Source organism: Streptomyces sp. NPDC057694 (assembly GCF_042799415.1).
GTDB lineage: Bacteria > Actinomycetota > Actinomycetes > Streptomycetales > Streptomycetaceae > Streptomyces.
In genome coordinates, this window is the sequence record NZ_JBHVIX010000002.1 from 270,998 (window position 1) to 327,700 (window position 56,703).

General features: G+C 68.4%; 52 protein-coding genes, 1 tRNA gene and 2 pseudogenes (1 of these 55 running past the window's edge). 27 read left to right on the top strand and 28 right to left on the bottom strand.

What is annotated here, in order from left to right:
* Positions 1-133: 133 nt before the first annotated feature.
* On the bottom strand, positions 134-1,675 hold the full coding sequence (locus ACFVDP_RS08155; protein ID WP_383485165.1) for an MFS transporter: 1,542 nt from the start codon (positions 1,673-1,675) through the stop codon (positions 134-136).
* 80 nt (positions 1,676-1,755) lie between these two features.
* Here ACFVDP_RS08155 and ACFVDP_RS08160 point away from each other — a divergent pair, with 80 nt between their 5' ends.
* The 4 genes and pseudogenes from ACFVDP_RS08160 (at position 1,756) to ACFVDP_RS08175 (ending at position 6,415) form a co-directional block, all read left to right on the top strand.
* A complete protein-coding gene (locus tag ACFVDP_RS08160; RefSeq protein ID WP_383485168.1) occupies positions 1,756-2,376 on the top strand; it encodes a TetR/AcrR family transcriptional regulator in 621 nt (206 codons plus the stop codon).
* Positions 2,377-2,413: 37 nt separating this feature from the next.
* Positions 2,414-2,629 (top strand): annotated as a pseudogene (locus ACFVDP_RS08165) (IS110 family transposase); the annotation flags it as partial.
* A gap of 822 nt (positions 2,630-3,451) precedes the next feature.
* Positions 3,452-5,314, top strand: coding sequence for an ABC transporter ATP-binding protein (locus tag ACFVDP_RS08170; RefSeq protein ID WP_383486043.1), 1,863 nt, complete (start codon positions 3,452-3,454; stop codon positions 5,312-5,314).
* 225 nt (positions 5,315-5,539) lie between these two features.
* Positions 5,540-6,415 carry an aminoglycoside phosphotransferase family protein gene (locus ACFVDP_RS08175; protein ID WP_383486045.1) on the top strand — a complete coding sequence of 292 codons (876 nt, stop codon included), beginning with the start codon at positions 5,540-5,542 and terminating at the stop codon, positions 6,413-6,415.
* 124 nt (positions 6,416-6,539) lie between these two features.
* Here the strand turns inward: ACFVDP_RS08175 and murJ are convergent, their stop codons facing one another.
* The 3 genes from murJ to ACFVDP_RS08190 form a co-directional block, all read right to left on the bottom strand.
* The gene (murJ, locus tag ACFVDP_RS08180; protein WP_383485171.1) at positions 6,540-8,222 is read right to left on the bottom strand and encodes a murein biosynthesis integral membrane protein MurJ; all 1,683 of its coding nucleotides are present in this window, start codon (positions 8,220-8,222) and stop codon (positions 6,540-6,542) included.
* Between the two features lie 478 nt (positions 8,223-8,700).
* Positions 8,701-8,898, bottom strand: coding sequence for a YrhB domain-containing protein (locus tag ACFVDP_RS08185; protein WP_383486047.1), 198 nt, complete (start codon positions 8,896-8,898; stop codon positions 8,701-8,703).
* Between the two features lie 36 nt (positions 8,899-8,934).
* The gene (locus ACFVDP_RS08190) at positions 8,935-9,693 is read right to left on the bottom strand and encodes an IclR family transcriptional regulator (protein ID WP_383485174.1); all 759 of its coding nucleotides are present in this window, start codon (positions 9,691-9,693) and stop codon (positions 8,935-8,937) included.
* 77 nt (positions 9,694-9,770) lie between these two features.
* Between ACFVDP_RS08190 and asnB the strand changes: the two genes are divergently transcribed.
* Positions 9,771-11,306, top strand: coding sequence for an asparagine synthase (glutamine-hydrolyzing) (gene asnB, locus ACFVDP_RS08195; protein WP_383485176.1), 1,536 nt, complete (start codon positions 9,771-9,773; stop codon positions 11,304-11,306).
* A gap of 403 nt (positions 11,307-11,709) precedes the next feature.
* Positions 11,710-11,786, top strand: a tRNA-Met gene (locus ACFVDP_RS08200).
* A gap of 293 nt (positions 11,787-12,079) precedes the next feature.
* On the opposite strand, the gene ACFVDP_RS08205 is transcribed toward ACFVDP_RS08200, so the two are convergent.
* Positions 12,080-12,685, bottom strand: coding sequence for a TetR family transcriptional regulator (locus ACFVDP_RS08205; protein WP_383485179.1), 606 nt, complete (start codon positions 12,683-12,685; stop codon positions 12,080-12,082).
* A gap of 93 nt (positions 12,686-12,778) precedes the next feature.
* Between ACFVDP_RS08205 and ACFVDP_RS08210 the strand changes: the two genes are divergently transcribed.
* A complete protein-coding gene (locus ACFVDP_RS08210; protein ID WP_383485182.1) occupies positions 12,779-13,819 on the top strand; it encodes an NAD(P)-dependent alcohol dehydrogenase in 1,041 nt (346 codons plus the stop codon).
* 66 nt (positions 13,820-13,885) lie between these two features.
* On the opposite strand, the gene ACFVDP_RS08215 is transcribed toward ACFVDP_RS08210, so the two are convergent.
* Positions 13,886-14,242, bottom strand: coding sequence for a VOC family protein (locus ACFVDP_RS08215; RefSeq protein WP_383485184.1), 357 nt, complete (start codon positions 14,240-14,242; stop codon positions 13,886-13,888).
* 315 nt (positions 14,243-14,557) lie between these two features.
* Positions 14,558-14,968, bottom strand: coding sequence for a hypothetical protein (locus tag ACFVDP_RS08220; protein WP_383485186.1), 411 nt, complete (start codon positions 14,966-14,968; stop codon positions 14,558-14,560).
* A 1,166-nt stretch (positions 14,969-16,134) separates the two neighbouring features.
* On the opposite strand from ACFVDP_RS08220, the gene ACFVDP_RS08225 reads away from it, so the two are divergent.
* Positions 16,135-16,800 carry an HAD-IA family hydrolase gene (locus tag ACFVDP_RS08225; RefSeq protein ID WP_383485189.1) on the top strand — a complete coding sequence of 222 codons (666 nt, stop codon included), beginning with the start codon at positions 16,135-16,137 and terminating at the stop codon, positions 16,798-16,800.
* Between the two features lie 274 nt (positions 16,801-17,074).
* Here the strand turns inward: ACFVDP_RS08225 and ACFVDP_RS08230 are convergent, their stop codons facing one another.
* The 3 genes from ACFVDP_RS08230 to ACFVDP_RS08240 all read right to left on the bottom strand — a co-directional run bounded on the left by ACFVDP_RS08230 (position 17,075) and on the right by ACFVDP_RS08240 (position 19,485).
* On the bottom strand, positions 17,075-17,998 hold the full coding sequence (locus ACFVDP_RS08230; protein WP_383485192.1) for an SDR family NAD(P)-dependent oxidoreductase: 924 nt from the start codon (positions 17,996-17,998) through the stop codon (positions 17,075-17,077).
* 55 nt (positions 17,999-18,053) lie between these two features.
* Entirely contained in the window at positions 18,054-18,647 is a 594-nt protein-coding gene (locus ACFVDP_RS08235; protein ID WP_383485195.1) for a TetR/AcrR family transcriptional regulator, read from the bottom strand.
* Between the two features lie 202 nt (positions 18,648-18,849).
* Positions 18,850-19,485: a TetR/AcrR family transcriptional regulator gene (locus ACFVDP_RS08240; RefSeq protein ID WP_383485198.1), complete on the bottom strand. Its 636-nt coding sequence runs from the start codon at positions 19,483-19,485 to the stop codon at positions 18,850-18,852.
* 103 nt (positions 19,486-19,588) lie between these two features.
* Between ACFVDP_RS08240 and ACFVDP_RS08245 the strand changes: the two are divergent.
* Positions 19,589-20,456 (top strand): annotated as a pseudogene (locus tag ACFVDP_RS08245) (alpha/beta hydrolase fold domain-containing protein).
* Entirely contained in the window at positions 20,453-21,391 is a 939-nt protein-coding gene (gene mca / locus ACFVDP_RS08250) for a mycothiol conjugate amidase Mca (RefSeq protein WP_383485201.1), read from the top strand. The pseudogene ACFVDP_RS08245 and the gene mca overlap by 4 nt, the downstream one beginning before the upstream one ends.
* A 591-nt stretch (positions 21,392-21,982) precedes the next feature.
* On the opposite strand, the gene ACFVDP_RS08255 is transcribed toward mca, so the two are convergent.
* Positions 21,983-23,356 carry an FAD-binding oxidoreductase gene (locus ACFVDP_RS08255; RefSeq protein ID WP_383485204.1) on the bottom strand — a complete coding sequence of 458 codons (1,374 nt, stop codon included), beginning with the start codon at positions 23,354-23,356 and terminating at the stop codon, positions 21,983-21,985.
* Positions 23,357-23,637: 281 nt separating this feature from the next.
* Between ACFVDP_RS08255 and ACFVDP_RS08260 the strand changes: the two genes are divergently transcribed.
* Entirely contained in the window at positions 23,638-23,979 is a 342-nt protein-coding gene (locus ACFVDP_RS08260; RefSeq protein WP_383485206.1) for a DUF5713 family protein, read from the top strand.
* Positions 23,980-24,259: 280 nt separating this feature from the next.
* On the top strand, positions 24,260-24,661 hold the full coding sequence (locus ACFVDP_RS08265; protein ID WP_383485209.1) for a VOC family protein: 402 nt from the start codon (positions 24,260-24,262) through the stop codon (positions 24,659-24,661).
* Positions 24,662-24,758: 97 nt separating this feature from the next.
* On the opposite strand, the gene ACFVDP_RS08270 is transcribed toward ACFVDP_RS08265, so the two are convergent.
* The 3 genes from ACFVDP_RS08270 to ACFVDP_RS08280 form a co-directional block, all read right to left on the bottom strand.
* On the bottom strand, positions 24,759-25,184 hold the full coding sequence (locus ACFVDP_RS08270) for a VOC family protein (protein ID WP_383485211.1): 426 nt from the start codon (positions 25,182-25,184) through the stop codon (positions 24,759-24,761).
* A gap of 435 nt (positions 25,185-25,619) precedes the next feature.
* The gene (locus tag ACFVDP_RS08275; protein WP_383485214.1) at positions 25,620-25,790 is read right to left on the bottom strand and encodes a hypothetical protein; all 171 of its coding nucleotides are present in this window, start codon (positions 25,788-25,790) and stop codon (positions 25,620-25,622) included.
* Positions 25,791-26,167: 377 nt separating this feature from the next.
* Positions 26,168-26,503: a hypothetical protein gene (locus tag ACFVDP_RS08280; protein WP_383485216.1), complete on the bottom strand. Its 336-nt coding sequence runs from the start codon at positions 26,501-26,503 to the stop codon at positions 26,168-26,170.
* A 237-nt stretch (positions 26,504-26,740) separates the two neighbouring features.
* Here ACFVDP_RS08280 and ACFVDP_RS08285 point away from each other — a divergent pair, with 237 nt between their 5' ends.
* Positions 26,741-27,838 (top strand): SMI1/KNR4 family protein, encoded by a 1,098-nt coding sequence (locus ACFVDP_RS08285; RefSeq protein ID WP_383485219.1) that lies wholly within the window; start codon positions 26,741-26,743, stop codon positions 27,836-27,838.
* Between the two features lie 103 nt (positions 27,839-27,941).
* Here ACFVDP_RS08285 and ACFVDP_RS08290 read toward each other — a convergent pair whose 3' ends face one another.
* Positions 27,942-28,481: a hypothetical protein gene (locus ACFVDP_RS08290; protein WP_383485222.1), complete on the bottom strand. Its 540-nt coding sequence runs from the start codon at positions 28,479-28,481 to the stop codon at positions 27,942-27,944.
* Between the two features lie 418 nt (positions 28,482-28,899).
* Between ACFVDP_RS08290 and ACFVDP_RS08295 the strand changes: the two genes are divergently transcribed.
* The gene (locus tag ACFVDP_RS08295; RefSeq protein ID WP_383485225.1) at positions 28,900-30,084 is read left to right on the top strand and encodes an alpha/beta hydrolase family protein; all 1,185 of its coding nucleotides are present in this window, start codon (positions 28,900-28,902) and stop codon (positions 30,082-30,084) included.
* 209 nt (positions 30,085-30,293) lie between these two features.
* Positions 30,294-31,052, top strand: a complete 759-nt coding sequence (locus ACFVDP_RS08300) for a DUF4253 domain-containing protein (RefSeq protein WP_383485228.1) — start codon at positions 30,294-30,296, stop codon at positions 31,050-31,052.
* Between the two features lie 103 nt (positions 31,053-31,155).
* Here ACFVDP_RS08300 and ACFVDP_RS08305 read toward each other — a convergent pair whose 3' ends face one another.
* Positions 31,156-31,293 (bottom strand): hypothetical protein, encoded by a 138-nt coding sequence (locus tag ACFVDP_RS08305; RefSeq protein ID WP_383485231.1) that lies wholly within the window; start codon positions 31,291-31,293, stop codon positions 31,156-31,158.
* Positions 31,294-32,006: 713 nt separating this feature from the next.
* Positions 32,007-32,672 (bottom strand): deoxynucleoside kinase, encoded by a 666-nt coding sequence (locus tag ACFVDP_RS08310; protein ID WP_383485234.1) that lies wholly within the window; start codon positions 32,670-32,672, stop codon positions 32,007-32,009.
* Positions 32,673-33,395: 723 nt separating this feature from the next.
* On the opposite strand from ACFVDP_RS08310, the gene ACFVDP_RS08315 reads away from it, so the two are divergent.
* Positions 33,396-34,670, top strand: coding sequence for an MFS transporter (locus tag ACFVDP_RS08315; RefSeq protein ID WP_383485236.1), 1,275 nt, complete (start codon positions 33,396-33,398; stop codon positions 34,668-34,670).
* A 4-nt stretch (positions 34,671-34,674) separates the two neighbouring features.
* Here the strand turns inward: ACFVDP_RS08315 and ACFVDP_RS08320 are convergent, their stop codons facing one another.
* Both ACFVDP_RS08320 and ACFVDP_RS08325 read right to left on the bottom strand, forming a co-directional pair.
* Entirely contained in the window at positions 34,675-34,977 is a 303-nt protein-coding gene (locus tag ACFVDP_RS08320) for an SIP domain-containing protein (RefSeq protein ID WP_383485239.1), read from the bottom strand.
* A gap of 154 nt (positions 34,978-35,131) precedes the next feature.
* Positions 35,132-36,190 (bottom strand): NAD(P)-dependent oxidoreductase, encoded by a 1,059-nt coding sequence (locus ACFVDP_RS08325; RefSeq protein WP_383485242.1) that lies wholly within the window; start codon positions 36,188-36,190, stop codon positions 35,132-35,134.
* 245 nt (positions 36,191-36,435) lie between these two features.
* Here ACFVDP_RS08325 and ACFVDP_RS08330 point away from each other — a divergent pair, with 245 nt between their 5' ends.
* Both ACFVDP_RS08330 and ACFVDP_RS08335 read left to right on the top strand, forming a co-directional pair.
* Positions 36,436-36,951 (top strand): hypothetical protein, encoded by a 516-nt coding sequence (locus ACFVDP_RS08330; RefSeq protein ID WP_383485245.1) that lies wholly within the window; start codon positions 36,436-36,438, stop codon positions 36,949-36,951.
* 193 nt (positions 36,952-37,144) lie between these two features.
* Positions 37,145-37,909, top strand: a complete 765-nt coding sequence (locus tag ACFVDP_RS08335; RefSeq protein WP_383485247.1) for a hypothetical protein — start codon at positions 37,145-37,147, stop codon at positions 37,907-37,909.
* Between the two features lie 504 nt (positions 37,910-38,413).
* Here the strand turns inward: ACFVDP_RS08335 and ACFVDP_RS08340 are convergent.
* Positions 38,414-39,364, bottom strand: a complete 951-nt coding sequence (locus ACFVDP_RS08340) for a LysR family transcriptional regulator (RefSeq protein WP_383485250.1) — start codon at positions 39,362-39,364, stop codon at positions 38,414-38,416.
* A gap of 113 nt (positions 39,365-39,477) precedes the next feature.
* On the opposite strand from ACFVDP_RS08340, the gene ACFVDP_RS08345 reads away from it, so the two are divergent.
* From ACFVDP_RS08345 to ACFVDP_RS08355, 3 genes are all read left to right on the top strand, one after another.
* Positions 39,478-40,293 (top strand): hypothetical protein, encoded by an 816-nt coding sequence (locus ACFVDP_RS08345; protein ID WP_383485253.1) that lies wholly within the window; start codon positions 39,478-39,480, stop codon positions 40,291-40,293.
* Between the two features lie 209 nt (positions 40,294-40,502).
* Positions 40,503-41,861, top strand: a complete 1,359-nt coding sequence (locus ACFVDP_RS08350; protein ID WP_383485256.1) for an MFS transporter — start codon at positions 40,503-40,505, stop codon at positions 41,859-41,861.
* 157 nt (positions 41,862-42,018) lie between these two features.
* The gene (locus tag ACFVDP_RS08355) at positions 42,019-42,246 is read left to right on the top strand and encodes a GNAT family N-acetyltransferase (RefSeq protein ID WP_383485259.1); all 228 of its coding nucleotides are present in this window, start codon (positions 42,019-42,021) and stop codon (positions 42,244-42,246) included.
* Positions 42,247-42,375: 129 nt separating this feature from the next.
* Here ACFVDP_RS08355 and ACFVDP_RS08360 read toward each other — a convergent pair whose 3' ends face one another.
* Positions 42,376-43,296, bottom strand: coding sequence for a LysR family transcriptional regulator (locus tag ACFVDP_RS08360; protein ID WP_383485261.1), 921 nt, complete (start codon positions 43,294-43,296; stop codon positions 42,376-42,378).
* A 232-nt stretch (positions 43,297-43,528) separates the two neighbouring features.
* On the opposite strand from ACFVDP_RS08360, the gene ACFVDP_RS08365 reads away from it, so the two are divergent.
* Complete coding sequence (locus ACFVDP_RS08365; RefSeq protein WP_383485263.1) at positions 43,529-44,878, top strand: MFS transporter; 1,350 nt, start codon at positions 43,529-43,531, stop codon at positions 44,876-44,878.
* 41 nt (positions 44,879-44,919) lie between these two features.
* Positions 44,920-46,566: an amidohydrolase gene (locus tag ACFVDP_RS08370; protein ID WP_383485265.1), complete on the top strand. Its 1,647-nt coding sequence runs from the start codon at positions 44,920-44,922 to the stop codon at positions 46,564-46,566.
* 148 nt (positions 46,567-46,714) lie between these two features.
* On the opposite strand, the gene ACFVDP_RS08375 is transcribed toward ACFVDP_RS08370, so the two are convergent.
* Positions 46,715-46,933, bottom strand: a complete 219-nt coding sequence (locus ACFVDP_RS08375; RefSeq protein ID WP_383485267.1) for a DUF6243 family protein — start codon at positions 46,931-46,933, stop codon at positions 46,715-46,717.
* Positions 46,934-47,264: 331 nt separating this feature from the next.
* Between ACFVDP_RS08375 and ACFVDP_RS08380 the strand changes: the two genes are divergently transcribed.
* Positions 47,265-48,875, top strand: a complete 1,611-nt coding sequence (locus ACFVDP_RS08380; protein WP_383485270.1) for an aspartate:alanine exchanger family transporter — start codon at positions 47,265-47,267, stop codon at positions 48,873-48,875.
* A gap of 214 nt (positions 48,876-49,089) precedes the next feature.
* A complete protein-coding gene (locus tag ACFVDP_RS08385) occupies positions 49,090-49,623 on the top strand; it encodes a DUF4232 domain-containing protein (RefSeq protein ID WP_383485272.1) in 534 nt (177 codons plus the stop codon).
* A gap of 97 nt (positions 49,624-49,720) precedes the next feature.
* Here ACFVDP_RS08385 and ACFVDP_RS08390 read toward each other — a convergent pair whose 3' ends face one another.
* Positions 49,721-50,035: a DUF2316 family protein gene (locus ACFVDP_RS08390; protein WP_383485275.1), complete on the bottom strand. Its 315-nt coding sequence runs from the start codon at positions 50,033-50,035 to the stop codon at positions 49,721-49,723.
* A gap of 50 nt (positions 50,036-50,085) precedes the next feature.
* Positions 50,086-51,045, bottom strand: coding sequence for an aldo/keto reductase (locus ACFVDP_RS08395; RefSeq protein WP_383485278.1), 960 nt, complete (start codon positions 51,043-51,045; stop codon positions 50,086-50,088).
* 88 nt (positions 51,046-51,133) lie between these two features.
* Between ACFVDP_RS08395 and ACFVDP_RS08400 the strand changes: the two genes are divergently transcribed.
* Positions 51,134-51,778, top strand: coding sequence for a TetR/AcrR family transcriptional regulator (locus ACFVDP_RS08400; RefSeq protein WP_383485281.1), 645 nt, complete (start codon positions 51,134-51,136; stop codon positions 51,776-51,778).
* 81 nt (positions 51,779-51,859) lie between these two features.
* Here the strand turns inward: ACFVDP_RS08400 and ACFVDP_RS08405 are convergent, their stop codons facing one another.
* From ACFVDP_RS08405 to ACFVDP_RS08420, 4 genes are all read right to left on the bottom strand, one after another.
* Entirely contained in the window at positions 51,860-53,155 is a 1,296-nt protein-coding gene (locus ACFVDP_RS08405; RefSeq protein ID WP_383485284.1) for an MFS transporter, read from the bottom strand.
* Between the two features lie 179 nt (positions 53,156-53,334).
* Positions 53,335-54,345, bottom strand: coding sequence for an N-acetylglucosamine kinase (locus ACFVDP_RS08410; protein ID WP_383485287.1), 1,011 nt, complete (start codon positions 54,343-54,345; stop codon positions 53,335-53,337).
* A gap of 1 nt (position 54,346) precedes the next feature.
* On the bottom strand, positions 54,347-55,627 hold the full coding sequence (locus ACFVDP_RS08415; protein ID WP_383485290.1) for a 6-phospho-beta-glucosidase: 1,281 nt from the start codon (positions 55,625-55,627) through the stop codon (positions 54,347-54,349).
* Between the two features lie 41 nt (positions 55,628-55,668).
* Positions 55,669-56,496, bottom strand: coding sequence for a 6-phosphogluconolactonase (locus tag ACFVDP_RS08420; RefSeq protein ID WP_383485292.1), 828 nt, complete (start codon positions 56,494-56,496; stop codon positions 55,669-55,671).
* A gap of 182 nt (positions 56,497-56,678) precedes the next feature.
* On the opposite strand from ACFVDP_RS08420, the gene ACFVDP_RS08425 reads away from it, so the two are divergent.
* On the top strand, positions 56,679-56,703 hold the 5' end (the start) of the coding sequence (locus tag ACFVDP_RS08425; RefSeq protein WP_383485294.1) for a GntR family transcriptional regulator. Its footprint extends 713 nt past the window's final position; 25 of the gene's 738 nt are visible here — the first part of the coding sequence; its start codon is at positions 56,679-56,681; its stop codon lies beyond the right edge, outside the window.

Here is a 56,703-nt window from a genome sequence, read left to right on the forward strand (position 1 = left end):
CATCGGAACAAAACCCTCCCTGGACAGACACGAGCCGACTTTGGCCACCCCCTGGAGGAGGATTTCGCCCCTGTTTGGGTAGGTTTTTTTCCCCCCCCCGCGGTGGCATCCCCAAGGGCTTTGATGTGCCTGGTCAGGCAACCGTGGTGGGCAGCTGGGGGTCCTTGGGAGGGGAGCTCGTCGCTGAGACACGGCGGCGTGGCGGGGCCAGTGCGGCAGCGATGACTACCGCTCCAAGGGTGCACACGGCAGCCGTTGCGCCCAGGGCAACATGCAGGGCATGGGTGAACCCGTCGGCCAGCGTTCCGGAGTCACCGCCGGTCAGGTCTCCCGCGGCAACCCTCGCGGCAAGGCCCTGGGAGCCGACGCGAGTGCTGATCAAGCTGACCAGCACCGCGCCGTACACGGCGATCACGATGGCCTCGCTGCCGATGCGCATGGTGTTGAGGAATCCGGTGGCCATCCCGGCCTGATGGGAGTCGACGAGGCTCATCGCCGCGCCGTCGCCCACGCCGAAGGACAGTCCGGCGCCCAGCCCGGTCAGCAGCAGCGGCCCGGCGATCACGGCGACGGAGGAGGAAGAGGCGATCACCGTGAGCCATGCGTTCCCGCCGGCGAACATCACCAATGAAATCGTGATCACCACGCGGGCCGAAACACCCCGGTTGACCAGTCCTCCAGCCAGCGGCGGCGCCAGGAGCACCGGTGCGGTCATCAGCAGCAGCACCGTTCCGGCGCGCTGCGGGGAGAAGCCGCTCGCACCCACGAAGTACGTGGGCAGGTAGGTCAGCAGTGTCACGAAACCGAAGGTCGATACGACGGGCACCATGCACAGGGCCAGGAAGCGGCGGTTCTTCACCAGCGTCAGGTCGAGCAGCGGGGTGGCGGAGCGGGCCTGGAGGACGACGAAGACCACAAGGAGCCCCACGCCGGCGACGAGCAGCGCCAGTGCACCTGGGCTCCCCCAGCCCCACTCCGGCCCCTGGACTGAGCCCAGGACCAGCGTGCCGAGGCCGGCGACGAAGATGACAGCACCGGACACGTCCAGGCGGGGCCTGTGCTCGGCTCGGGATTCGGCGACGTAGCCGGCACCGGCCAGGGCGACAGCCAATATGGCGGCGTGCAGGCCGAAGGTGGCACGCCATCCCACCCCGCCGACCAGCCAGCCCGACAGGGTGGGTCCGACGGCGAGGCCGAGGCCGGCGGCGCTGCCGAGCGCCGCGAATGCGCGGGTGCGCGCGGCGCCGTCGAAGGTGGTGGCCAAAATCGCGCCGCCGCTGGCGAAGACGCCGGCCGCACCGATACCCGACAGAGCGCGGGCGATGTCCAGCAGGACGATGTTGGGTGCGGCCGAGGCGGCGAGTGAGCCGACGGCGAACACTCCGCCGCCGACCACGAAGGCCCGTCGGCGCCCCACCAGGTCGGCTGCGGAGCCGGAGACCAGCGTGAACGAGGCGAACGTCAAGTTGTAGGCGTTCATGACCCATTGCAGCGGTGCGCCTGCGGTGTGCAGGTCCTCACTGATGCCGGGTAGCGCGACGGCTGCTCCGGAGATGGACATCGGCACGGTGAGGAAGGCCAGTAGCACCACCACGAGCGTGATCGCCGGACGGGGGCGACCCGGAGGCACGGTAGTCACGAATTCAGGCTCCTTCACGGGGAGTTCAGCAGCCATGATTGGCCACTGAGGCGACAGTGCCACTCAGTGGCATTAGCTGTCAAAGGGCAACAGCCTCCGAGTGATATCCTGAGGACGTGAGTGATGACCTGCGCGACCTGCCACTGCGCGAACGCAAGAAGCTGCGCACTCACAGGGCCCTGGCCGAGACCGCGCTCCTCCTGTTCACCGAACACGGATACGACGCCACCACGCTGGATGACCTGTGTGATGCCGTAGAGGTGTCCAAGCGGACCTTCTTCCGCAACTACCGCTCCAAGGAAGACGTCGCCCTGGCCGCCGACAGCGACTTGTGGTCGGCCTATCTCGACTACGTGGCCACCCTGAAGATGGACGGCCCGCTCCTTGAGGCTCTCCGCCTCGCCCTGGAAACCACCTTGACCGCCATGGACCCGGACTGGGACCGCCGCTTCCTGGCCACCCGCGAACTGTCGGAGACCGTCCCCGCGCTGCAGGCGCACAGCCTGGGCTACTGCCAGGACACGACGCGAGCCCTGGTCAAGACAGTGAACGGTTCCGCCGGCGCCGACACCGACGAGTTGCGTCTCCCACTGACCGTGGAGATCTTCGTGGCCGCCTGGCGCACAGCTTCCCTTCACTGGACGGCGCAGGGCGGCCGCGGAGGCCGCGACGGCTTGATGAAACTGGTCGAGGAGACCTTCGCCAAGATCCCCGCCGCGCTGACTTCTTCGGCCTGACACTCTGCCGGCGTTCACGAAGTTTTGCCGCGCCGGGCCGAAGGCACCATGCATGGCCGAGCGCTTGGTCGAGGACTTCTTTACCGCGCTGGACGAACAGACTGTGGTGGGCCCCGACACCGAGGCGGCCGCGCTCCAGGGCGTGCTCGACGAGCGCAAACTCCTGGCCGGGCGGATCGAGGAACTGCTGGAGGCCCACCCTCTTTCCCGGGTCCTGATCTCGATGCCGGGTGTCGGCATCAGGACCGGAGCATCCCCCCAACCGACACGACCAGCAAGCTAACCCGTCACCTTGACTAACTGCATAGGGGCACCCCCGGCTGTAGGTCTGGATCCACCGGAGGCATCCCAGCAGCCGTTCCCGTGGCGTGCTCGACATCTCCTCACCAGCGGATGGGGACCGCACGGTCCGCAGGGACATCCACCAGCCCGTGCCCCACCAGCCCCCCCCCCAGAAGTCAACCAAACCGACATGGTCGGCCCGCGGTTCGCGTCCGTCGACGGCATCACCGACCTGATCAGTCAACACGACCAGCACCGCGAGCGAACACAATCCGTCAGCTAACCCCATGCGTCACACGCGTATCAGCTGCGGCGTTTCGGCCATCCCTCGTCAAGGCGAGACCCGCCCAACGCAAGGGCACCTGCACTCGGCACGCGAGCATCCCGCAAGCTGCCGGGGACGCGGCTTCGTCCTAAACACGCGTGTTCGATCCTGCCTGCCCGGTCGTTGACCCAGGCACCATCACAGAGCCGCAACCCACCCCCATGCACGCCGAGTTGGCGCACTGCGCTCCGCTGCCGTGCCACGTCTTCAAAGCAGAAAGAACACCATGAACCCCACCACCGCCCCCTTGCACCAGCCCGTCGAGAACGGACATCAGCCTCTCGCCCAAGTGAGCCCCACCGGCCAGCTGCTCACCTCATCACACCCGGACACGGGGTGGGCAGCATGAGCGAATCCACCGATGCGTCAGCCGACGACATTCCGGGGCCACGCTCCACCGCAGCGACCTCCGCCGCGCCGTCCGCCTCCTCTCCGGCAGGCGTCATTTCGTCCACGCCTGAGCCGCAGATGCGGTTCGTCGACCTGACGGGCAGCCGGGAGGCAGCCGGCCGCTCGATCCGGACGCGCGACATGGCCCGCCGCCTGCCACAACTGGTGCGCCGCTCGCTGGCCCTGGCCTGGCAGGTCGACCGGCGGGCAACCCTCGGCCTCCTGCTGTGCCAAGCCATCAGCGGGGTGATGCAGGCCTTGGGCCTGGTCGCCATCGCCGGCACCCTGACCGCCCTGCTACGCGACGGAGACGTCTACCACCGGCTCCTCCAGGCATGGCCCTCCGTCGCCATGCTGGCCGCAGCCGCCGGCGTACGCGCACTCCTCGGCATCACCGTCAACTGGCTCTCTTCCCGGCTGGGTCCGCTGATGTCCCGCGAAGCCGAGCAGATGCTCCTCACCGGCTGCGCCGAGGTCGAGCTCTGCGCCTACGACGACCCAGACTTCAACCGCGACCGAGAAGCCGCCGACCGCGGCGCCCAGGTCACCGGCGACCTGATCAATGAGGGCCAGGACCTCATCGCCTCAAGCGCCGCTTTCCTCGCCGGTGCGATCGTCTTGGCCGGCGTGCACTGGGTCCTCCTCCCCCTCCTCATCGCCGCCAGCCTCCCGCAGGCCCTCGCCCAGGTCAGCGCCGCGCGCGTCCGCTACCTCGCCAACCTCCGCAGCAACGGCGACAACCGCATGCTGTCCGTGCTGCGCTGGCACATCTACACCAAGGACGCCGCCGACCAGATCCGCGCCGGCACCATGGCCGACTTCCTCTCCGGCCGATACCGCAGCACGGTCGCCCGGATCAACCGCGAGGACCGGGCCGCAGCCGACCAGGGCGCCCGGATGTCCCTGGTCGGTGCGGTCTGCGGAGGGCTGGGCTCAGCGCTGGTGTGGGCGGCGGTCGTGTGGCTGCTCGCCACCGGGCGGATCACCGTCGGACATGCCGGCACGGCCGTCTTCGCCCTGCAGACCGTCGGCGTGTCCGTCCGCGGCCTGGTGGCCGTCGGCGCACGAGCGGTCCGGACCGGGCTCTACATGGACGACTGGACCGGCTTCCTCGACAAGGCCGGGGGCTTCCGCATGCGTCGGGGCCAGCACCTCCCCGAGCCGCCGGAGACGATCGAAGTCAAGTCGGTCACTCACCGGTATGGGGGGAAAGATCGCGACGCGCTGTCCGATGTGTCCCTCACCTTGCGCCGGGGCGAGGTGACCGCTCTGGTGGGCTTCAACGGCTCGGGCAAGTCGACACTGTCGAAGCTGGTCAGCGGCCTCTACCTGCCCTCGGGCGGACACGTTCTCTGGGACGGCGTTTCCACCAACGACACCGACCCACAGGCTCTGTGGCAGCAGGTTGCCCTCGTGCCGCAGGACTACGCGCACTGGCCGCTGACCGTGCGCGAGAACGTGACCCAGGGACAGCCCACCGCGCGCGGCGACGCGGCGGTCCGTGAAGCGTGCGAGGCGGCCGACGCCGACGAGGTCGTCGACAAGCTCGGCGCCGGCCTGGACACCCTCCTGGCTCGCGAGTGGCTCAACGGAGAGGAACTCAGCGGCGGTCAGTGGCAGCGCATCGCCCTGGCCAGGGCCTTCTTCCGCCAGGCAGGCCTGCTGGTTCTTGACGAGCCGACGGCCAATCTCGATCCCCGCGCCGAGTACCGCATCTTTCAGCGGCTGCGGGCCCTCGCCCGGGACCGGGCGGTGCTGCTGGTGACCCACCGCATCACCAACGTCGCCATCGCCGACCGCATCGTGGTTCTCGACGAAGGCCGCATCGTTCAGGAGGGCACCTACGCCCAACTCTCCCAACAGCCCGGGCTTTTTCGGCAGTTGTTGTCCTACCAGGTCACCTCCGCATCGAATGGTGACAAGCATGAGTCCCCCGCATGAGCACCCCGACGCCGCTTCAACGCCCCCGCCGTACGGGCCACCCCACCCCACCTGACGCGACGCAACCCGCCCCTCTTCCGCTGTCCCGAGGTGATGACGTGCCGCTCAGCCGTACCCACATCCGCACAACCGTCGGACGGTCCGGCCGACCAGGTCACGCACCCTGGCTTCAGTCGATATCCGCGTGCATAGCGGCAGTTCGGGGTGCAAGCTGCCGTGATGAATATGGAAATGGTCCGCGCTCAGTTGGTAGGTCGGTTCGGCCCCGAGGCAGAAGCTTGGCTCGCTGAGGTTCCGAACGTCGCTGCGCGGCTGGCCTCGCGGTGGGGTTTTGTACTCGGTGAGCTGTTCGAGAGTGGAGCCTCCTCTGTCGTCATGCGCTGTCAATGGCGTGACGGAACGCCCGCGGTTCTCAAACTCAGCCCCGATCGCGCCCTGTTGACCAAGCAGGTGGAGATGCTGCGCGTGTTCGCGCCGTCGGGTCGGGTGCCGACCGTATTGGCTGCCGACGCGGAGGCCGGGGCGATGGTGCTGGAGGAGGTCCTGCCCGGCACCGAGGCCGAGGACATGCCGCAGACGTCATTGCCTCAGCAGTGGGGAGAACTGCTCGCCGCACTGCACTCCGTGGCCCCACCCGCGCACTGGCCACTGGATCTGCGTGGCCGGTTCGACGAGAGCTTCGCCCGGATCGGCCGACGGCTGTCCGAGCCGGCCATCGCCGCACGGATCGGCCAGGCCACGTGGCAGCGGGCGATACAGCGCTGTGAGACGTTGCTGGACAGTCAGACCGGGCTCGTGTTGCTGCACGGCGATCTGCACCTCGGCAACGTCCTGGACGGCGGCCCGTCGCGCGGACTGATCGCGATCGACCCCAAGGCATGTGTGGGCGACCCGTGCTTCGACGCCGTCGACTACGTGGTCGCCGGCGCCGGACAAGAGGGCGTCGAGGCTCGTTGCCAGCGGGTGGCGACCGCGTGCGGGCTCGACGGGGACCGGTTGTATGCCTGGAGCCGAGTGACCGCGCCGATGGCGGCCATCGCGCACCTCACCAATGACGGCCCAGGGCCCGTGATCGACGAACTGCTCTCCCTGTCCAGCTGATCCCACACGAGTATCGGTTCCTGCTGGTCGGTGTGACCCCGGCTCTCATCAGCCACGTGGCGTGCGCCCAGCCGAGTCGCTCCCGGAAACCTGCTTTCGACGTACTCGCGTCGTCTGCCTTGACTCAGCGCATCCCGGGCAGGCGACGCAACTCATCGACCTTCAGCAGCCGGGCGAGAAGGAGGTATCCCACGGCTGTCGTCAGCGCCCCGATAGCCAGTGCGACAGCCGTAGGCCACGTTCCACTTCCCAGGCCCGTACACGCACGGGCAGTAGCCCAACCCAGCCCAGCAGCAGGGCCCGCAGCGCAGAACAGTTTCACGTAGGTGCGGCGCAGGCCGCCGTCGTCGATGCGACTCCCAAGCCTCCTGCGCAGCACGTGCGCGGTGAGTGCGAGACCGGCCGCGTAGGAGAGCGTGTAGGCCCCTGCCATGCCGACGACCGCCCACCGGGCGGGCAGCATCACATGGCAGGCGGTGGCCAGGGCGATGTTCACGCCCGCGATCCAGACCGCCATGAAGAACGGAGTGCGGGTGTCCTCGAACGCGTAGAAGCCGCGCAGCAGCAGGTACTGAGCGGAGAACGGAATGAGCCCGAGCCCGAACGCCTGCAGCATGTACCCCAGCGGTCGGACCGAGTCGGCGTCCGCCGCCCCATGGGCGAACAACAGCGAGGAGATCTGCGGCCCCAGAGCGAGGAAGAAGAACGCGGCGGGCACGATGACGACGCCACTGATCCGCAGCACCCGGGACAGATCCGCGCGCAGATCCGGGATGCGCCCCTCAGCGACGGCCCGACTCATCCGTGGCAGCAAGGCCGTCACCAGGGACACCGTCACGATCGACTGCGGCAGCATCCAGATGGTCTGCGCGTAGGTGTAGGCCGAGTATCCCGCGCCGGCCTTCGGCAGTTCCTGGTCGGCGGCGTTGGCGTAGTTCGTGACCACTGTCAGGGCGACCTGGTTGGCCAGGACGAACAGCAGCGTCCACTTCGCCGCGTGGACGCTCTTGCCCAGGCCGGTGCCCCGCCAGTCGAACCGTGGGCGGAAACGGAACCCGGCTGCCCGCGCGAACGGGATCAGCGCCAGGGCCTGCACGGCGATGCCCGCCGTCGTCCCGATCCCCAGCAACTGCACCTGGCCGGTTGTGATGTCCTCAACTCGGTCGGGAACCGTCATCAGCCCCAGATAGGCGGCGAACATGCCGACCAGCACCACGTTGTTCAGCACTGGGGTCCACATCATCGCCCCGAACTTCTCGCGAGCGTTCAGCACCTGCCCGTAGATGCTGAAGAGCCCGTAGAAGAAGATCTGCGGCAACAGGAACCGCGCGAACGTCACCGTCAGTTCGAACGACTCGTGGCTGTCCGGGGTGTCCCGCATGTACAGGCCTACGATCTGGGGCGCCGCCCACACCGCCAGCGCCGTCCCCACACCCAGCACACAGACGACGAGCGTGACGAGACGCTGCTCGTAAGCACGTCCACCATCAGGCTGCGTGGCCCTGGCGCGGACCAGCTGCGGCACCAGCACGGCGTTGAGCGCGCCACCGATCAGCAGCGTGTACAGGCTCGTCGGCACGGTGTTCGCCGTGTTGTAGGTACTGGCCAGCAAGCCCGTTCCGAGCGCAGCGGCCTGCAGCACTTGGCGGATCAGTCCCGTTGCCCGTGACACCACCGTGCCAACAGCCATCACCAAGGACGAACGAGCCAGCCCACCCTTGTCCTTCTTCCTCCGGACGGCATGCCGCCCCTGACTCGTCTGCTCCTGCGGCATGGTCTGCGCCGCGGAGTCCGCCCCCTCCACCATTCCGTCAACCTATGCCCCAAGCTCTGAGGACCCCAATTCCCCCCAGCACATACAGCAGTTCAGCGAACCACCGCCGGGCCCGCAGCCACAGGAACACGACAGCAACGAAACAAGTGCTCTGCGCCAGTACTACGACGGTGGCGCCGACGTTTTCCTCGCCACGTCCGACGAATGGGACCAGGTGCGCGATCGCCATGCCGACCGGCCTTCCCGTCACGCCTCGGGTCTCTGCCCGGCTCGGATCTCCGCTCCCCTCCGCTCAGAATCGTCTCCACTGGGAGTACCGGCTTGAGAGGCTCCACGAGCTCCTTGGTGGCGACGGGCACAAGGCGCGCGGGCGCATCACCGTCCAGCATTGCGCTCACAAATTCAAAGGCCTCCGTAGGAGAGAACCTCGGCAGCCTCTGGCACAGTGCTCGTACAGCGTGCACACGTCCGCGCACAGCGGCGACTTCGCACAGCGCATCGTGTGGATGGTCTACTGCGGTGCGCACTGGCAGCCCACGTATCTGGGCTCGATAGTCGGCCTCCCACGCCCCGGTTGCCGCTGAGACGACGCCGACCCGGTGCAGTCCACCGTCGCACGGTCGACCAAGTAAGGCCCGTTACCGGCCAGCATGAGCTCCGGGTTCCGGGTGCGCACGAACTCCTCGGAGGTCCAGGAGACGATCCACACCAACTCGTGCTCCTCGACATCGCCGGCGGGCTCGCGTCACCCGGATCCCAGAACCTTGGACAGACAGGCCGCCGCCTCCGTCACTGCCTCGGTGACGGAGGCAATGGCCTCAGGAGGCAGACGGAAGAGGGGGCCGGAGACATTGATCGCGGCCACCGTCGCTCCTCGGAAATCCAGGACCGGTGCGGCAACCGCAGCAAGGCCCGGTTCGTACTCCTCCACGGCCACCACATGCCCGGTGACGCGTTCCTTCTTGAGCCGATCGAGCACCTCCTGAACGCTGTGTGGGGCGTGCCCGGCTCCCGGCAGCGGGTCCGGGTGCACGGCGAGGAGGGACACAACCTCTTCGTCCGGCAGACCGAGCAGCAGCGCACGCCCGCTGGACGTGCAATTGAGCGGAGCCGCCCGCCCGATCCACTCCTGTGCCTGCAGTGCACGGCCCGGCCGCTCGGTCAGGACGGTCACCGCGGCGCTGCCTGCGAGCATGGTGAGGTAGGCGGCTTCCCCCGTCTCCCGCACCAGAGAACGCAGGACCGACGGTGCTTCCCGATTCAGTGCGTGATCGCCCGCCGCCTGAGCGAGCGCGAAGATCTCCCAGCCGAGCCGGTACTCCATCGATTCCGCGTCACGCTCGACAAAGCCTTCCTCGGCCAGCACCTTCAGAGTGCGCGAGACCTGGCTCTTCTCCTTGTCGACTATTTCGGCCACGTCCTGCACACGCAGCGGGTGCCCCTCACCCAGTGCGCGCAGCACCTCCAGAGCCCTGCGGACACTGCTCAGACTGTCATTGCTCATGCCCGCATACTGAGGACCTCGTGCGCATAGCGCAACTCCAGTTGTTGCATAGGCTCCGCCTCTCTAGCCTCGAAGTCATGTGCGGAATAGCAAGCCTCTACAGCGACCCGACACGCCCCGAGCCCCTCGATACCGTCGCCGAGGGTGTGCCGATGCTCTCGCGCATCGCGCACCGAGGCCCCGACGATCGCGACCACCGGACCATCGGACACCACGCCTGGCTCGGACACACGCGGCTGTCCATCGTCGACCTCGACGGAGGTCGACAGCCCCTGAGCTCTCCCGACGACGGCTGGTCCCTGGTCTGCAACGGTGAGATCTACAACCACACCCACCTACGCCATCACCTTGGCGAGGGTCACTTCTCCACCGACTCCGACAGCGAGGCGGCGCTGGTGCTTCTGCGCAAGCACGGGCCGCAGGCCCTCAAGGAGCTGCAGGGCATGTGGGCGCTGTGCGCCGCCGCGCCCGACGGGCGGTTCGTCGCCGCCCGTGACCGGCTGGGTATCAAGCCGCTGTACTGGGCCCGCGATGACACCCTCGTGTACTTCGCCTCCGAGCTGCGTGCCTTCCCCGAGGCAATGCAGCCCGCAGCCGAGATCTTCCCGCCCGGCTGCTATTGGACGCCACAGGACGGCCTGGTGCGCTTCGCCGACACCGTCCCCGGGCACAACGAGCGCCCCTGGGGCACCGCAGCAGGCGAGGACGCGCAGAAGACGACCCGCGAAGTGCTGGTCAGTTCGGTCCACCGCCATCTGATGGCCGACGTGGATGTCGGCGTCTTCCTCTCTGGCGGCCTCGACTCCAGCATTGTCGCCGCGGTCGCCGCCGCCGAGTACGCCAAGGCCGGCAAGCGCCTCAAAACCTTCGCGGTGGGCACCGCCGGCTCCCCCGATCTCCTGGCGGCCCGCGACGCGGCAGCCTTTCTCGGCACCGAGCATCACGAGACCGTCTTCGACGCGGACCAAGCCATCGCGGTCCTGGAGGAAGTGGTGGCCTCCGTGGAATCCTTCGACGCCAGCCTGATCCGCAGCGCGGTGCCGAACTGGTTCCTCGCGGAACTGGCCTCCCAGCATGTCAAGGCGGTACTCACCGGCGAGGGCGCCGACGAATTGTTCGCGGGCTACGGCTACTACCACCGCGACCACACCGACCCTGACGACCTCAACCGCGAACTGCAGCGCACTCTGGAGCAGTTGCACGGTCTGAACCTTCAGCGGTGCGACCGTGTCACGATGGCGCACGGCCTGGAGGCCCGCGTGCCGTTCCTCGACGCGGAGGTCATCGCCCACGCGATGACACTGCCTCCACAGGTCAAGGCACTGGAGCCGGACGGCATGGAGAAGGGCCACCTGCGACGCGCCTTCACCGGCTGGCTGCCCGAACGGCTGCTGTGGCGGCGTAAGGTGCAGTTCGGCACCGGCAGCGGAGCGCAGGATCTGCTCACCCCTCACTTCGAAACGCGCATCAGCGACACCGAACTCGCTGCCGCACAAAAGGCCTCCCGCGAAGACCTGCGCAGCAAGGAAGAACTGGCTTACTACCGGGCGTTCCGGCAGGCCCTGCCAGCGGTGCGGACCGAAGCAGTGCTCACCCGCTTCGCCACGGCCTGACTACCTGAGCCGCCATCCGGCTCCATCTCCAACTCGGGCAGGACGCTGACTCCTCAGCCGTCGCCGGCCTGTGCGCCGAGCGCGCCCCGAAGGCGAGACCTGGGCACTCGCCTGAAACGAGTACCTACCGATACTCGACCGATCACCAGGTCGTCGTCTGCGGCAACGCTCTCTCCCGCTGACGACACTGTGGCGGTGGCAACCGCACGGCGGAGCCGACGGACGCAGACACAGCTGACGCCGGGCCTCAAACCCCTGCGAGCCGGGTCCCTCAGGGCCGACCGACCCGCGCCAGGCTGCCGCCAGGCCATCGCACAGAACGGCTCGGCTCCGGCGGCTGCCGCCGAACGGCACTGGCGTGCGCAACGGGCGTTGCGGAGTGCGGTAAAGTAAGGATTACCGACGCGGGGTGGAGCAGCTCGGTAGCTCGCTGGGCTCATAACCCAGAGGTCGCAGGTTCAAATCCTGTCCCCGCTACCAACCCGGCCCCCTCAACGCACCATGTTGAGGGGGCCGGAATCATGTCCGACCCGAGGCCGGGCTCGAGCCAGGGATTGTCTCCCGCTCTGCTGCCGCGTCTGTGGGTTCGGCCCTTTGCGGCCGATTTTTGGTGGCGCGTGGCAGCGTCGGCAACGTCTATCTGGGCGCCGGTACCGCCCCTGCGCGCCCCGCAGGGGCAGGCAGCCGCAGTTCCAGCGTGAGACCTGGGCTCCGGTCCTGGCCGGAGCCCAGGCGACGCGCCTGATCGTCACCAGGGATGCTGGTGGCAGTCATTAGGGAGATACGTCGCCTGCGCCGCCCGCGATGGCGCTTCGTACGCAGTCGCGCAGCAAAGCCCGGCGCTGGTCATGTACGCCATCAGGTTCTTGGCTGCTGGCCGCATATACGTTGCTGACCGGTGACCAGGCCATGGACATCGCGATGACCATGGCCATGATGTCGAACGGGTCACCTGCGCGGACCCGCCCGGCGGCCTGAGCCTCGGCGATGGCCGTGAGCTTGCGGTCGTCGTAGTGCTGGTGGGTCTCGACGAGGTGCCCGGCAGGCCGGCGCTCCAGTCGCGTCCACGTCGCCAGCCGGATCAGGTCGGGGCGGCGCAGATATTCGTCGTAGAGACGAACGGCCCACTCCGCGAGATCGTCGGCGTCGATGGGCACAACGTTGGTGATGCGCTCCAGCGAGCCGAGGAAGATCGCGTCGAAGAGTCGTTCCTTGTCGCCGAAGTAGGCGTAGAGCTGTGCCTTGTTGGTGCGTGCCGCCTTAACGATGCGTTCGATACGCGCCCCGGCGATGCCGTGCTGGGCGAACTCTTCGGTGGCGGCGTCCAGGATGCGCTGGTAGGTCGCGGCGCCTCGCGAGGTCTGGGGCTGTTCCGGCATGCCCGCAGTCTACCAAACAGAACAGTTGGTTTGCCTTGACGCGCGACCGCGTCTACGCTTCGGCAGACCGAACAGTCTGTTTAAGGAGTAAGCATGCGAACGACCACCGGATGGCAGGTAGCCGGCCCGACGTCGCTGCGGCGCACGCCGCTGGAGCGCCGCGACCTTCGCCCGGACGACATCGCGGTGCAGGTCGACTACTGCGGCGTGTGCCACACCGACCTGCACGCCCTGCACGCGTACGACCAGGACACGAAAGCGCTCCTGGTGCCCGGGCACGAATTCACCGGCGTGGTGACCGCGATCGGACGGGAGGTAACCACCTTCTCGGTCGGCGACCGCGTCGCGGTGGGCAACATCGTCGACTCCTGCGGCGTGTGCGCCATGTGCGAAGCCGGACAGGAGAATTTCTGCCACTCCTTCCCGACTCTGACCTACGGCGGCACCGACCGGCAGGACGGATCGACCACCCTGGGCGGCTACTCCCGCGAGTACGTCGTGCGCGACGCCTTCGCCTACCCGCTCCCCTCCGGCCTCGACCCGGCCGCGGCCGCCCCCCTGATGTGTGCCGGCGTCACCGTCTGGGAACCCCTGCGCTCCCTCGGTGTGGGCCCCGGCAGCCGCGTAGCCGTGGCCGGCCTCGGCGGCCTGGGCCACCTCGCGGTCAAGATGGCCGTGGCACTCGGCGCCACCACGACGGTCATCAGCCGCACCCAGGACAAGCGCGAGGACGCCCGTAAGCTCGGCGCACACGACCTCATCGCCTCCACCGACACCCAGCAGATGGCCACGGCACGCGACACCTTCGACGTCGTCATCGACACCATCTCCAGCCCTCACGATCTCGCCCCGTATCTGAAACTGGTGGCGATGGACGGGGCCCTCAGCCTCCTCGGTTACCTGGGCCCCATCACCGTCGAGGCCATGGACCTGCTCCCCGGCCGCAAGAAGCTCAGTTCCGCGGGCAGCGGGGGCCGACCGGCGACAGCCGAGATGCTCCAGTTCTGCGCTGACAACAGCATCGCCGCCGACATCGAAGTACTCCCGTCGTCACAGGTGGACACAGCACTGGACCGCCTCCGGCGAAACGACGTCCGCTACCGCTTCGTACTCGACATGTCCGACCTGGACTGAGGAGACAGTTTTCCACCCTCAGTTTGAGCAGATCGGATGCAGTGGAGGCCCGTGCGCAGCGCAGGTTCAAGGAGGCTCACTGGGTGGGTGCCTCGGCGAGCGAGAGGCTGTTCCCGTCGGGGGGTCCAGCACGACGACGTGGCGTACACCGTTGCTGTAGGTCTCGACCGCTTCGTGGTCGATCCCATGTACGGCGAGTCGGGCCAGGATCTCGTCGAGGTCGTTCACGCCGAGCGTGATCATGGCTCCGCCTACTCGCTCAGCGCGCACGTCCCGATCGTCGACGACGACCCACGCGTTCTCACCGACCCGCCACAGGAACTCCTTGCCGATGATGTCGTCCGCTGGGCGCCCGAAAAATACCTCAAACCACTCCACTGCCTTGCCGCGGTCACTCACGCACATGACGCTGTACAGGTCCACTCGGATCTCTCCTTGTAGTCGTTTCTGAAGGTGGACCACCACCGTGACCGGAACTCATCGGAGAAGGTGCCCAGGCTGCCCACAAGGAAGCGGAGCTGGACAGGTTCAGCGGGGCGGACGGGCGAGCACACCAAGCCTCTGATGGAGACGGATGCCTTGGTCGAGAACCCATCTACCAGGTACTTCACGTCGCTGGAGGCCCAACTTCCCCGCTGCCGCGACGGGTTGGAAGAAGTTCACTGTCACGACTCGTCCTCACTCAAAAAGCGGATCCGAGCTTGGCCCGCTGCGTTCCTCACACCGATTGCGGCCAACTTACGTCCCGGCACTGGGCGGTGCCGGGGGCTGCACCGCGCCCGGCGCGTCGTCAGGGTGCTGCGACGGATGGAAGCGCCCACTGGGCGAGGAAGGCGTGACGTGCTGCTCTTCCACCGTGCCCTGGGTTCCCCGCCAGAGCACGGCCAGGAGGCCGACGGCACACACAACGCCGATGACCAGCACGACCGGCGGGCGTTGCCGCGAACTGATCAAGCGCAGGCAGAGCCAGCAGGCGCAGACCCCCGCGAAGAAGATGATCAACGGGGATAGTCCGCCACGCTTGTATGTGACCAACAGCGCGTCGGGATCGGCGACCAGTAACAGGAGTGCCGCGTAGACCATGCCCAGTGCCACAAGGGCCGCGCACGCCCATTCCGACAGACGTAGCGCGAGGCGACCGCTGCGCATGTCGTCCCTTCCCGCCGCAGCCGACCGCCCGGGGCTGTCAGCCGACTCCAATGCGTGCCTGCCCGTGCAGGCTACGGCGTCTGCAATACAGGTGGGGCCAGATCAACTTGGTGGTCGACGGAGCCATCACTCGTTGGTGCAGTGAGGCCCAAAGAGGTGCTGCCAGCGAGGCGTACTCAAAAGCTCCCCGTATGCGGTCTCAGCGCGTGCGTTGCGACTGGCATGCGTTCGACCGGCTCGCCGAAATCGGCCTGTGCCGGGGCAAAAACGGACTGCACTGCCTCGAGGGCGCCCCGCCTTGGTCAACGGTGTCCCGCTGGGCGAGCACCCAGCCTTCTGGATGGTGCCACTGCGCACCTTCTACAGAACCGAATCACGGACGTCGCGCACACCGTGGCCACCTACAGCATTAAAGACGGCCCCATCAGGACTCCCCCCCCCCGCTGCTCATGCTCGTACGACTGGCATGCATCACGGCAACTCGAGCCATCGTGGAGGTCGGGGCGTTTTCATGCGTCTACTTGCCGTTCTTGCCTTCCAGTCACTCCGTGTAGTTTTGCGCGGCACTGCTCCCCTGCTTACGGGCGAGATCTTCAAGATCGCCTTGTCGCTCTCGGGGTTACCACTGAGATACGCCTCGGTCAGGACGTACGGCAGTCCGTCGACCCGGAACCGAATGCTGCCGTCGGGGTAGGCGCTGACGCGGATCTTCCGGCCGTCAGGAAGCTCGATCGGGTCGGCTACGAAATGCGCCTTGAGAGGCTCAGCCATACAGACCTCCAGGTCCTACAGCCTCAGTTCGGAGTGCCAAGAGTAGACGGGAACGCGACCACCTCAGGCGCAGTTCGGCAATAGTCCCGGCATACACCAGGGAGTCCGGGAAGGGCTGCCGCTCCCCGATACTCCGGAAGCAACCCGTAACCTAAGCAAGACGGCGCTGGCCACCTGGCACCTGGAAGAGCTGACGGACACGCTTCGTCCGGATCGCCGTGGCCGACAAGACCTGGGACATACCGGAGATGACCAACACGACAGGGTTGTCACAAGCTTCGGAGATCACTTGACCTCGCCACAGAGGGAGAGACGACAGTGTCTCTGCCGATCGCACCAGCGGGCGATCTGAGCTCGCTGGTCAGGCCAGGCCAGGCCGAAGAGGGGGAGTTCGTGTGACCGCGACCTGCGTCATTCTCGACATCGGCGGCGTGCTGGAGTTCACGCCGGAAACAGGATGGGTGCCGCGGTGGGAGGAGCGGTTGGAGCTGCCACTGGGCACTGTCCATGAGCGGATGCGTGACGTGTGGCGAGCCGGGAGTGTCGGGCGTATCAGCGAACGCGAGGTACACGAGCAGGTGGCGGCCCGTTTGGGTCTTGGTACAGCCCAGGTTGAAGCCTTCATGGCTGACCTCTGGGCGGAATACCTGGGCACGCCCAACGTAGAGTTGATCGACTATGTGCGAGGACTGCGCGGAAGCTGCAGGCTGGGCATCCTGAGCAACAGCTTCGTCGGCGCCCGGGAGCGAGAGACGTCGCTGTATCAATTCGACGAGCTGGTGGAGCAGATCGTCTACTCGCACGAGATCGGCATCGAGAAGCCCGACCTGCGTGCCTTCGAGGCAGCATTCGCCAGCTTGGACGTGCGGCCGGAGAACTGCCTGTTCATCGACGACGTCGCAGTCAACGTCCAAGCAGCCCAGGCGGCAGGCATGCAGGCGCATCTGTTTGAGGACAACGCCCGGACCGTCGAACGCATCGCAGCTCATCTGGATGCCGGTCCCTTGGCCACAAGGCGGGTCCCACACTTGCAAGAACCGCAGCGCAGTCAAGACTCATGAACATCACCCGCCCGTGGATCGGTGCGCCTCCCAAACCCGTGAACAACCGCTGACGCTACCCGTGAACAAAGCCGCACACCTCTGCCACGGCAGGATCGTCTATGGCGGGCACCGGGCACGTCCTGGATCGGAGGCGGGACGTCGGCAAGTACGTCGAGCAGCGCGGGGCGGCGATCCAGGTACGGGCGGCCGCACAGATCCTGCACGTCGGGGGCGAGGCAGTCCCAGACGGAAGCCTGCGGGTTCACGAAATCCTGGGGCTTGAACGAACTGTCTAGCCGGCGAAGGGGTCTACGTCGGTCAGGGTGGACGTCGCTGTCCAGAGCGCGGCGCCGGTGGTTCGGTCGGTCATGTGGTCGTGCGGCTTCTCGAGGTGGGGCTTGCCGCGCAGGCCGAAAGTCCTGGGTCCCCAGAGCTGGCCGCCTTGGACGTCCGGGTCGAGAACGGCCCGGACGGCGGGCCATGCACCTGCGTCCTTTCCCTGCACGAGCGCTTTGGCGGGCAGCGTGAGCAAGTGCTGCCCACTGGAGCGCTGGTGAATTCCGGCACGGGGTGGGGTGAGGGCGTCGAGGGCGCCACCGGGGTGGGCGATCACGCTCATGGACGTGCTGCCCGAGGCGCGTAGCCGACGGTCGAGTTCGAAGGCGAAGGTCATCTGGGCGAGTTTGGAGCGTCCGTAGGTGCGCTTGGGGTCGTAGTCGCGTACGGATTGCAGGTCGTCCAGGTCGAGGCGTTCGGAACGGGCGGCGAAGCTGCCCATGGTGACGATCCGGGCGGCCGGGGCTCCGTTGAGCCAGGGTGCCAGGTGGTTCACCAGGGCGAAGTGGCCGAGGTGGTTGGTGGCGAGCATCAGTTCGTGGCCGCGCCGGTTCTCTTGGCGGGGCGGGTCGTCGAGTGCGATGCCCGCGTTGAGGACGACGGCGTCGAGGGAGTCGGTGGCCAGATGGTCGACCGATGCCTTGAGGGAGTCGAGGTCGCTCAGGTCCAGGGGGATGTGCTGCACCTGTGCGCCAGGTATGCGGGCGGTGATGGCGTCCACGGCAGCGGAGGCTTTCGCATGGCTGCGGCTGCCGATGACGACCGTCGCTCCCGCGGCGGCGAGCTGCTCGGCGACGAAGTAGCCGATGCCGGCGTTGCCGCCGGTCACCAGCACGGTGGTGCCGTCGGCGCGCGGGGGCTGGTGGATGTTCCATGTCACGGGAGAGGCTCCTTGCGTGGGCTCGAGGGTGGGACCCGTGGGCGGCGGTCTGGGCTCAGAGCTCGGGCCAGGCCAGGCGGAGGCGGCGGAATGCCTCGTCCAGGGCTGCCCTGCGGTCGGGGCGGCCCGCGGCGTGTCCGGGAGTCTCCAGGACGTAGCTCGCGAGGAGGTGCAAGGAGTCGTCGGGCTCGCTCTGTCCGGCTGCTTCGGCGAGCAGACGGGCGAGCGGATCCTGGCAGGCCACCCAGACCTGGCGTGCGTAGGCCCACAGCGCCGGGGTGTCCATGACGAGCTTCGACGCGCGCCGGTAGCGCTCGGGCAGGTCGCGGTCGTCGGCGAAGGGGGCCCGGCCGGCGAAGAAGGTGTGCAGGGCGTCCAGGGCCGAGGTGCCGTCGGACCGGTTGCGGACCGCCTCGATCAAGGACGTTTCCCGCTCTCCGCTGTCGTCGAGGATCAGCGCTTCTTTGCCTGCAGGGTAGTGCGCGAACAGCGTCGTGGTCGCCGTGTCCGCGGCCTCGGCGATCTGAGCGATCGTCACCTTCTCGTAACCGCGCTCCAAGAAGAGCTCCAGGGCGGCGTCGGCCAGGGCTTTGCGGGTTGCTGCCTTCTTGCGTTCGCGCCTGCCGGGCGCGCTTCCAGGGGTCACCATGCCCAGAGAATAACGCCACACCGTTCGAAACACTACTGATTGCAGTTTTGGTCATGGTTGTTTTTTGTAGAGAGTTGGGAGTCCCGCCAAGCCCTCAGCTACGGCGAATGGGCAGGAGTGCGCGAGTCGGGCCCGTGTTCTCCAGATGCCGGCGCGGACGGCGGGGTCACGGAACGACCCGCCATGGAGGACGCGGACCGGATCATGCGGCCTCGCGCACGGCGTAATCGGCGAGGGATGGTTCCAGCAGCGCGAAGATCTGCTCGGCCGCCTCGGGTAGGGCGTCTGCAAGCTGACGGTTCGTGCGGCCCGCGATGGTGAGGTCCAGGGCGTGGTGGAACAGAGTCCGGTGGGCCGCGGCGAGCAGGGCCGCGGCGGCCCGGGGAGTGAGGGAGTCGGCGCGTACTCCGGTTTCGGTAGCGAGGGTCTCGGCGAGGGCGTCCTCGCGCTGCTGGTGGAGTTCGCGCAGTCGGGCGGCGAGAGTGGGGCTGCCTGTGATCATCCGGGCGAACTCCGGTCCGGAGAAGCCGGCGAGGGCGTCCTGTCGGCCGACGGCCGCCAGATACTCGCGGCGCAGCCCAGCGAGCGCGGACTCGCCCTCCCTGCGCGAGTCCAGTGCGGCGGCCAGACTGCCGCGGAAGGCCTCATGGAAGTCGAGGGCCAGATCCTCCTTGCGCGGGAAGTAGTTGGTGACGGTCATCTTTGACACCTGCGCCGCGGCGGCGATCTCGGCGATGGTCACCGCCTCGAAACCGCGCTCCAGGAACAGCCGCGTCGCGGTGTCGGAGATGGCCTGGCGGGTCTGGTGCTTCTTCAGTTCGCGCAGTCCGGTTGCCATGCCACCCACCTTAACTTAGGTCCAGCCAATAAATATGGTTGACCTCAGAATGGGTCCGACCTAAGTTTATTCCTGCCCAAGTGCAACAGCAGAAGGGAAGCGTGTGATCCTGCGCATCACCCCGGACCAGTCCGCCTCCGTCCGCGAGCGGCTCGCCTGCCTTGCCGACGGCATCCCCGAAACACCCGCTGACGCGGACCTCCCGCCCGCGTTCTCCGCCCCCGGCACCGCGTTAGGCAGCTGGGCCGACGCCTCCGGCCGGACGCCCGTCGAGGCCTGTGCGATCCTCTACGTCCACGGCGGCGGGTTCTCCGGCCGGCACCCGGAAGCGGAGCGGGCCCTGGCCCGCCACCTCTCCCGCGCCACCAACCGCCCCGTCCTCGGCGTCGACTACCGGCTCGCCCCGCGGCACCCCTACCCGGCGGCCCTGCACGACGTCGTCGCCGCCCACCGGGCACTGGTCGACCAAGGGGTGCCCGCCGGGCGCATCGTCCACTTCGGTGAGTCGGCCGGCGCCACCCTGGTCCTCTCCGCCCTCCTCGCCCTCAAGGCGGCCGGGGAACCGCTGCCCGGCACGGCCGTGCTGGTCTCTCCACTCGCCGATCTGACCCTGTCCTCCCCCTCCCTGACGGACAACCGGGGGCGGGACACCGTCACCAGGGAGAGCCTGGAGCAGGTCTGCACCCAATATCTGGCCGGGGCACGGCCCGATGCCGCGCCCCAATCCCCCCCTGCACGGCGATCTGTCCAAGCTGCCGGCCCTGCTGATCGCTGCGGGCGGCGCCGAGGCCCTCGCCGATGACGCCCGCCGCCTCGCCGCTGCCGCCCGGGCGGCAGGGACGGTTGCCGAACTCGACCTCTACGAGGACCTGCCGCACGTCTTCCACCTGGGTCTGCTGGCCGGCCCGACCGCCGCCACCGACACCTTCCTCCACCGCCTGGCGGAGTGGACCGAAAGGAACGCCGCATGAACCTGCGCGTCACCCGAGAACAACCGCTTCGCCTGATGAGCGTCCACGCCCACCCCGACGACGAGTCCAGCAAGGGTGCGGCGACGCTCGCCAAATACGCCGCCGAGGGCGCCGAGGTCCTGGTGGTCACCTGCACCGGCGGCGAGCGCGGCACCGTGCTCAACCCCGCCATGGACCGCCCTGAAGTCCGGGCCGAGCTGGCCCGGATCCGCCGCGAGGAGATGGCCGCCGCCCGCGAAATCCTCGGCGTACGCCAGCAGTTCCTGGGTTTCACCGACTCCGGCCTGCCCCTCGACGGGGAACCGCTGCCCGAAGACTGCTTCGCCGCGGTTCCGCTGGAGGAGTCGACGGCGGCGCTGGTCGCGCTGATCCGCGAGTTCCGCCCCCATGTGGTGCTCACCTACGACCAGACCGGGGGCTACCCGCATCCCGACCACATCCGCACCCACCAGGTGGCCGCCACGGCCTACCAGGCGGCCGGGAACGGTGACCGCTTCCCGGAGGCGGGCCCGGCCTGGCAGCCGTCCAAGCTCTACTACCACGGGGCGCTGTCCAGAGCCTGGTTCAGGGCCCTGCACGACGGCATGACCAGGCGTGGAATCCCCTCCGGCATGGAGGAGGTGATCGCCGAGTTCGGCGACGAAGCCACCGACCCGCCCGCGGAGTTCACCACCCGAGTGCCGTGTGCGGAGTATTTCCCCACCCGCGACCGGGCGCTGCTGGCCCACGCCACCCAGATCGACCCGAACGCCGGCTTCATGCTCCACGACCGCGCGGTAGAGCGGGAGGTGTGGCCCACCGAGGACTACCACCTGGCCGACTCCCGGGTCCCGGTCTGCCTCCCGGAGGACGATCTGTTCACCGGGGTGCGGCTCGAGCGTCCCAAGGTACTGGCCTCCGGGGACGGGGTGGCGGGCTCCACGGTGGCGTACTGACGCAAGCGGCACGGGTACACCCCCGGGGTCGTCGAGCGCTCCCCCGCGCTGCGGAGCGGCGGCCAGGCAGTCGGCTGCCGCGGCCCGGCCCTTACTGTTCTCGAGCACATGAGCACCCTCGACCGCATTCGCCAGCGGAACACCGGCATCGGCGACTGCACCGTCGTGGATGCCGCCGACGAGCCGCCCAGACAGGGGTCCTCAAAGCGCGCGCCGTGCACCTGGGCCGGCAGGCCCCGATACGGCTGGAGAAGCTGGGCCATGCGGGCGCCCTCTACTTCGACGCCATGGTCCAATTCCGGATGGACACCGGGTCCGCCGGGCGTGTCGCCCTGGTCGGCGACGCCGCATTCTGTGCCGCCCCCACGTCCCCGTGTTTGATCGGCAGACAGCATCCGCTGCGGTTGCGGGTCGGGGCAGGACGGGGGTTGGCCGGCCACCTGTCCCCAGAGGTTCGCCGCCTCCACGGACAGGCTGCGGCGGCTCCCCGGCCGACAGCAGTGCAGCCCCGTCGTGCAGGAGCGAACGGCACGGCCCGTTCATCGGCCCATCGAAACAGATGTCCGCTCGGCACTGCACAGCGGACATCTCTTAAGCGGGATACGTCTGCAGCAATTTGTGGTTGGGGATCGGCGTGGCGGTGAAAACGCCCTGGGGATCGTAGGTCTGCTTCGCGGCGACCAGGCGGGGCGCGTGTGTGCCGTAGGCGTGAGCGATCTGTTCGTCCTGGCCAGGTGCAAGAAAGTTGGGGTAACCGCCGGGCAGGGCGTAAGGCGTCAGTGCGGTGCTGAGGGCATCGGCCCAGTCCCGGTAGGCACCGGCCGGGTCGTGCGGTCCGCGGCCGGCGGAGATCTCGACGACCATGTGTGCGGTGCGCAGGCCGAAGGCGGTGTCGTCGGCTCCCACGCGGGTGGCCGCGCCATGGAACCGGCGCAGTCCGATACCGGCTCCCGGACCGGGGCGTGCCTCGGCGGCGTCGGTCAGTACGTCGATGATGTCGGGTGTGAGTGCGGGGATGGTGCGGGTGCGCAGGTCCCAGTGCATGCCGTGGGGCACGCTCTGGTCGAACTGGGCGAGCAGGTCCTTGAGCGTGGTGGGGGCCACGGTGCTCATCACCGGTGTGCCGAGCCGCAGCGCCTCCTCAAGGGCGGCGTCGGCGCGATGCGGCTCACCGGACCAGACCGGTACGGCCAGCAGGCACGGCCCGACCTCGGGTACCACGGTCATCTCGAAGAGGAGTCCCAGGCCGTCGGGCGCACCGGCGAACAGTTCGGTGCAGCCCGCGAGAACCGTCGCCGCTTCCGCCCAGGGGAAGAGGACCATTCCGCCGGTGAGGCCTCGGTCCGGGTGGAGGCGGATGCGCATGGACGTCACGACGCCGAAGTTTCCGCCTCCACCGCGCAGCGCCCACAGCAGTTCGGGGTCGTCGTCGGTGGAGACGACCTGGCCGTCAGCGAGTACGACCCGGGCACCGAGCAGGTTGTCGGCGGCCAGACCGGCGGTGCCCAGCAATGGGCCGTAGCCTCCGCCGAGGGTGAGGCCGGCCATGCCGACGACACCGGCGGTTCCCGTGGCGACGTTCATCCGGTGCGGTGCGGCGGCCGCGACGAGGTCGCCGGCTCGGCTTCCGCCTCCCGCCACCGCGGTGCCGTCGACGATGCTCACTTCACGCATCGCTTCGAGGTCGATCACCAGGCCGCCGTCGCACAGGGACCTGCCCGCCCAGTCGTGTCCTCCGCCGCGTACGGACAGGCCCACTCCGCTCTGCTGTGCAGCGGTCACGGCAGTGGCCACCTCCGCATCGCTGCGCGGTCGTACGACCAGGGCGGGGCGCACGGTCACCGCACCGTTCCACAATGTCGTCGCATCGGCGTAGGGCCCGTCGCCCTGCCGGAACACACGGTCGTTTCCGAGCCGTTGCGCAAGGCCCCGGGCCAGATCGTCGAGCGACTGTGTGTGAGACATGCCTCCCCCTTCACGGGCGGGTACAGGACGCCCGGTTTCATGTACATCAGCACGTTTCACGTATCAGTGGGAAAGACGTGACCACAGCGTCGGATGGTTCCTCGGTCGAGGACGGTCACGAACTCCGCTGTTGCGGAGCGTTGGTGGTGACGGCCCCCGGGTGGCGTGCACCAGTGAGCGGCCGTACGGGCTGGGCTGGGGCTGGCATCGATGAGGGCATCGTTTGTCAGTGGTGCGATGCATGATCGGCGCGTCAGCTTTTCGTGGAGTAGGGAAGCATCATGCCGATCACAAACCAGCAGGTAGCGGGACACGAGTTTCTGCAGCAGATGTATGTCGACCCGTACTTCCCTGATCACGTGGTCGATCAGGGTAAGGCGATCCTGCTGCAGTTGTGCGAGCGCATTGAGGATGGGAAGCCGGCGAACCTGGAGGCCTTGTACGTACTCACCGAGGCCGCGACGGAGGAGTTCAACCTGCTGGCGAGGGAGTTCGTGGCAGCCGGGAGCGAGATCGAGACGGTCGCGCGGGAGTGGATCTGTGATGAGTTCTGCTTCGTCGCATCGGCGTACGGGTTCACTGACGCGGATGCGGAGGAGCTGACTGCGAGCCGGGACTGGTGAAGGAGGACGGAAAAGCCCCCGCTGATCAGAGCCACACGTGGAGAGCTGCGATCAGCACAGTCGCCTTCTCCTGACTCCCTCGGGAACACGGTGGCCGACGCCGGAACGGTGTGGCGGTCAGGACTGTGATGGCGCCTGTCGCGACGACCTGTGAACATTGTCTGATGTGGCACTAGTTCAGATGTCACCTGCCCGTGAAGCAGACCCATTTCTTGTCGCGAGAAGATCGCTCGATCCGACCTCTATACGTGGCTCTCCCGCTCGCAGATCCTTTGTAGCTGTGACAGACACGGCGAGCACTACCTCATGGCCCACAGGCATCAGCGCGATCACCCTCTTCGTCGAGGATCTGGACGCCACGAAGCGGTTCTACCGGGAGGTCTTCGGACTTCCGGTGGCCTTAGAGGATGGCAACTCAGCTGTCTTCGAATTCGGCAACACCATGATCAACCTGCTGAAGGCCACCGCTGCACGCGATCTCATCGCTCCCGCTCGCATTGCCCAGGCTGAGGCCGGCTCGCGTCTCCAACTCACCCTGCCGGTGGACGATGTGGACGCGATGTGCAAGGAACTGGCCGCCCGCGGGGTCACCTTGCTCAACGGCCCCATGGACCGCCCTTGGGGCATACGGACCGCCAGCTTCCGTGATCCCGGCGGTCACATCTGGGAAATCGCCCGGTGACTGCGTCGCCCGACTTCGCGATCCCGACAGTCCTGTCGTTCTTGCACGGACAGCGCCGCGGCGCCCTCGGCATACTCCACTGCTTCCGGGCAGATGCTCACTGGTGGGCGACAAGTTCGATCTCGAAGCCGTCGGTGTTCTCCAGGTAGGCGGCGTGTTGGTGGGTTCCGCCGGCGTGGGGGTGGAGGTCGGGGAAGAGCAGGCTCCAGCCGTGGTCGAGTGCCTTCTGGGTCAGGGTGTCGACTTCGTCGGCGGTGGGGACGTGGAAGGCGAGGTGGTTGAGTCCGGGCGCGCACCGGTCGTGGCGGTGGCGGGTGAGGGCGGGTGACTGTTCGAAGACGAGGTAGGTGTGTTCCAGGCCCCAGCTGCAGCCGTTGTCCCAGTTCTGGTGGAGCGTGTAGCCGAGGCTTTCCAGGAGCCGGCCCCACTGGGCGATGGCCCGTGTGAGGTCGGGGACCCAGATCTCGACGTGATGGAGGGTGCCGGCCGTGGGCGTGCGGGGGGTGTCGGCGGGGCGGGGCATGGGGGGGGGTGTCTCCTCGGTATCGGTCTGACGTGGGGCGCGGGCAGGCTATACCGAACGGGCACATTCCTTTGAGGTCTAGGTATGGCGGCCAGTCATATGTCCCACAGCTAAGGGAAGTTCACTATTCGGGTGACTGGTCCGTGATTTTCGGCGGCATGGTCGTCAGGCTCACAGTTCGGATCCCTATACAACGTGTCCCGACGGCGTGCTGGTGCAATCGACTAGTGCGCACTCGGCCGGGTCGGTCTTGCCTGCCGAGAGCTGCCACAGGAGAGCGCACTCCGAGACAGCTCCGCGGACCAGGAGTACACGGCTCTCGAGGGCGACCACCGCACCCGCGATCACTGGATCCATCAACGGCGTCAAATCCCGCTCACCTTGCCCCCGCGGCACCACAGTCGGCCCGACTCGGAAGGGGCCACGAGGGTTGTGTCAGAAGCTTCCGATGATCAGCCATGCCGCGATGCCGAGCACCACCAGATACCCGCCGATCGACACCACCTTGCCGGCAGTCTCGTTGCCCGAGCCCTCCAGCCAGTGGCCCGCCAGCCCGACCAGCGGAGCACCGAACACGATCAACAAAAGCCCGATCAAGAAGTCCATCCGTATCCCCCGCCCCCGTACCGATCTCTCTCCAGTGATCGAGGAGCGATCGTAAAGCCCCAGCACGCCGAGCACCACACCCACAGGTAAACCCAACTCGCCCTCTGAGTAACAGCCTTCACCACATAAGGTGCGCCTCTTCCGACACCATCGCATTCAACGAGCATCTGGAGCCCCTGGTAGACCGACGGCCACCGCCTGTGTCCGGTGTCCGAGTCCTACGGCAATTGCCCACAAGGTGACCTGTGAGGCCGCATGCCGCCGTCGGTCCCCGGATCTCGCGACTCGCGTCACAGGACACGGCGCCGACCAGCAGGGCCCCAGGCTGTCTCACGCGGTGACCAAAGAATCCCTGTCGCACGGCGGGTGGCATTCCCTCACGGCCCGTACGACCCGTTCCGCGCCGCCCGATCTGTGATCCGTCGGCGGGCAGCGTTCCATACCTCTTCGAACTCCTCGCAGGTCAGCGGTTGCGGATCGTGTCCTTCCCACTCCGAGACCGGCAGTTCCGCCGTGCCTCCGAACATGCTGCCGTACTCGGCCAGACGACCGGCCTCGCGAGCCTGCTCCCATTCGAGGAGGGCGGCGGCCGCGATAGGAGTCAGCTCCGGTCCTTGGAGCTCGAGCTGCCGAATCACCCAGCTTTCCGAGTCGAGCTCGAAGTAGAACCAGACGTCTTCCTCGTCCCAGTAACAACGCATCCATGAGGTCACCCATCCATGATGAGGGACCCAGCAGCGCAGGTGTCGGGAGTACCTGCCCAGCTGCTAGCGCCGCCGGAGGACGCGCAACGAAGGGCTTTGGCGACGGAGACCGGATGGACCAGCGGAAGCCTACGGCGGGGCGGACGTGGCTTCTCACTGCTCAACACCGCCACATCTCACGGCCCCTTATATGGCTCTCGGGCCCCGCTGTGAGAAGGGCCGCGGCGCAATGCGAGCGTGGTGACCATGACCACTGACGCACCAGCAGGCGAGCGAGTCACCCGGGCATGGAGCCGGATCATGGAGTGGCTGGCCGAGTACGCCCCGCCCTCGTACGCGGCCCTCAAGCCCGGCGCCTCCGACGACCAGATCACAGCTCTGGAAGAAGCCCTCGGCGTGAGCGTTCCGGAGGAGTTGAGCGCCATGTGGAGGCTGTCCGCCGGCGAGGACGGCGTAGACGGATCCGGGCTCATGCTGGGCGCCTGGGCCCTGATGCCGCTCGACGCCGTGATGGAGGTACACCAAATGCAGATGCGCATCCAGGAGGAGAACGGTCAGGACGAGGATTCCATGGTGCTGTGGAAACCATCTTGGATACCGTTCTGCTCCTTCAGCCCCGCCGACACCGTCCACGGCCTCTACCTGGACGGTGAGAGCGGGGAGGTGCGCAAGTGGACCAGGTTCGGGGAGCGCGAGCGGGAGTACGAGTCGCTGCCCGCCTACCTGGAACTCATGGCGGTCAGCCTGGAAGCCCCCTTGGCGGCGGCCGGCCCGGAGAAGCCCGGCATGATGGGCGGCGCCCTGGTGTGGGGAGACCCTCCGAACACGGAGGACAAGAACCAGTGGGCGCACCACCTTGGCCAGGCCTCGCCGCGCCATCCTGCGAAGACTCTCGGCGCGATCCGGGAGGCCTTGCCCGGTGATGAACGTGCGGAGTTCGACCAGCGGCGCGATGCCTTGGACTTGGCCGACTCCGAGGCCGTCACCGCCTTTCGTGACTACTGGTGGGAACGTGCCGTGCAGGTCCAGGAGGAACTGGAGAACGACGTTGCCGCCGCGCTGGGCGGGAACGTCATGGTCAGTCCCGGCCGCAAGCTGGCACCGGAGTACGAGGCCAGGCTGCCGCCCACCATCCGCCACCGCCCGCCGTCCCTGGACGACATCCACACCGCCCTGCGCCACGAGAGCATCCGCGCACGATTCAATCAGGACCTCATGAACGCGATCCCGCCGCACTATCCGGCGCTGTTGCTGCGATGGTGGGACATCGCCCGCCTGCTGGCCGACCCTCGCGGCGATCGCGCCGTTCGCGCTGTCATCAACGGCCGCCGAGCATCGGACTAGCCCCGCCCCGTATGGGCCGGTGCCATATCGGTTCGGCCTGGTCACTTCCCTGAACTTCGATTTGGAGCCTGCCTGTTGGGATGCCCTGGTTATGGCCGGCCGGTCACGGCAGCAGTCGACGGGTATGGGTCCAAGCCGCCAGTTGATCGTGGGTGCGTCCAGGTTTCAGGTAGCCGAGCAGGATCTCCAGATGGGCCGTCAGGTTCTTGTGCCAACGAAGCTGGTGGATCTGCTCGATGGCCAGATCGCGCCATCCGTCGGCGAGGACGGCCGCCTGTGCAGGTGTGATCGTCAGCGCGTCAAGCGTGTCGGTCGCCAGCGCGTCGGGGCTCCAGTCGGGGTCCGTGTCGTCGGGACCCAGCCTGTCGATCACCCACATCCGGAGCATGAAGTCCTGCTGGGTGACCGGCATCAGGTGTCCCTCGCCGTCGGCGAGCATGAGCCGGTTGGCGAACAACGAAAGCTTCGCCCACTGGCGGCGGGCTTCTTGTGGGTGGGCTGAGTCGTAGGCACGTCCCTGCGCCGCGACGCGTACTGTCTCAAGCTGCCGGCCACGGGCGTTCTGGACGAACCTCTGCATCTGGTCGAGTGTCCACGTGGCCGGATCACGTCCGAGGTCTTCGCGGTCTGCGTCGCCACTCACGGTCCTTACTCCTGTTCGTAGGGGGCCTGGCGGTAGCGGGGCTGGGGTCAGGAGCCGTTGGTGCTCGGGGCAGCGTCTTCGACCGTCCCGGCGCCGCCCAGATCACCGCGCGCCTCGGCGTCGCACTCACCGAAGCGATCACGCGCGTCGCCGGCGATGACCTCCACGCCGGCACCATGGTCGAACTCGTGGCGTCACCGCCAGAACGTACCTTCGTCGGCGGCGCCCTCGCCGTGTGACCCCGGTTCGGGCCGGAAGCTGAGAATGCATTCCTGGCCGAAGGCCAGAGGATGCCGTGTGCGTTCGTCCACCCTGACCTGCGGGTGCAATCCGGCCCACCGGGGTCAGCCTTCGGTCGCACGCCGAATACCGCTGTGGACGGACGATCGGGAAGCGGACGAGTCCTAGCTTCGGTTCCATGACCACAAGATCTCGCCGGGCTGCTCTGGCCACTCTGCTCACTTTCGGACTGTCCGCTCCGCTCCTGGGTGCCGCCTCCACCTCCTCGACTCACAGTCGGCCATTATCGGACCGGGGCGCGGATGGGTGCGAGTTGGCTTTACCGCCTCCCGCCGGCCCGTACCCGGTAGGCCGCCGCGTCCTGCACCTGGTCGACCGGCATCGTGCCGACCCGTGGGTATCGATGGCCGCGAACCGGGAGCTGATGGTGTCCGTGTCCTACCCGGCACGCTCGACCGGTGGTCGACGAGCGGCGTACATGGCCGTCGACGAGGCACAACTCCTTCTGGAGGCCAGAGGACTTGGCGGGGTCGTTCCGGCTGCAACCGTAGCCGGAACCCGTACCCACGCGCAGGTCTCGGCTTCTCCCGCGTCGGGGCGCTTTCCCTTGGTGCTGCTTTCGCCTGGGTTCTCGATGCCGCGCAGCACGCTCACCGCGCTGGCCGACGATCTGGCCGGCCGCGGCTACGTCGTCGCGTCCGTGGATCACGCCTACGAATCTGTCGGCACGCAATTCCCGGGAGGCCGGATCCTGACGTGCGCGGCCTGCGAGCAGGTCAACACGCCCGCGCAGGAGGCGTTGGCCGTGCGTGGCCGGGCTGCGGATCTGTCCTATGTGATCGACGAACTGACGAGCTATCAGCGCACCAGGGTCCTGTCGGGCATGATCGACCCTCGCCGTATCGGGATCGCCGGGCATTCGATCGGTGGAGCGGCTGCCGCGGCCACCATGGCCGCGGACCCCCGCGTACGTGCCGGAGTCGATCTTGACGGTGACTTCTTCGTCCACCCCGCCGGAGCAGGGCTCGGCCGCCGCCCGTTCATGATGCTCGGCGCCGACTCCACGCACGGTCCCGACGGCCACGACACCGACTGGCCTGAAGCCTGGAGCCACCTGCACGGCTGGAAACGGTGGCTGACGGTGACCGGTGCCGAGCACTTCTCCTTCACCGACCTTCCCTATCTGGCGGACCAGTTGGGCCTGTCGGATCCAGCCGTACCGCTCTCGGGCGTGCGCGGGTGGTCGATCACTCGCGACTACGTGACCGCCTTCTTCGACCGCCATCTGCGGGAGCTGCCACGGCCGATCCTCGACGGCCCCACAGCCTCCGAGCCTGAGGTCATGTTCCGGGACGGGGTGTAGGAGGCATCCACTGAAGCCTCCAGTGGCAGGTACGCATCCCACCCGTCCCACCGCACGCCCAGTGACGTCAATACAGGGGCTGTGGTCCAGCTTCCGCCAGGCCCACCTGCCAACCATGCACGAGATCGTTAGGGTGTGCGCCATGAAAGGCGGGACACCTGACCGGATTGCTCGCCGATTCCGCTGAGGGTCGCCTTCCGCCCGGTCGGATGGTCACGTCCGATGAAGGTGACGGAAACGTACAGCCCCTGTGGCTCAGTGGCGGACCGGCCGAGATCGCGTTGTGGACGCAGATGCAGGCCGAACACACACGCTCCGGCCTATGGCCGCTGCTGCTCGACTCGCAGGATCCGAACGGCGGCGTCTTCCGACCGTGGGGATCCGGAGAGCTCTATCCCGAGCAGATGTCCTCCCCGGCGAGCCATGACTCTGCCGGCCTTCTGGCACGGTGGTGGGACACCTACGTAGCGGTCGACGAGGACGACATGCTGGACGCCGACAGACGCCTCGCCGTCACGGCTCCCTTCGGGCAGACCTGGCCCGGGCTCGCGCCCAGCAGGGAGATGGCACCGAACCCCGATCAGCTGGCCGCCGAGTTCGCGCAATGGTTTCTCGCCGACCGCCCCCAGACACGTCTGGGGCTCGTCGCCGCAGCATCCGGTGCCGAGGCGCTGGCGACCATGGGCTGGGCCGGCCCCTGCAACTACGACAACGACACCGCGAAATTCTCCGCGGTCATCCGAGATTGGGAGCACCGGTTCGGTGCTCGTGTCGTCGCGGTCGGCTTCTCCACTCTGCACCTCAGCGTCGCCGCGCCACCGGTAAGCGAGTACGAAGCTCTCCTGGTCGCGGCAGAGCACTTCGCCTTCTGCCCGGACAACATCTGGCAGGGCAGTAGGCCGTACACCCTGGCCGCATACGCCGAGCAGATCACCAGTGCCCACCACTGGGACTTCTGGTGGGACTGATCCGCTCCCCGGAAGTCGTTCGACCGAGAAGTGGCCTTCGGGAGTGCGGTGCTGGGCTTCAGGCGGCGGACAGTCTGTGCCGCCAGTGACTGCAGCCGCCGGATCAGAAGCGCTCACGGCGTCGCGCGTCGGCAATCGTGAGCACCGCGATCAGCAGCCTGAACGCCTCGCGGCGTTCGTCGAGAGGTGCGAATCCGACGATCATCCCGAGTTGCACGTCGATCCGGCCTCGTGAGTCCAACCCAGAGGACAAAAAGCGGTGACGGCGCACTGAACTTGCCCAGAATCGGAAAACGATCAACGCTCAGCGTCCCAGTGAGCTGATCTGTGCGGGGCGGTGCGCGTACAAGAAATGCGCACCGCCCCGCACACATCAGCCCCGCGTCAGCCGCCGATGGATCCCATGACGCCGCCGCGATTTCGACTGCGAACAGCCCGTTCGCCTGCCTTGCACACCTCGTCAGGCGGGGCGCCTCGCGACATGGCTTTTGCTTCGGCGTTCGCACGCAGAGTCGCTATGCGTGCGTCCCGCCTCTCCTTGAGCTTCGCGATGAATGACATGGCCTCCGCGTTCCCGCACGCACTACCAGCAAACAGACACCACCTCGAACACGCGGTTCGCGCAGAGTCGCGCTAACTGCGGGAGAGGTCTGCCCCCCACTGCAGCAACACCAGACCGCGGTGGCACAACCTGGCCCTGGAGCCCGCCTACCGCGACGACATCAGCGCGGACCTCGAGGCGGACCGCCAGCAGGAACTGGCTGTCATGCCAGTACCGCGCCGCCGCTGACGCCGCGCCACACCCACGGCTGCCTAAGGACGTATTCGTGCCGCGCTCGGAATCATGCCGCGTCGCGCCCTGGCCGACAGGTCACACGTGCCTCGGTATCCCGGCCGCCGGTCCATACGATCCCCTCGGACGTTCGAGTGGGAGGCCTGGGGATCCGGGGCAGGTCATGCCACCGGGCGTCGAGCCTGTGCCAGGGCATCCCTGACCGCGCGGACCACTCGGGCCGCATCCTCGGGGTTGTTCACCACGTCGGTTTTGTTCATGTCGATCGCGAGGACCTCGCTGGCCGAGTAGTGCTGGTGCACCCAGTCGTCGTAGCCGGACCAGAGGGTCCGGTAGTACTCGATGAGGCTCGCGTCCTGTTCGAAGGTGCGGCCCCGCAGGCCGATCCTGTGCAGCACGGTCTCGAAGTCCGCCTGCAGGTAGATCATGAGGTCCGGCGCCTTGCGGTAGGGCAGGCCTTCGATCTCGCGCATCATCTCGTCGAGCAAGCCCTCGTACACCCGCATTTCGAGGGAGCTGATGCGGCCCAGATCGTGGTTGACCTTGGCGAAGTACCAGTCCTCGTAGATGGAACGGTCGAGGACGTTGTCGCCCTTCTTATATGCCTCCTTGATCGAGGCAAACCGTGTCTGCAGGAAGTGGAGCTGCAGCAGGAAGGGGTACCGCTTGGCCTGGATCTCCTCGGGAGTCGCCGTGTAGAAGAGCGGCAAGATCGGGTTGTCCTCGACGCTCTCGTAGAAGACGTCGCTGCCCAGGTCCTTGGCGATCAGTTCGGCGACGCTCGTCTTGCCGATCCCGATCATGCCTCCGACGCAAATCACCGGCATCCCTCGCTTCTCCCCCGGGGGTCGTCTGCCACGTGCGGAACCATCACCCCACGAGCCCCCGTGCAGCTTAGTGGGCGTTGGTTCGGCGTTGTCTGTTTGGTCTGGTGTTAGGTGTCACGCCAGGTGGGGAATTTTTCGTGGGTGAGGCAGCAGGTAACGAGATCGATGGCCGCGATTTGGATCATGGCGGCGGAGCGGTGGGGGTGTCATTAAACGTCGCGGACGAAGCGCCGGTGCTGCCCGAGAGTCGCCGCTGTCAGCCCATGTAGCCTCCGGCGAAGGTCCTCGACACCGCACCTACCCGTAGTGGCGGTTGAGCTCTGCCTTTGATGCGAGAGGGCCCCTCGCGCGTACAGCTCGACGAGCCGTTCCCTGGCTGCGTCGCCCTGTGTGCGGAAACCGGTCTCTTCTCGCTGCTTGCCGGCCGCATCGCGGTACCGGATGAAGTGGGAGTGCCGGCAACGCGTGGGCTGGCTGCAGCCGCACGGCTCGGCGAAGGTGCCCATGCCGCGGGCGAGCTGCTCAGGGATGTAAGGCAATGTACCGACCTCGGGCTCGTGCTGACTTTTTGCTGACTCAGCGCCCGTAAGTTTGGTTTTGATCTACGGCCGCACCAAACGGCACAGCCGGTCGGCTGCGGGGGGGGCGACGCGGGTGAAGGCAAAGTGTCGGCTGCCTCAACCTGCGCTTGAACAGGGGCTCTCCTGGGAACGGGACAGGATCATGACAGAAACCGCCACGACCGCTACCCGCCCCGCTCACCCTGTCCGCCAACTCCTCGCCGCCTCCGTCGGCAACGCCGTCGAGTGGTACGACTGGTACGCGTACACGTTCCTGGCGACATACATTGCCGATCAGGTCTTTCCCAAGAGCACCGGCAACTCGCTCGTCCCGCTGCTGTCGACGTTCGCCGTCTTCGCCGTCGGGTTCTTCATGCGGCCCGTCGGCGGTCTGTTGATGGGCGCGGTCGCGGACCGGCACGGCCGCCGTGCCGCGCTCACGGTGACCATCCTGCTCATGGGCGGCAGCAGTCTGCTGGTCGGCATCACACCGACGTACGCGGCCGTGGGCGTCCTCGCTCCGATCGTCCTGGTGTTGGCCCGGCTGCTCCAGGGCCTCTCTGTGGGCGGCGAGTTCGCGGCGTCGACGACCTTTCTCGTGGAATCGGCGGGCCCTGGCCGGCGCGGGCTGTTCTCGTCCTTCCAGTATGTGTCCACGTCGATCGGCCAGTTGATCGCGTCGGGCATTGCCGCACTTCTGGTGAGCGTCCTCGCCGACGGACAGATGGACGGCTGGGGCTGGCGAGTGCCGTTCCTGGCAGGGTCCGTGCTCAGCCTCGTCGGGTTCTGGATCCGACAGGGCGCGCAAGAGACCCGCAGCGAGCGCCACGAGCGGCCCGGCCTCTTCGACGCGCTGCGTCATCACCCGCGCCAGTCGCTCCTCATCTGCGGCATCACGGCGGGCGGCACGCTCGCGTACTACACATGGACGTCGTACCTGCCGACGTACGCGGAGCTGAACACGGACATCGACAAGTCGCAGGCGCTGCTCGCGGGCACGATCTCGCTGGCGTTCTTCGCGCTGCTGCAGCCGGTGGGCGGGCTGCTCTCCGACCGCTTCGGCCGCAAGCCGCTGCTGCTGTTCTTCGGGCTCGGGTTCGCGCTTCTGAGCGTGCCGCTGCTGCACGCGCTGACAGGGTCGTTCGGTTCGCTGCTGCTGACGCAGTGCGCGGGCATGGTGCTGCTCACCGGCTTCACGTCGATCTCGGCGGCGGTCAACGCCGAGGTGTTCCCGGCTCGGGTGCGGGCGGCCGGGATCGGGTTCCCCTACTCACTGACGGTGGCGCTGTTCGGCGGCACGGCACCGTACATGGGCACCTGGTTCAAGGAGATCGGGCACAGCGGCCTGTTCCCGTGGTACGTCGCCGTCCTGTGCCTCGTGTCGTCCGCGGTGTATCTGCGGCTGCCGGAGAGCGCGCACCGGGAGCTTGACCGCTGAGCAGTCAGTACTTCCAGTAGCCGTAGAACATGATGTGGTCCTTCGGCGCGCCCTGCGTCACCCAGTGGCGGCGCAGGCCGGTGGCGAGGCCTGACTCGCCGACCACCCAGCCATAGAACGGGCCTTCAGGGAGCGGGAGTTCGCGGGCGCGGGCCAGTGCCGCCGCTTCCGGCACCGGCGGGCCGACGTGACGCCACGTGCATCCGCGGCCGAGCCTGGATGCCGGGTACGAGTACAGCGTGGTCCGCCTTGGCCTGAAGACCCGTGCGCCCACCGCCGGGATCGCCAAGCGCGGCGCGAAGACCACGATCCATGCTGACGGATACTCAGGGGCCGAGCGTACGAGCTTCTGGATGCACGACTTCGGCCAGCTCCGCCGCTGCGGCGAACGGCTCAGAACTACGGGCAGTGGTACGCCCGGCTTTGTGGGGCGGCGGGCCTCATCGCGTTGACTGTGACCGTCACGCTGTCACCACAGGTACGCCGTCCGGGCGGTCGGCGAGCAGGGCCGCGATGTGGTCCGCGCAGCGAAGGGCGGCCGTGGCCATGGCGTTCCTGGTCATTCCGGCGACGTGCGGGGTCAGCAGGGCGTTGGGCAGACCGGCGAGCGGCGAGGTGAAGGCGGCGTGCTCGTGCTCGAAGGTGTCGATGGCGGCCGCCACGAGCGGGTGTGCGGGGTCGCGCAGTGCCTCGGCCAGCGCGTGTTCGTCCACGATCCCACCCCGCGCAGTGTTCAGCAGGATCGCTCCCGGACGCATCAACGCCAGCTCCGCCCGCCCGATCAGCCCTCGAGTCTGCGAAGTGAGTGGCAGGTGGAGGGAGACCACGTCACTGGTCGCCAGCAGTGACGTGAGGGAGCAGGCCCCGGGCACCGATGCCTTGGCCGGGCGCCGTGAGAGGGCCTGGACCTGCATGCCCAGGGCGGTCGCCCGCTCGGCCAGTGCCAGGCCGATCCGGCCCAGCCCCACGATGCCCAGGGTCAGCTCCGACAGCTCCACCGCCGGTGCGGCCGGCGTGCGCCAACTACACGCGTGTGAGGCCTCGTTGTAGGCAGAGAGATCTCGGGTCAGGGTCAGTAGCTGGGCCAGGGTGAACTCGGCGACTGCGTTCGCGTTGGACCCCGGTGTATGGGTGACCGCGACTCCGTGGCGGGCCGCGGCCGCCAACTCGACATGATCGGTGCCCGCCCCGGCCCTCCCGACCACGCGGAGCCGGTTGGCCAGCATGGTGTCGGTCGCCGCAGCCAGGAACGCGGCGCGCAGCGGCACACCGGCACGGGACTTGACCGCGTGGTAGCCGCGCCCGTCGCGGACGGTCTCGGCGAGCAGCGCGGACTCGTCGAAGGCATCGAAGTCGGTGAAATCCATCCGGCCCGCCCAGGCAGCGCGTGCCCCGGCGTGATCGGCGACCCGCCGGAGATTCAGCGTGACGGCCAGCCCGTGGCCGAGCAGACGCTCCAGTTCCCGAGCAAGCAACTCACCCGGAGCCGCGTCCAGCAGCAGGACTCGGGCCCGCTCCATAGAACTCCCCCTTCGCTGCACGGACCCTACTTCGGTCCAGGGCAGGCCAGGGAGGGACCCGTGTCCAGTCCGAGCCGGTCGTTATGTGCGAGGCAGGCGATCTGGCACCCGGGCTCGGCGACATCGTCGGCAGGGGCGGCGACGGTGCGGTGGCCTGCCGCACCGGCTCGGCAGGGACCCGGATAAAGTCCGCCCTTGATCAAGAGCCCCGGACGACGGGGCCCTGGTGCGAGGGTGGGGACGCAATGACCGAGGCGCCGGCCGGGACAACATGGCAGCTGACGGACGACGAGGGCGGAAAACTGGCGGGGCGCTGGTGGAAGTGGGCGCTGTCGGCGCCGAAGGAACTCAGCCCCGTTCGGGACAAGACCGGTGAGCACGCCGGGTGGAAGCAGCCGCGCGACCTGTGGTTCCTGGCGGGGACGTACGGCGGCAAGGTGGTGCGCACCTGCGAGATACCGGCCGGGCGCCCGCTCTTCTTCCCAGTGATCAACATGCAGCACACGCACAGCCACTCTGCGACGCCGTTGACCATGCCGGTGGCCGAAGCGACCGCCCACCTGAACGGGGTGGAGCTGATCCTGTCGCAGTTCGCGGGCTCCTTCCGTACCGGATTCACCCGGCGGCACACCTGGGGCCTGTGGGGCGCGGTGGACCCACTCGTGCCCGGCCAGTACGTCCTGGAGATCAAGGCCGACACAGGCCAGGGGTTCTGGGTGGACACCACGTACCACCTCACGGCCGTGGAGCACCTCGCCTGAGGCCCTGAGGTCCTGAGGTCCTGAGGTCCTGAGGCATCCTGCGCGCAACAGGGTGCATCGCCTCGTGCGGGGCGAAGGTCGTCTGATGCCCGATCGTGATCACCGGGTGTACAACTCCTTGTGGATCCCAGCTGTCTGAAAGGCGCCGGAGGATGAGCCTCCGGCGTCTTCCTGTAACGAGATCGGGGATCAGGTGGGGAAGAAGGTCTGGAGAGCTGTCGTGGCAGGTGGCGCGGCGGCGGTGTTCACGGCGATGGCCGCGGGGCCGGCCGGGGCTGCCGAGGGTGGGGTCTCGTTCACCCGTGTCCAGGTGAACGGCGGCAAGCCGATCGTGATCGGGGTGTCGAAGGAGGTCGCGGTGCCCACCTCCTTCCGGATGGCCACCACCCACAAGTGGAAGTGGCCGGCGGTGTTCCTGTACCGCGGCAGTGCGGATGATCGACTGTGGCACGCCATCGAGACGAGCGACTGCATCAGGGTGAGCTCGAGCGTCTGCGACATCAAGGAGACGATGTACTTCGACCCGAGCGAATGGGACATGCGCAACAGCGAGGCCGGAGCCTGGAAGGTCGCGGCCGAGGTGCACTTCGAGGGTGGCGGCGGTGACACCGACGACGAGGGCCTCACGGCCTACGTCAAGCGCAACTCCCGCCTGACCGTCAACGCCTCGCCCGAACCGGTGTCCAAGGGCAAGACCATCACCGTGACCGGAAAGGTCACGCGGGCCGACTGGCAGACCAGGAAGTACGTCTCCTACGCGGGCCGCCTGGTGAGCCTGCAGTTCAAGCCCACCGGCGCCACCTCCTACACCACGGTGAAAAAGGTGTACGCGAACGGCTCGGGTAATCTCAAGACGACCGTGAAGGCGTCCAAGACGGGCACGTGGCGCTGGGTGTACTACGGCAACACCACCACCGGGCCGTCGACTTCGGCCGGGGACAACGTCGTAGTGAGATGACTTATTGCCGGGGCTGCCTCTTGAGCTGCTCGGCAATCCGCTCATCGCCATGAGCACCAGAGGCACGGGCCGGCCGGTATGGCGGGCTGCAGCCTGCTCGGTGAGCAGCTCCCGGTACAGCGCGCCGCGTTCCCGAACCACCCGGAAGGCAGGCTGCTCCAGGTCGCTGTCGGCGAGATCGACTGTCACCATGTTGGACAAGCACGGAGTACTGGGGTCCGCTCTGCGGACCTCAGTATTCAGGTCAGCCGCCCTGGTCGGTCGGCCGCAACCGTGTCGGGCTTTGCGTCCCTCGATGAGGGCGGAGCCGAACTCCCGGTTGATGAAGGTGAGTCCGAAGTCGTCGGCGCTGAAGGCCTCGTTGCCGTTCCGCGACAGGGTTTCGCCCGAGGCGGGAATCACCCAGTCCGCGCCGTCGGAGGCAGCCCCGCGTGGCTCGTAAGGCCGCTTGTCGTCGTCAGCCCGGCGGGCGAGCCGGGAACCACCCATGCCGCGTCCTCGCCCTCAACCGTGCCGCCCGCGAGGTCCGCCCTGAGCTCGTGCCTCAACCTCGCAGGCGACTGCCGCGGCCGCCTCGATGAAGGCGGCCGCGGCATCACTGAGCGGCCGGTGTCGATGCCAGGCGATGCCAATGACCCGAGGGCTGACCCTCGCAGGCTCAAGGACCCGAATACCGGTCGTACAGGGGCCCAGTGCCATGCGCGGGACAAACGCGACCCCGTAGTTCTGCGCGGCCAGGCTGAGCAGCGTCGCGGTGCTGTTGCTTCGGAACACCACCCGGTCCGCGTAGCCGGGGCGACCCAACCGTGACTCCATGGAGTGCACGGGACGCAGATCGGCGTAGGTCGTCAGCGCGACGTCCGGGTAGTCGTCGAGGACGACGGGTTCGATCGCGTTCGCCATAGGTGAGTCCTCGGCCGCGACGAGGACATAGGGGTCCTCGAGGAGTGCGCGCGCCGCGAAGGGGCCCTCGGTCAGCGGAAATACGACGAAGGTCAGGTCGAGGTCGTCCTGCTGGACCTGATCGAGCAGGTCGCCGTCGTCGGGCAGCTCGGTGAGCTTCACTTGAATCTTGGGAAAATCCCGCCTGAAGGCCGCGAGAGCAGGTGGCAGCAGATGGGCGCCCACGCTCTCGTAGCAGCCGACGCGCAGGACCCCGGCCGTGCCGTCGGAGAGCGCCGCGACGTCAGCTGCGATCTGCTGCAGCGTCATGGTGAGGGTGTCCGCGTGCTGCATCAGTACCCGCCCCGCGGGCGTGAGCGACAGGGCCCTGCCGCCGGAGGAACGGTTCACGACCTGGTGGTTGATCAGGGTCTCCAGCCGGACGATCTGCTGGCTGACCGCCGACTGCGTGTAGCCGAGGGACTCCGCCGCGGCCGTGAAGGATCCCGTGCGCACTACCTCGGCGAGCGTCACGAAGTGACGGATGTCCAAGCGCGCCCAGAGCTGTGTCACCGTAACCCCCATAAGCAAAATGAATGGTGAGTAGAAAATAACCACGCTTGTCGTGATGGACCAGGGGCGGGAACCTTCTCGCACACCAACTCCTCCCCTTGGAAGGAAGCGCCATGACCGAGTCGCAGCAGACCGCACGCGCGTCGCAGGTGATTGATCTCGACCGCTACCCGATCGACCGTCTGGACAGCCCCAAGGGCAAGGCCCTGGTGGCCTTCTGCCGGGCATCCCTGGCCTTCGAGGGTGCCTGCCAGTTGCCCGGATTCGTCCGGCCGGCGGCCGTGGAGCAGCTTGCGGCGGAGGCGGTCGCCAAGCGCAAGCAGGCCTTCCGCACCGACGCCAAGCACAACGTGTACTTCGAGGCCGTTCCGGAGGCCTCCGCGCCCGATGACCCGCTCTCGTTGCTTGAGCACTCCTCGAAGTCTGCGATCGCCTGGGACCTCGTCGGTCCCGACTCGGCCCTGCGGATCGCCTACGAGTGGGATGCCCTCACGAACTTCCTCGGCCAGGCCCTCGACATGCCCGAAATCCATCGGTACGCGGATCCGCTGGGTGCCGCGTCGCTGATGCTCTTCGACGAAGGTGACGAACTCGGCTGGCATTTCGACCGCTCACCGTTCGCGGTCACGCTCATGCTCCAGCCTGCCTCTGCGGGCGGTGCCTACGAGTACCACCACCGCCTGCGCAGCCCTGACGACGAGAACGGGGCGGGGGTCGTGGCCGCGCTCCACGACGACCAGCCCGGCCGGATCACACTCCCGAACGAGCCCGGCACACTCAGCCTGTTCCGCGGCCAGTACTCACTGCACCGAGTGACCCCTGTGCAGGGGGACACCACCCGTATCAACGCTGTGCTTGCCTACTCCACGAAGCCTGACGACAAGATGAACACGCTGACCCAGGAGCTCTTTTACGGCCGTAGCGCCTGACCGGTCACCTGTGCTGAACGTCCCGCCCCCCACCCGGCCAAATACCAGCACTCCTGCATCGTCCCCGACCGGCGAGTACCGACATGTGGGAGTAGATCATCACGTCTCCCGGGCGGGGGACATCCGGCAAGGGACCGAATCAGAGCGTAAGCGCGCAACGGGGTGCCGACATCGTCGGCGCCCCGTACCAGAGCTGTCGGGAGACACGCATGCCCATGGATGCGCAGGCGACACACGACCTCATAGCAAGGGATCCCTCGGGTGCCGCCCCGACGGAACCGATGACCAACTTCCATCTTCGGGTGACAGCCACCACCTTCGGTGCGAACTTCTCCGACGGCTATGCCCTCGGCATCATTGGCGCGGTCCTGCCCGTGCTCAGCACGACCATGCGCCTTTCCGGTGTCTGGCAGGGGCTGCTCGGCGCCTCCGCGTTGATCGGACTGTTCTTCGGGAGCATCGTCCTCGGGCGGGTGGCGGACGCGATCGGGCGTCAGAAGCTGTACCTGTACAACTTCGTGCTCATCGCCATCGCTTCCGCCGCCCAGTTCTGGGCCCATACCCCGCTGGTCCTCTTCCTGCTCCGGCTGGCGATCGGATTCGGCCTGGGCGCGGACTACGCCGTCGGCCCGACCCTGTTGTCCGAGTTCGCCCCGCGTCGGCTGCGCGGCGTCCTGCTGGGCTCACTGACCGTCCTGTGGACCGTCGGTTACGTGCTGGCGAACATCCTCGGCACCTACATTCCGATCACCGGCAATGCCGCCCACTGGCTGCTGGCGAGCGGGGCGCTGCCCGCTGTCCTCGTGTTGCTGTTGCGGATCGGGATACCGGAGTCTCCCAGCTGGTTGGCCACCCGCGGCCGCGCCGCCGAGGCAGTGCAGATCCGCCGCAAGTACCTCGGACAGTCCGAGGCCGGCGCCGAGGCCGCGCAGGCGGCGGCCGGCGAGCAGCCGCCCGCCGCCCGCTACCGTGAACTGTTCGCCCGCGGCCAGGCGGCCAAGACGTGGTTCGGCGTCATCTTCTTCAGCGCCCAGGTGCTGCCGTACTTCGCGATCTACACCTTCATGTCACTGATCCTGAGCACCATGGACATTTCCGATGCCGACACCCAGAACCTGGCGCTGAACCTGGCCCTGCTCCTGGGCGGCATCATCGGCCTGTGGCCGGTGCAGCGGATGGGCCGACGGCCGTTCACCATCGGCACCTTCGCGATTCTCACCGTCTGCCTGGCCGCCATGGCCGTCCTCAGCGACGCTTCAGGCTGGGTGCTCATGGTCCCGTTCCTCGTCTACACCTTCGTGATGGCCGGGGCCTCCAACATCACTCAGGTGTACCCGCCCGAGTTGTTCCCCACCGCGCTGCGCGGCTCGGGCGTCGGCTTCCTCAACGGCACGAGCCGAGCCGCTTCGGCGGTGGGCACTTTCGTCCTGCCGGTCAGCCTGAGCCACCTCGGCGTCGGCTGGTCGATGGGGTGGATGGCGCTGGTGCTTCTGCTCGGCACGGTCGTCAGTCTGGCCTGGGCACCGGAAACCCGTGACACTCTCACCGCCGAGGACTGGCATCACTGATGACCAGGGCCAAAGGGAGCACGTTCCGTCGTTGCATGATGACTCGGTCCACTCGGCCGGTGAAGCCGCGGCACAGGATGCGGGCTGAGACGCCCTCAAGACGTCCACTTGATTGGCGTCGTAGCCGCTCACGCGCGGCGGGCGGGCGATTCTGTTCGTGGAGAACGTGGTGGTCGCCAGCTCCGTTCAGCGCCAAGGCATCGGGCAGCGGCTGATGGAGGCTGCCGTACAACTGGGCGAGGCAGCCGGCTGCTACAAGGCTCAGTTGCTGGCAGCCGACGACGAGTACGTGCACACCTTTTACGAAGCCTGCGGCTTCAAGCCCCTGGCGCAGGGATTCCGCCGTTACCTCCGAGAGGAACTCACCAGCACCACGGTGAACTGATGGTCAGTCATATCGTGGTGACTGACCGCCCCGGCGCAGAGGCCAACCTCGCCTCGGCGACGTGCGGCGGTCGACCGGCAACACCCCCAGCGCATGCAGCACACGGCGCATCACGTCCCACCGCCGACATCATTGCTGTCCGTCACCGGGTTCGGCGCGGCTGCCCGGTTTCCTGCCGCCGTCGTTGGCTCTGAGCCAGGCCGACAGTTCGCGCATGCTCGATTCGATTTCGTCGTGGGCGTAGTGGTCCGGGTCCCACCCGGCGTACAGGGAGATGGCGAGGGGGCGGCCCTGGCAGGTCAGGGGGCGGGTGTGCAGGTCGAACTGCGGGTGGTCGACGACGATGCAGACGCCGTGGCCCGCAGCGGCGAGCGCCTGGGCCATGGCCTCGGACTGCGGTTCGAACGTGGGGCGGAGCGGGGTGCCCTGTTCGTACAGGGCACTGTCGAGCGCGCGTCGCACGGCGCTGGCGCGGCTGTTCACGATGACGGGGTGGGCCAGCACGCTCGCCAGCTCCAGGTCGCCGCTTCCTTCCCGGGCCAAGGGATGGGAGGCGGGGATCTGGGCGCTGATCCTGCGGTCGCCGAGGCGCTGCGCGGCCATACCTCCGGGTGGCAGGCTGGTGGAGATGCCGATGTCGACGTCGCCGGCGGTCAAACGGTCGTAGACCTGGGCGGGTTCACAGGCCCGGGCGTCGGCGAAGGGGCCGCCGAGCTCGGCGACGAACGGGGCCACGACGTGCGCGATGGTGGAGGCGGGGCAGGCCACGCGGAACTGTAGGGGGCTCTGTCCGGTGACGGCCTGCAGCAGTTCGGTGCCGCGTGTGGCGCGCAGGGTGAGGTCTCGTGCGACGGGCACGAAGCGCCGGCCCGCCGCCGTGAGCTGGACCCCCGTGCTGGTCCGCCTGAGCAGTTCCGCGCCCAACTCACGTTCGAGGGAGCGCAACTGCCGTGAGATGGAGGGCTGAGCCACGTGGACGCGCGCGGCGGCCGCCGTCATGGAGCCGGTGTCGACCACCGCCAGGAAATACCGCAGGACCCTCAGCTCCATCGCGCCTCCCATGTCTGTTTCGGTCACCTGTGGAGTGCCATGCCTCTGGGGTATGACAGTGCAGCTCAGAAGGTACTGGACCGTATGGCTGGTCGGCTATGACACTGGGCGCACCGGATCACACCGATCGAACGGGCACCCGCAGCGTCGCGGTCAGCGCAGAGCCTCTGGTCGTCTCGCGCCGCGTACAGGTCGAATCCGCCGGCACCGTCGCTCACCCTCGGAGTCAGCCATGCCCCACACCGCACCCACCCCTGGCCGTAGCGCCAGACGTGCCACCGCCGCGTCCTTCATCGGGACCGCCGTCGAGTGGTACGACTTCTACATCTACGGCACCGCCACCGCTCTGGTGTTCGGCAAGCTGTTCTTCCCCAGTGCGAGCCCCGCCGCCGGCACGCTCGCCGCCTTCGCCACCTTCTGGGTCGGTTTCCTCGCCCGCCCCATCGGCGGGTTGATCTTCGGCCACATCGGCGACCGGGTGGGGCGCAAGAACGTCCTCGTCACCACCCTGGTCATGATGGGGTCCGCCACCACCCTCATCGGCCTGCTGCCCACCCACGCCACCATCGGCGTCGCCGCGCCGGTCCTGCTGGTCCTGCTGCGCGCCGTCCAAGGGATCGCGGTCGGCGGTGAGTGGGGTGGCGCCGTACTCATGGCCACCGAGAACACCGAGCGCAAACAGCGCGGTTTCGCCGGTATGTGGGTCCAGCAGGGCTCACCGGCCGGCTCCATCCTGGCCACCCTCGTCTTCATCGCCGTGGGGCAGCTGCCGGACGACGCATTCCTGACGTGGGGCTGGCGCGTTCCCTTCCTGCTCTCCGCCGTACTGGTGGTCATCGGTCTGGTCATCCGGCTGAAGGTCGCCGAATCCACCGAGTTCCAAGCTGCCAAGCAGCAGCAGGAGAAGGAGAAGGACGCCACTCCGAAGATCCCGGTGGTCGAGCTGCTGCGCACGTCCTGGCCGCTGGTCCTGCTCGGCGTCGGCGCCAGCGCCATGGGCATCTCGTCCGCCTACTTCACCAACACCTTCGTTCTCTCCTGGGCCACGAGCGACCTGGGGGTGCACCGGCAGACCATGCTCAACATCCTCCTGGTCCTCGCCGTCCTGCAGTTCCTGTGGCAGCCACTCGCAGCACTGCTCGCGCAACGCGTGGGCACCGTCCGGCTGATGGCGGGCGCCCTGATCGCCAACATCGTCGTCGCGGTGCCGATGTTCCTCCTGATCGCCACCCGCAACAGCACCCTGATCGCAGTGGGGCTGGCCCTGGGCGTGCTCACCGGGTGCAGCTACTACGCGCTGCTGGCCGGCTTCCTGTCCCAGGCCTTCCCCGTCGAGGTCCGCTACACGGGCGTGTCCCTGGCCTACCAGCTGTGCAGCACCGTCATCGGCGGGTCCACCCCGTTCGTCGCCCAGTGGCTGCTCACCCGCGGCGGCGGTCACTGGCCGGTGGTCGGCTACTACATCACGCTCCTGCTGCTGACCACGGTCTGCGTGCTGGCCCTGGCCCGGCACCACACCGGCCACCGCGACACCCCCGACTCCGGCACCCGGGAAGCGGAGGCCGTGCCCACCGCCGCGTAACCCTCCGCCATCCGCACCATCTGCACCCCCAAGGACCAGCCATGCACTTGGACGCCCTGTTCACCAACGGCCGCTTCACCACACTCGACGCGGACCGGCCCACCGCCCACACCGTCGGAGTGGTCGCCGGCCGCGTCATCGGCTTCGACGACGAGGTCACCGGATGTACCGCCGAACAGGTCCACGACCTACAGGGCGCCCCGGCGGTTCCCGGCTTCAACGACGCCCACCAGCACCTGAGCATGCGCGGCCGCCGCCTCCTCCAACTCGACCTGCACGCGCGGGCCGTCCCGACCCTCGACGCCCTCTATGCCGCGGTACGCGAACGAGCGTCACGACTCGGCCCGAACGAATGGCTCTTCGGCGCGGGCTACGACCAGAACAAGATCGGCGCCCACCCGACGGCCGAAGCTCTGGACGAAGCGGCGCAGGGGCGCCCCGTGTGGCTGGAGCACGTCTCCTGCCACATGGGCGTGGCCAACACCGCGGCCTTCACCCGCGCCGGCTACACCGACCGGCTCGGTGTCCCCGACATCGACGGCGGCCACATCGAACGCGCCCCGGACGGCCGGGCGGTCGGACTGCTCCAGGAAACCGCCCAGCACCTGGTGACCCGGGCGTTCCGTCCCTCCCCCGTGGACTCGATCGTCGCGGCCATCAAGGCCGGCAACGACCAGGGCGTGACCGAGGGCATCACCAGCATCACCGAACCGGGCATCGCCGCCGCCGAACACGTCGGACACGGCCCGGCCGACCTGGACGCCTTCCACCGTGCCGTGCAGCAAGGAGCACTGAGCATCCGCACCACGGTCATGCCCTACATGACCGTCCTGCACGACCTGGGCGCCGTCGGTGACGGCTCGACCTGGTTCGGACTCGACCTGGGGCTGCGCAGCGGTTTCGGCGACGACCGTCTGAAGATCGGCGCCACCAAGGTCGCCACGGACGGCTCTCTCATCGGCCGCTCCGCACACATGTGCTGCGGCTACCACGATGAACCCGACAACGTCGGCTTCCTGCAGTTCGACGAGGACTGGCTGACCCACACGATCACCGAGGCGCACCGATGCGGCTGGCAGGTCGCCGCCCACGCCATCGGTGACGCGGCCATCGATGTCGTCCTGGACGCCTTCGAAGCCGCGCAGGCCGCGCACCCGCGCCCCGACGCACGCCACCGCATCGAGCACTTCGCCGTCGCCTCCGACCAGCAGGTCCGCCGCTTGGTCGACAACCGCGTCATCCCCGTACCACAAGGCCGCTTCATCTCCGAGATCGGCGACGGCATGATCACGGCGCTCGGTCCGGAACGCTCCGCCCTGTGCTACCGCATGCGCAGCCTTCTGGACGCCGGAGCCGTGCTCCCCGGCAGCAGCGACGCACCGGTCGCGCACGGCAGCCCGTTGCTCGGCATCCACGACATGGTCAACCGCCGCACGGCCACGGGAGCCCCTTTGGGGCCCGCCGAAGCGGTGACCCCCGCACAGGCCCTGTACGCCTACACCGTGGGCTCGGCCTACGCCGAGCACGCCGAGGAGCGCAAGGGCCGCCTGGCCCGCGGCATGCTGGCAGACTTCGCCGTCCTCTCGGACGACCTGCTGACCGTCGCACCGGAACGAATTGCCGACCTGTCCGTCGGCGCCACGGTGATCGGCGGCCGCGTTGTCCACAACGGAGGCGCACTCGTCTGACCCGACCGCCCGACACGTCGGCGACCGCGGACTAAAACCGCGGTCGCCGTGCGGTGCCAGGTCTCCCCCGGCCCCACCGCAGTCCCCTGCCGCGGAGAGTTCCTGCCCTGTACGTCGCCCGATCCGTCTGAGTCGCCGCGGCGGTGTGTCAGCTCTGTTCGGTGTCGTCGCCCGTCTGCCCGGCGGCGCCCTCGACTGCGCCCGTCTTCTCGCGCATCTTGCGCACCAGCTCCGCCTTCTGGGCAGCCGCACTCTGGCGGTCGAGGTTGCGGTGCGGACCGTTGTTCTGCCGTTCGGCGCGGGACTGCTTCTTGCGCTGGCCGCCGCCCTGGCCCACGGGGTTGTTGATGTTCTTGCTCACGGTCACGGGTGCTCCTGGTGATGATGTGGAGTGATCCACGGATTCAACGGTGGGGACGGGCGGCGACGTCGAAGGACGTCAGTAGAGGCCCATCACGCTCTCACTCGTGAATCGGCCTCTGGAAGAACATGACAAGGACGGTACCCGGTTCCGCAGGGCCCGCACACCAACCTCCCCGCCGCCCCGGCGTCGGCCCGACCTTCGGCGAGCGCCCAAGGTCAGCCGCTTCCTCCCGGAGCCGTGCCGATCGTCTCCGCCCTCCGACCGGCCGGCCTGGTGCTCCGCGGCCCGAATGGCGGCCCTTCCCGGTCTGAAAGATCATGGCCCGGTCAGGCACATGTGCTTCGCGCAGGGGAAGGGCCCGGCCATGTGGCAGTTCTTCGCGGACAATCCGTGGGTGACCGTCTTCGCCGTGATCACGGCGGGCGCGCTGCTCGGCATGGTCAGGTTCGGCCCCGTGAAGCTGGGCGCTGCGGGAGTGCTGTTCGTGGGCCTCTTCGTCGGCGCGCTCGACCCGGACATCGGTCCGGCCGTCCCCGCGGGTGTCTCCGCTCTCGGACTCGCCCTGTATGTCTACACGGTCGGCCTCGAGTCAGGACCGGCGTTCTTCCGCGAACTGCGCGGCCAGCTCGCGGTGATGGCCGGTGCGGTCGTGGCCCTTGCCCTCACCGCGGCCGTCGTCGGACTCGTCGGCCACCTGGGCTTCGGGATCAGCGGCCCCTTCCTGGCCGGCGGCTACGCCGGCATCGGAACCACCACTCCCGGTCTCGCCGCCGCCCAGGCCGCCTCCGACGACCCCGCGCAGCCGGCGGTCGGCTATGCCATCGGTTATCCGTTGGCCGTCGTCATCACCATCGTGTTCGTCGCGGCGATCGCCGCCCGCCGCACGTGGAGGGCCCGGCGCGACCCGGACTCCGGGCTCCCGTCGACACTCGTCACTCGCACGGTGCAGGTGACCCGCGACGCCCGCTGGGCCGAGGTGCCGGGAGTCGGCGGCCGGCGCGTTCTGGCGACCGAGTACCGCCCGGCAGGCGGCGAGACCATCGTCGCCCACACCCTCGACCGCCTGGCTCCGGGCGATCAGGTCGTCCTGGTCGGCGGCGAGGACGACCTTCGATCCGCCGCCGCGCACCTCGGCGTCACCGCCGCCCACGACCTCCTTGAGGACCGTCACACGGTCGATTACCGCCGCATCCTGCTGACGGACCCCGCCCTCGCCGGCCACACCGTCGCCGAACTGGGCCTTGAGAAGCGCTACGGTGCCGTCGTCAGCCGGGTCAGACGCGGCGACTTCGACATGCTGGCCCACGACGATCTCGTCCTCCAGCTCGACGACCGGCTCAGGGTCGTCATGCCCCGCGAGCAGTCCACCGCCGTCAGCGCCTACCTCGGCGACACCGAGACCAAGGTCAGCGAGGTGAACGCGGTCAGCCTGGGCCTGGGTCTCGCCCTCGGTTTCCTCATCGGCATCCCCTCGCTGACCCTCGGCAGCACCACCCTGGCGCTCGGCACCGGCGCCGGGCCGCTCGTGATGGGCATGATCCTCGGCTGGCGCCGTCGCACCGGACCCCTCGTGTGGACCCTCCCCACCCGCGCCAACCTCACCCTGAGGCAGATCGGTCTGCTGCTCTTCCTCGCGGTCGTCGGCCTCACCTCCGGATACTCCTTCCGTCAGAACGCGTTCTCCGTCTTCGGGCTGAAACTCCTCGCCGTTCTCGCCATCGGGGCCGTCGTCAGTTACGCCCTGATGATCTTGGTCGCCCGTCTCCTCGGCCAGAGCCGGGAACGCACCATGGGGCTGCTCTCCGGCTACGTCGGCAACCCCGCGATCCTCGCCTACGCCAACGGCCGGGCCACCGACAGCCGGGTCAACGCCGGGTACTCCACCCTCTTCGCCCTCGCCATCCTCGTAAAGATCGTCTGCATCCAGCTCATCGTCGGCCTCTGACCTTTCGGAGACTCTGACCTTTCGGAGCCTCTGCTCCACGAACTGGCGCGAGCGAGCGTGCCTGAGATCCTCACTTACCCGGCCGGAACAATGTCACCTCTGATCGCTTGTGACCGTTTGGTGACATTGATGGCGCGCGGCGCGGCAAGGCGTCTTTGCAGAGACAGCAGCGTCTGCCTCCGCAAGTGAGCACGAACTGCAAGGAGGAACGAACATGGCACTCTCACGCGCCGGCATCGCAGCCATCGCCGCACTCGCGTTCGCAGCCGCGGGAACGGGGACGGCCCTCGCATCGGATGTCACGCCGGAGACGGCCCGGTCCACGCAGGAGTGCCAGCCGGGCACGCTGAAGGCGACCACGACGCAGCTCGGGACCGAGCAGGCGGGCATGAATCATGCCGGGACGTTCCTGAAGGTCACCAACACCGGCGCCGCCACCTGCACCCTCTCCGGCTACGCGGGGATCGCCCTCGAAGGCAGCGGCCACACCGCCCTGACGACGCAGCCCGAGCACGGAGACACCTACTTCACGAAGGACCCGGGCAACCACACCGTCACCCTGCAAGCCAACGACTCGGCTTATGCGGACCTGGTGTGGACGCACACCGGAGCCGACACTGCCGCGGCCCACTACCTGCAGATATCGCCGACAGGCAGCAACTCGCACAGCGTCGTCCCCTTCAAGCAGGACGTCGACAACGGCCGCCTCACACTCACGGCGTGGAGCGACACCCCGCCCACCGCCTGATTCCGGCCCCGAGCAACCTTTTGGAGCCCGCTCACCCGAGCGGGCTCCAAAGGGGTATGGCCGTTCGACCACTCAACGTTGCGCAGTACTGCGTGTTTCAGCCCGTCGGCGTGAAGTCGTGGCGCGGCGCCGTGCGCAACCCGAACCAGGCACGGGCCATCACCCGGGACCGGTCGGTCAGGACGGTGAACGGGACGGGATCGCGTCCCGCGTCACGGACGGTCTGAGCGAGGTAGTCGCGCAGTTGCCACACGTCCACGGGGTCGGCGCCTTCGATGTCGAGGGCGTTGGTGAGCCGTCCGGGCGTCCACTCCAGGTCGGCCGCGATCTGCTGGTCGGTGAGACCGGTCAGGGCGAGGTTGCTCCTGAGCTCCTTGCCCGTGCGGTGACGTTCCTCGGCGTTCAGTGACATGCGGCGCTCTCGTTCCGTGGTGTGCTGTCATCCGGTTCCAGTTTCCGGCGTCAGCGGATCTCGATGTCGCCCGTGCGGGACGGGATCGCGTCGAGTGTGGCGAGGGTCGCCTCGTCGAGCCGGATCGTGCCCGCGGCGACGTTGGCCGCGAGGTGGTCGGCGTCCGCGGTGCCGGGGATGAGCAGCGTGTTGGGGGTGTGGTGGAGCAGCCAGGCGAGGGCGATCTGCGCGGGCGAGGCGTCCAGTTGCTCGGCGGCGGCGAGCACGGCAGGCTCATCGGTCGCCTTCGGCAGGCCGGGGAAGGCGCTGCCGAGCGGGAAGTACGGCACCCAGGCGATGCCCTCGGCGCGGCACAGTTCGACCATGTCCTCGTCCTCGCGGGAGACGACGCTGTAGGCGTTCTGCACACAGACGATGCCCGCCGGGAGCGACCGGCGCAGGATGTCGATGGTGGTGCTGCTGAGGCCGATCGCGCCGATCTTGCCCTCGTCGCGCAGGGCGGTCATGACGGCGAGCTGGTCGTCGAGGTCGACGTCCTGGTCGCCCTCGGCGCGCAGGCCGGGACCGTGGTCGGCGCGACGCAGGTTGACCACCGGCACCTGCTCGAGGCCGAGGCTGGCGAGGTTGTCCTCGACACTGGCGCGCAGTTCCTCGGGGCGCTGGGCGAGGCGGAGGTGGACGGGGCCGTCGTCGGGCGTGGCGCCGACCTTGCTGACGACGAGCACGTCGTCCTCGGGGCGGATCGCCTCGCGGATCAGATCGTTGGAGAAGCCGTTGCCGTAGAACTGGGCGGTGTCGATGTGGTCGACGCCGAGCTCGACCGCGCGGCGCAGCACACCGAGGGCGGCCTTGCGGTCCTCGGCGAGCCGCGGCAGCTGCATGGCGCCGAAGCCGACGCGGGAGACGGTGCGCCCGGCGAACCGACCGGCCCCACCGGCGCGCGGGGCGCCCGAGGCCGTGGTCTCGGAACCGGTCTCGGACTCGGAGAGGGAAGGAGTGGGAGAAGCCATGGGAGTCCTGTCCTCGTGAGATGATCGAGGGTGAAACGGAGGAGCCTCCGTTAAAACAACCGTAGCACGAACCGGAGGAGCCTCCGCTTTGACCGCACTCGAACCGCCCGCACCGGACACCCCCGGGGGCGACACGTCCGGCGCCCGTACGGGCCGCCCCGCCGGCTCGGGCCGGGCGGGCCGTTCCGACGCGCGGCGCAATCGCGAGAAGCTCCTCGCGGCGGCCCGGACCGTGTTCAGCGCCGCCTCCGAAGGCCCGGTCACGCTCGACGCCGTCGCGCGCGCGGCAGGGGTCGGCATCGGCACGCTGTACCGGCACTTCCCGACCCGTGAGGCGCTCGTCGAAGCGGTCTACGCCGCCGAGCTCGACGCCCTCGCCGCCGCCGCGTCCGAACTGCTCGGCGAACTGTCCCCGGTCCCGGCACTGCGGGCGTGGCTGGACCGCTACACCGCGTTCGCGGCAACCAAGCACGGCATGATCGACATGCTGCGCTCCGGACCCGCCCCGACGTCCATGCCGACCCTCCCGACCCGCGAGCGGATCGCCACGGCCCTCGGCGAACTCCTCGCGGCAGGGGCCCGCGGCGGCTCGCTGCGCGCCGACGTGGACCCCGACGACGTGACCACCCTGCTCCTCGGAGTCTCTTTGGCCGCAGCGTCCGGCAGCTCACCGGAGCAGACCGGCCGCGCGCTGGACCTGATCGTCGACGCGCTGCGGCCCCGGGCGGAATAGGGCGTTCTTCGGCGGCCGCGGTCACCGCAACGGAACTCGATCCCATGCGGCACCAGGTGTGTCACGCCGACCGACGTACCTCTACTTGATGTTGATCTTCCGCAACATCGGGATGCCCAGCAGTGCGGTGAGGATTCCGGTGCCGAAGAGAACCGGATAGTTGCCGCCGCCCCCGACCGCCAGCAGGGCCGGCGCGGCGAAGGGGACGAGGGACTGCGGAATCGTGGTCGCGATGTTCACCAGGCCGAGGTCGCGGGCCGTGGTCGAAGGATCGGTCAGGGTGGCCGTCGCCATGGCGACGTACAGACCCTGGAACAGGCCGTTGCCCACGCCCACGATGCCCACACCGACGTAGAACACCGGCAGGCTCTTCACACTGAGCAGCACGGCCAGGCCGACGGCCGCCAGTAGTGCCGACGCGATGAACACCGGCTTGCGGCGGCCTATGCGGTCGGAGGTGACACCGGCGAGGGGGCTGCTCACCAGGCCCAGCAGATTCATGATCAGGACGCTGATGAAGACGGTCCCTGGAACGTCGTCCTTCGCAATGTGCAGGTAGTCCTGCAGGAAGTAGACGCTGTACGTGACCACGAACGTCGGGCCGGCGGCGACGAGGAACAGCGTCAGCAGCGTCCACGCGAAGTCCGGATTGGCGGAGGGCTTCATGTAGAAGCTCTGCAAGAACGTCCTGGGATGGAACGCGGGACGCCGCGCCGCAGGCAGCACCTGGTCGGGGAAGACCAGGAGGAAGGCGGCGATGCAGACGACAGCGAGTCCGGCCGGGGCGAGGAAGATGGCCGAGGGGGAATCGGGAAGGATCTTGACGACATACGTGCCGGCGAGCGCACCGGCGATGACCGTCATGCCGAGAAGGCCGGATGCGGTGCCCTGCTGCGCTGCGGGAAACCGGTCCGCGATCAGGGCGATGAGTGCGGCGGCCGCGGCGTTCGCGAAGAGCTGGATGACGATCCAGCCCGCGAAGAGTGCGGCGACGCTGTGACCGGTGGCCAGCAGTGCCGAGCCCGCGAACGTCCCGAGCGCGCCGCCCGCGATCCAAGGCCTGCGGCGTCCGAACCGCGAGGTGGTGAGATCGCTCAGCCGTCCGGCGAGCGGGTTGGCGATGACGGCGACGACGGCGCCGACGCCCGCGATGAGGGAGTAGCTCCCCTCCTTGCCGCCCGGGTCGATCTGGCCCACCCGCAGGGCGAGGCTGACCGTCGCGGGCGTCATGACAGCCGTCCAGAGCCCGAACAGGGCCAGCGTCCAGGCGGCCAGTTGGAGCCGTCCCACCCGTGGGAGTTCGCTCGGCCCACCGGAGGGGGGCACGACATCGGGGACAGCACCGCCCTGTGCGAGCGGTTCGCTGATGTGGGACATGGAGCTCCTTCTGATACCGGGACCTCGTCGGCCCGGTGGAAGACGGTGTGCGCCCGACCCGGTGGCGGCCAGTGTGCGGCGCCCCGACAGCGGGCTGTGTGTGCCGATCAGGCGGCGGCCAGGACACGCGGACGACGCGCGGGACGGGAGAGGTCCGGCTGTGGGCGGGCCGGCGTCCGTCAGCCGGCCGAGGCGGTAAGGGCTGAGGCGGTGGGCCCGGCGCTGAACACGGCGAGCTGCCGGGACAACTGGAGGTCCAACGGGGCTTCATCGCCCGGGAGTTCGGCGAGAGCCAGTCTCAGGGCGCCGGCGATGGGCGGGTCGCTCGGCACGACGATGTCCACATCGGGTGACAACTCCCGCAGCGCGTCCCCGATCGCGTCCATCAGAGCGATGTTGCCGGCGCGCAGGATGCCGCCGCCGAGCACGACCGGCAGGTCGGCGAGGCCGCAGCCCAGCCGGGTGACACAGGCACGGACGTAGGCCGCGACCTCGTCGGCCATCCGCCGCACCAGGCCCATGGCGAGTGCGTCGCCCTCGTCGGCGGCGCGGAAGACCGGTACGGACAGTTCGACCAGCCGCTCCTGCGGGACCCGGCCGAGATGAACCGCCTCGGCCAGCTCCAGCGGTCGTACGAGGCCGAAGTGGGCGGGTACGTACCGGGCCAGGGACGTGCCGGGTCCGCGACCGTCCTCGGCGCGGCAGGCGATGCCGAGGGCGTCGGCACCGATGTCGTTGCCGCCGCCCCAGTCGCCGGTGAGGCGGCCCAGCGCGTGGAACCGTACCTCCTGGCCGCCCTTGACTCCCAGGCAGTTGGTCCCGGCGCCGGCCACGACGGCCACGCCGTCGCCGGCCGTGCCACTGCGCAGCAGGGCGAGGGTGTCGTTGCAGACGACGGCGTCGCCCGTCAGGCCCGAGGCGATGACCGCGTCGTGGAAGGCGGCCTCCTCCTCGGGCAGGTCCAGGCCCGCCATCGCGAAGGCCGCGACGGCGAAGCCCCGGTCCTGTCCGCAGGCCTGGCGCGCGAGCCGGCTCACCTGGTCGACGGCGGCCGTGAGCCCGAGTGTCTGCGGGGAACCGCCGGGTCCGATCGCCGAGCCGACGAGGCGGCCGGACGCATCGCACACCGCGACATGGGTCTTGGAGTTGCCGGCGTCGACGGCCAGCACGAGAGGGAGGGGGTGAGACATGTCAGACGCCGTTCCGCACACCGCTGAAGCGGGTCAGGTGCTCGGCGCCGGTGCTGAGCAACCGGGGCACCAGGCCCTGGACCAGCGGGTACTGGCCGATCAGCGGGTGCGTGAGCAGCGCCTTGCGCAGCAGCCGCTCCTCCCCGGTGACGGCGGCGCGGGAGATGAGCCGCTCGTAGGCGGTGACGGCCTGGACGGGGCCGCGCATCTCGTCCGGCAGCGGTGCCTGCGGCAGCGGGGTCGCACCGGCCGCGTCGATACGGCACGGCACCTCGATGACGTCGTCGTCGGCGAGCCCGGCGATGGTCCCGTTGTTGCGGACGTTGACGACGTGCGTCTCGCCGGAGTCCGTGACGGCCGCGGCCAGCAGGGCGACGGCCGCCTCGCTGTAGTAGGCACCCCCTCGCTTCTCCAGGAGCGCGGGGCGTTCGGTGAGCGACTCGTCGGCGTACATCTCCAGCAGGGTGCGCTCGACGTCCGCCACTACCTGGGCGCGCGGCGGCTGTTCACGCTGCTCGGCGACGACCTGGTCGTGGAAGTAGTAGTAGCGCAGGTAGTACGAGGGGATCGCCCCCAGGTCGCCGAGGAGGTCGGCGGGAAACCCGTACCGCTCGACGATCTTGTCCATGTGCTGGTCGAGCATGCGCGGCAGGACGTCCTCGCCGTCGAGCAGCACACGTCGTACCCAGGAGAAGTGGTTGAGTCCCACCGGGTCGACGGCGACCCGGTCCGCGGCGACGCCCAGCGCCCCGGCCGCCCAGCGCTGCACGCCGATGGCGAAGTTGCACAGGCCCAGGGCGTTGTCGTGACCCGCGTCGAGGAGGGAGCGGGTGACGATGCCGACCGGGTTGGTGAAGTCGATGATCCGCACGCCGGGGGCGCCGCGGCGGCGGGCCTCGTCGGCGATGTCGAGGATGACGGGCACGGTGCGCAGTGCCTTCGCCGCGCCGCCCGCCCCGGTCGTCTCCTGGCCGAGGCAGCCGCACTCGCCAGGAAAGGTCTCGTCGCCGAGGCGGGCCTTCTGGCCGCCGACCCTCAGCTGGATGAGGACGGCATCGGCGCCGTCCAGCGCCTCCGACCGGTTGGTGGTCAGGCGGACCTTCACGGGGAGGCCCTGTGCGGTGAGCATGCGGCGGGCAAGGCCGCCGACGACCTCGAGCCGGGGGCCGTCGGTGTCCATGAGGACCAGTTCCTGGATGGGCAGACGATGGTGCTGCTGGGCGAGCCCGGAGACCAGTTCCGGTGTGTAGGTGGAACCTGCACCGATGACTGTGACCTTCACTTGTGTGTTCTCCGTTCGGACGTGCTGAGTGGGCGTTCGCGTCAGTTGTCGGCAAGGACGGTGCGGGAGGTGGCCGGTGTGACGTCCACGGCGGCCGCCCGGTCCAGGAAGAACGCGTGGCGGGAGTGGCCGTGCACGAAGCTGGCCGGCCACCGCGCATCGAAACCGTGGGCTGTCACGGTGCGACGGGCGGCCTCGCGCTTCGACGCTCCGTGGAGGACGACGGCGAGTTCGCGGGCGCGGGCGATCGTGGCGAGCCCGACGCTCACACCGTGGGTGGGCACCCTGTCGAGGTCGCCGAAGTCGGGGAAGGTGGCCAGGTTGTCGCGTCGGGTGGTCTCCGCCAGGCGGACGACACGGGTGGTGCTCGCCAGGGGCGTGCCCGGCGGGTTGAACGCCACATGCCCGTCGCTCGCGCCGACCGCGACCAGGAACAGCCGTACGCCACCGTCGCTCGCCAGGATCTCGTCGTAGGCCGCCGGCTCGCTGGGATCCGGACTCAGCAGGGCGTCGGCCGCCAGCCGCCGCCCCGGCGGCAGCGATGCGTTCAGCCGTTGTGCGATCTCACGCTCGGCAAATCCCCGGCAGCTGTTGTGCGCGCTCAGCGGGACCGTGCGCGGCTGACGTCCTTCGCCCGGTTGCAGGTACTCGTCCATCATCGCGAACCTGGCGTGGGAGAGGTCGAGCAGTCCGTCGCGTGCGAGGTCGGCGAGCGCGTCGAGAACGGGCAGTGGGGTGCGGCCGGCCGGCCAGCCGAAGGTGCATATCGCCCCTTCGGCCGCGGCTCTGTCGAGGTGGCCGACCATGCGCTCCGCGATCGCGGCGCCGAGTTCGGCGGACCCCGAGTGCACCAGAATGTCTCCCCGCACTACGTCTCCTTACGCTTGCTGCCTTGTGCTGTTCAGCTGCATTGCCGCTGGTGGCCGCCCTGTTGGCCGGGCCTTGCCGCCACTGAACTACAGTGCACAAACCCTGGTCCACAACTGGTCCGTATTTCGAACCAAAGGCGCGCACTGGTTCAGCGGGAGAGCGGATGCGAAAGGTGCATAACGTGACTGAACCGGATGTACCGACGC

Bases quoted from the DNA above. Each gene is read 5' to 3' on its own strand.
- ACFVDP_RS08235 (WP_383485195.1), bottom strand. From the start codon at position 18,647: ATGGTGACCCCTGGAAGCGCGCCCGGCAGGCGCGAACGCAAGAAGGCA.
- ACFVDP_RS08260 (WP_383485206.1), top strand. From the start codon at position 23,638: ATGCCGATCACAAACCAGCAGGTAGCGGGACACGAGTTTCTGCAGCAG.
- ACFVDP_RS08350 (WP_383485256.1), top strand. From the start codon at position 40,503: ATGCCCATGGATGCGCAGGCGACACACGACCTCATAGCAAGGGATCCC.
- ACFVDP_RS08220 (WP_383485186.1), bottom strand. From the start codon at position 14,968: ATGCGCAGCGGTCGCCTCGCGCTACGTCTGTCGGAATGGGCGTGCGCG.
- ACFVDP_RS08275 (WP_383485214.1), bottom strand. From the start codon at position 25,790: ATGGACTTCTTGATCGGGCTTTTGTTGATCGTGTTCGGTGCTCCGCTG.
- ACFVDP_RS08205 (WP_383485179.1), bottom strand. From the start codon at position 12,685: ATGCCGGAACAGCCCCAGACCTCGCGAGGCGCCGCGACCTACCAGCGC.
- asnB (WP_383485176.1), top strand. From the start codon at position 9,771: ATGTGCGGAATAGCAAGCCTCTACAGCGACCCGACACGCCCCGAGCCC.
- ACFVDP_RS08175 (WP_383486045.1), top strand. From the start codon at position 5,540: ATGGAAATGGTCCGCGCTCAGTTGGTAGGTCGGTTCGGCCCCGAGGCA.
- ACFVDP_RS08190 (WP_383485174.1), bottom strand. From the start codon at position 9,693: ATGAGCAATGACAGTCTGAGCAGTGTCCGCAGGGCTCTGGAGGTGCTG.
- ACFVDP_RS08285 (WP_383485219.1), top strand. From the start codon at position 26,741: ATGACCACTGACGCACCAGCAGGCGAGCGAGTCACCCGGGCATGGAGC.
- ACFVDP_RS08395 (WP_383485278.1), bottom strand. From the start codon at position 51,045: ATGGCTTCTCCCACTCCTTCCCTCTCCGAGTCCGAGACCGGTTCCGAG.
- ACFVDP_RS08325 (WP_383485242.1), bottom strand. From the start codon at position 36,190: ATGGAGCGGGCCCGAGTCCTGCTGCTGGACGCGGCTCCGGGTGAGTTG.
- ACFVDP_RS08410 (WP_383485287.1), bottom strand. From the start codon at position 54,345: ATGTCTCACCCCCTCCCTCTCGTGCTGGCCGTCGACGCCGGCAACTCC.
- mca (WP_383485201.1), top strand. From the start codon at position 20,453: ATGAACCTGCGCGTCACCCGAGAACAACCGCTTCGCCTGATGAGCGTC.
- ACFVDP_RS08330 (WP_383485245.1), top strand. From the start codon at position 36,436: ATGACCGAGGCGCCGGCCGGGACAACATGGCAGCTGACGGACGACGAG.
- ACFVDP_RS08315 (WP_383485236.1), top strand. From the start codon at position 33,396: ATGACAGAAACCGCCACGACCGCTACCCGCCCCGCTCACCCTGTCCGC.
- ACFVDP_RS08385 (WP_383485272.1), top strand. From the start codon at position 49,090: ATGGCACTCTCACGCGCCGGCATCGCAGCCATCGCCGCACTCGCGTTC.
- ACFVDP_RS08360 (WP_383485261.1), bottom strand. From the start codon at position 43,296: ATGGAGCTGAGGGTCCTGCGGTATTTCCTGGCGGTGGTCGACACCGGC.
- ACFVDP_RS08390 (WP_383485275.1), bottom strand. From the start codon at position 50,035: ATGTCACTGAACGCCGAGGAACGTCACCGCACGGGCAAGGAGCTCAGG.
- ACFVDP_RS08345 (WP_383485253.1), top strand. From the start codon at position 39,478: ATGACCGAGTCGCAGCAGACCGCACGCGCGTCGCAGGTGATTGATCTC.
- ACFVDP_RS08370 (WP_383485265.1), top strand. From the start codon at position 44,920: ATGCACTTGGACGCCCTGTTCACCAACGGCCGCTTCACCACACTCGAC.
- ACFVDP_RS08365 (WP_383485263.1), top strand. From the start codon at position 43,529: ATGCCCCACACCGCACCCACCCCTGGCCGTAGCGCCAGACGTGCCACC.
- ACFVDP_RS08155 (WP_383485165.1), bottom strand. From the start codon at position 1,675: ATGGCTGCTGAACTCCCCGTGAAGGAGCCTGAATTCGTGACTACCGTG.
- ACFVDP_RS08380 (WP_383485270.1), top strand. From the start codon at position 47,265: ATGTGCTTCGCGCAGGGGAAGGGCCCGGCCATGTGGCAGTTCTTCGCG.
- ACFVDP_RS08240 (WP_383485198.1), bottom strand. From the start codon at position 19,485: ATGGCAACCGGACTGCGCGAACTGAAGAAGCACCAGACCCGCCAGGCC.
- ACFVDP_RS08295 (WP_383485225.1), top strand. From the start codon at position 28,900: ATGACCACAAGATCTCGCCGGGCTGCTCTGGCCACTCTGCTCACTTTC.
- ACFVDP_RS08170 (WP_383486043.1), top strand. From the start codon at position 3,452: ATGCGGTTCGTCGACCTGACGGGCAGCCGGGAGGCAGCCGGCCGCTCG.
- murJ (WP_383485171.1), bottom strand. From the start codon at position 8,222: ATGGTGGAGGGGGCGGACTCCGCGGCGCAGACCATGCCGCAGGAGCAG.
- ACFVDP_RS08255 (WP_383485204.1), bottom strand. From the start codon at position 23,356: ATGTCTCACACACAGTCGCTCGACGATCTGGCCCGGGGCCTTGCGCAA.
- ACFVDP_RS08270 (WP_383485211.1), bottom strand. From the start codon at position 25,184: ATGCCCCGCCCCGCCGACACCCCCCGCACGCCCACGGCCGGCACCCTC.
- ACFVDP_RS08310 (WP_383485234.1), bottom strand. From the start codon at position 32,672: ATGCCGGTGATTTGCGTCGGAGGCATGATCGGGATCGGCAAGACGAGC.
- ACFVDP_RS08210 (WP_383485182.1), top strand. From the start codon at position 12,779: ATGCGAACGACCACCGGATGGCAGGTAGCCGGCCCGACGTCGCTGCGG.
- ACFVDP_RS08300 (WP_383485228.1), top strand. From the start codon at position 30,294: ATGGTCACGTCCGATGAAGGTGACGGAAACGTACAGCCCCTGTGGCTC.
- ACFVDP_RS08405 (WP_383485284.1), bottom strand. From the start codon at position 53,155: ATGTCCCACATCAGCGAACCGCTCGCACAGGGCGGTGCTGTCCCCGAT.